65 protein-coding genes and 1 pseudogene (2 of these 66 cut by a window edge) are annotated in these 56,541 nt (G+C 45.2%); 14 read left to right on the top strand and 52 right to left on the bottom strand.

The annotated features are described in order from the left end of the window. The 9 genes from ASL11_RS25920 to ASL11_RS25885 form a co-directional block, all read right to left on the bottom strand. A protein-coding gene (locus ASL11_RS25920) for a sensor histidine kinase (RefSeq protein ID WP_056621282.1) crosses the window boundary here: on the bottom strand, positions 1-1,621 show its 5' portion. 158 nt of this gene lie to the left of the window's left edge; the window shows 1,621 of its 1,779 coding nt (coding positions 1-1,621); the start codon lies at positions 1,619-1,621; the stop codon falls past the left edge of the window. 129 nt (positions 1,622-1,750) lie between these two features. Then, complete coding sequence (locus tag ASL11_RS25915; RefSeq protein ID WP_056621281.1) at positions 1,751-2,332, bottom strand: histidine phosphatase family protein; 582 nt, start codon at positions 2,330-2,332, stop codon at positions 1,751-1,753. Between the two features lie 6 nt (positions 2,333-2,338). Continuing rightward, the gene (locus tag ASL11_RS38045) at positions 2,339-2,734 is read right to left on the bottom strand and encodes a zinc ribbon domain-containing protein (protein ID WP_082595819.1); all 396 of its coding nucleotides are present in this window, start codon (positions 2,732-2,734) and stop codon (positions 2,339-2,341) included. A gap of 169 nt (positions 2,735-2,903) precedes the next feature. After that, complete coding sequence (locus ASL11_RS25905; RefSeq protein ID WP_056621279.1) at positions 2,904-3,887, bottom strand: Gfo/Idh/MocA family protein; 984 nt, start codon at positions 3,885-3,887, stop codon at positions 2,904-2,906. Between the two features lie 38 nt (positions 3,888-3,925). Beyond that, positions 3,926-4,834 carry a Gfo/Idh/MocA family protein gene (locus ASL11_RS25900; protein ID WP_056621277.1) on the bottom strand — a complete coding sequence of 303 codons (909 nt, stop codon included), beginning with the start codon at positions 4,832-4,834 and terminating at the stop codon, positions 3,926-3,928. 220 nt (positions 4,835-5,054) lie between these two features. Continuing rightward, on the bottom strand, positions 5,055-5,837 hold the full coding sequence (locus ASL11_RS25895; RefSeq protein ID WP_056621276.1) for an alpha/beta fold hydrolase: 783 nt from the start codon (positions 5,835-5,837) through the stop codon (positions 5,055-5,057). 91 nt (positions 5,838-5,928) lie between these two features. After that, positions 5,929-6,105, bottom strand: a complete 177-nt coding sequence (locus ASL11_RS37115; protein ID WP_164483576.1) for a hypothetical protein — start codon at positions 6,103-6,105, stop codon at positions 5,929-5,931. Between the two features lie 133 nt (positions 6,106-6,238). Beyond that, positions 6,239-7,144: an S-layer homology domain-containing protein gene (locus ASL11_RS25890; RefSeq protein WP_056621274.1), complete on the bottom strand. Its 906-nt coding sequence runs from the start codon at positions 7,142-7,144 to the stop codon at positions 6,239-6,241. Positions 7,145-7,247: 103 nt separating this feature from the next. Continuing rightward, positions 7,248-8,801, bottom strand: a complete 1,554-nt coding sequence (locus ASL11_RS25885) for a tetratricopeptide repeat protein (protein ID WP_056621272.1) — start codon at positions 8,799-8,801, stop codon at positions 7,248-7,250. A 93-nt stretch (positions 8,802-8,894) separates the two neighbouring features. On the opposite strand from ASL11_RS25885, the gene ASL11_RS25880 reads away from it, so the two are divergent. Continuing rightward, a complete protein-coding gene (locus ASL11_RS25880; protein WP_235550582.1) occupies positions 8,895-9,773 on the top strand; it encodes an alpha/beta fold hydrolase in 879 nt (292 codons plus the stop codon). Positions 9,774-9,783: 10 nt separating this feature from the next. Here ASL11_RS25880 and ASL11_RS25875 read toward each other — a convergent pair whose 3' ends face one another. The 6 genes from ASL11_RS25875 to ASL11_RS25850 form a co-directional block, all read right to left on the bottom strand. Then, entirely contained in the window at positions 9,784-11,157 is a 1,374-nt protein-coding gene (locus ASL11_RS25875; protein WP_056621271.1) for a PDZ domain-containing protein, read from the bottom strand. Positions 11,158-11,187: 30 nt separating this feature from the next. Further along, positions 11,188-11,949 (bottom strand): phosphoribosylformimino-5-aminoimidazole carboxamide ribotide isomerase, encoded by a 762-nt coding sequence (gene hisA, locus ASL11_RS25870; RefSeq protein WP_056621856.1) that lies wholly within the window; start codon positions 11,947-11,949, stop codon positions 11,188-11,190. Between the two features lie 95 nt (positions 11,950-12,044). Further along, positions 12,045-12,524, bottom strand: coding sequence for a hypothetical protein (locus ASL11_RS25865; RefSeq protein WP_056621266.1), 480 nt, complete (start codon positions 12,522-12,524; stop codon positions 12,045-12,047). A gap of 15 nt (positions 12,525-12,539) precedes the next feature. Beyond that, entirely contained in the window at positions 12,540-12,848 is a 309-nt protein-coding gene (locus tag ASL11_RS25860) for a hypothetical protein (protein WP_056621264.1), read from the bottom strand. A 228-nt stretch (positions 12,849-13,076) separates the two neighbouring features. Beyond that, a complete protein-coding gene (locus tag ASL11_RS25855) occupies positions 13,077-13,268 on the bottom strand; it encodes a hypothetical protein (RefSeq protein WP_056621262.1) in 192 nt (63 codons plus the stop codon). 56 nt (positions 13,269-13,324) lie between these two features. Then, complete coding sequence (locus ASL11_RS25850) at positions 13,325-14,374, bottom strand: YheC/YheD family protein (RefSeq protein WP_056621260.1); 1,050 nt, start codon at positions 14,372-14,374, stop codon at positions 13,325-13,327. A gap of 178 nt (positions 14,375-14,552) precedes the next feature. On the opposite strand from ASL11_RS25850, the gene ASL11_RS25845 reads away from it, so the two are divergent. Both ASL11_RS25845 and ASL11_RS25840 read left to right on the top strand, forming a co-directional pair. Continuing rightward, positions 14,553-14,915, top strand: coding sequence for a hypothetical protein (locus ASL11_RS25845; protein ID WP_056621258.1), 363 nt, complete (start codon positions 14,553-14,555; stop codon positions 14,913-14,915). 39 nt (positions 14,916-14,954) lie between these two features. After that, positions 14,955-15,854, top strand: coding sequence for a YitT family protein (locus tag ASL11_RS25840; protein ID WP_056621256.1), 900 nt, complete (start codon positions 14,955-14,957; stop codon positions 15,852-15,854). Between the two features lie 454 nt (positions 15,855-16,308). On the opposite strand, the gene ASL11_RS25835 is transcribed toward ASL11_RS25840, so the two are convergent. Together ASL11_RS25835 and ASL11_RS25830 are read right to left on the bottom strand one after the other, a co-directional pair. Next, positions 16,309-17,343 (bottom strand): Gfo/Idh/MocA family protein, encoded by a 1,035-nt coding sequence (locus tag ASL11_RS25835; RefSeq protein ID WP_056621254.1) that lies wholly within the window; start codon positions 17,341-17,343, stop codon positions 16,309-16,311. Positions 17,344-17,490: 147 nt separating this feature from the next. Beyond that, positions 17,491-17,754, bottom strand: a complete 264-nt coding sequence (locus ASL11_RS25830) for an HPr family phosphocarrier protein (protein ID WP_056621252.1) — start codon at positions 17,752-17,754, stop codon at positions 17,491-17,493. Between the two features lie 328 nt (positions 17,755-18,082). Here ASL11_RS25830 and ASL11_RS25825 point away from each other — a divergent pair, with 328 nt between their 5' ends. Continuing rightward, the gene (locus tag ASL11_RS25825) at positions 18,083-18,973 is read left to right on the top strand and encodes a cation diffusion facilitator family transporter (RefSeq protein ID WP_056621250.1); all 891 of its coding nucleotides are present in this window, start codon (positions 18,083-18,085) and stop codon (positions 18,971-18,973) included. A gap of 5 nt (positions 18,974-18,978) precedes the next feature. Here the strand turns inward: ASL11_RS25825 and thrS are convergent, their stop codons facing one another. The 7 genes from thrS to ASL11_RS25790 form a co-directional block, all read right to left on the bottom strand. Further along, positions 18,979-20,892 (bottom strand): threonine--tRNA ligase, encoded by a 1,914-nt coding sequence (gene thrS, locus ASL11_RS25820; protein WP_056621249.1) that lies wholly within the window; start codon positions 20,890-20,892, stop codon positions 18,979-18,981. 384 nt (positions 20,893-21,276) lie between these two features. Further along, a complete protein-coding gene (locus tag ASL11_RS25815; RefSeq protein ID WP_056621247.1) occupies positions 21,277-22,164 on the bottom strand; it encodes a multicopper oxidase family protein in 888 nt (295 codons plus the stop codon). 81 nt (positions 22,165-22,245) lie between these two features. Beyond that, the gene (gene msrB / locus ASL11_RS25810; RefSeq protein ID WP_056621245.1) at positions 22,246-23,229 is read right to left on the bottom strand and encodes a peptide-methionine (R)-S-oxide reductase MsrB; all 984 of its coding nucleotides are present in this window, start codon (positions 23,227-23,229) and stop codon (positions 22,246-22,248) included. Between the two features lie 115 nt (positions 23,230-23,344). Then, on the bottom strand, positions 23,345-24,277 hold the full coding sequence (locus ASL11_RS25805; protein ID WP_056621243.1) for a manganese-dependent inorganic pyrophosphatase: 933 nt from the start codon (positions 24,275-24,277) through the stop codon (positions 23,345-23,347). A 165-nt stretch (positions 24,278-24,442) separates the two neighbouring features. Beyond that, entirely contained in the window at positions 24,443-25,195 is a 753-nt protein-coding gene (locus ASL11_RS25800) for a polysaccharide deacetylase family protein (protein WP_063795689.1), read from the bottom strand. Between the two features lie 108 nt (positions 25,196-25,303). Beyond that, positions 25,304-25,858, bottom strand: coding sequence for a DUF1697 domain-containing protein (locus tag ASL11_RS25795; RefSeq protein WP_056621241.1), 555 nt, complete (start codon positions 25,856-25,858; stop codon positions 25,304-25,306). A gap of 47 nt (positions 25,859-25,905) precedes the next feature. Continuing rightward, positions 25,906-26,796, bottom strand: coding sequence for an HAD family hydrolase (locus tag ASL11_RS25790; protein WP_056621237.1), 891 nt, complete (start codon positions 26,794-26,796; stop codon positions 25,906-25,908). Positions 26,797-26,964: 168 nt separating this feature from the next. Here ASL11_RS25790 and ASL11_RS25785 point away from each other — a divergent pair, with 168 nt between their 5' ends. From ASL11_RS25785 to ASL11_RS25775, 3 genes are all read left to right on the top strand, one after another. Then, positions 26,965-27,741 (top strand): threonine/serine exporter family protein, encoded by a 777-nt coding sequence (locus ASL11_RS25785; RefSeq protein WP_056621852.1) that lies wholly within the window; start codon positions 26,965-26,967, stop codon positions 27,739-27,741. A gap of 1 nt (position 27,742) precedes the next feature. After that, positions 27,743-28,174, top strand: coding sequence for a threonine/serine exporter family protein (locus ASL11_RS25780; RefSeq protein ID WP_200962483.1), 432 nt, complete (start codon positions 27,743-27,745; stop codon positions 28,172-28,174). A gap of 148 nt (positions 28,175-28,322) precedes the next feature. Next, entirely contained in the window at positions 28,323-29,018 is a 696-nt protein-coding gene (locus ASL11_RS25775) for a class I SAM-dependent methyltransferase (RefSeq protein ID WP_056621235.1), read from the top strand. A gap of 33 nt (positions 29,019-29,051) precedes the next feature. Here the strand turns inward: ASL11_RS25775 and ASL11_RS25770 are convergent, their stop codons facing one another. The 8 genes and pseudogenes from ASL11_RS25770 to ASL11_RS25735 form a co-directional block, all read right to left on the bottom strand. Next, positions 29,052-29,498, bottom strand: coding sequence for a hypothetical protein (locus tag ASL11_RS25770; protein ID WP_056621232.1), 447 nt, complete (start codon positions 29,496-29,498; stop codon positions 29,052-29,054). A gap of 56 nt (positions 29,499-29,554) precedes the next feature. Further along, a complete protein-coding gene (locus ASL11_RS25765) occupies positions 29,555-29,902 on the bottom strand; it encodes a hypothetical protein (protein WP_056621231.1) in 348 nt (115 codons plus the stop codon). 88 nt (positions 29,903-29,990) lie between these two features. Then, positions 29,991-30,164 carry a hypothetical protein gene (locus ASL11_RS36755; protein WP_157257055.1) on the bottom strand — a complete coding sequence of 58 codons (174 nt, stop codon included), beginning with the start codon at positions 30,162-30,164 and terminating at the stop codon, positions 29,991-29,993. 108 nt (positions 30,165-30,272) lie between these two features. Beyond that, positions 30,273-31,274: an aldose 1-epimerase gene (locus tag ASL11_RS25760; protein WP_056621230.1), complete on the bottom strand. Its 1,002-nt coding sequence runs from the start codon at positions 31,272-31,274 to the stop codon at positions 30,273-30,275. Between the two features lie 305 nt (positions 31,275-31,579). Then, positions 31,580-32,128 (bottom strand): annotated as a pseudogene (locus tag ASL11_RS36020) (L-arabinose isomerase family protein); the annotation flags it as partial. A gap of 39 nt (positions 32,129-32,167) precedes the next feature. Then, positions 32,168-33,847: a ribulokinase gene (locus ASL11_RS25745; protein ID WP_056621223.1), complete on the bottom strand. Its 1,680-nt coding sequence runs from the start codon at positions 33,845-33,847 to the stop codon at positions 32,168-32,170. An 89-nt stretch (positions 33,848-33,936) separates the two neighbouring features. Further along, on the bottom strand, positions 33,937-35,040 hold the full coding sequence (locus ASL11_RS25740; protein ID WP_056621219.1) for a GntR family transcriptional regulator: 1,104 nt from the start codon (positions 35,038-35,040) through the stop codon (positions 33,937-33,939). Positions 35,041-35,137: 97 nt separating this feature from the next. After that, positions 35,138-35,980: a helix-turn-helix transcriptional regulator gene (locus ASL11_RS25735; RefSeq protein ID WP_056621218.1), complete on the bottom strand. Its 843-nt coding sequence runs from the start codon at positions 35,978-35,980 to the stop codon at positions 35,138-35,140. A gap of 111 nt (positions 35,981-36,091) precedes the next feature. On the opposite strand from ASL11_RS25735, the gene fabF reads away from it, so the two are divergent. Further along, positions 36,092-37,327 (top strand): beta-ketoacyl-ACP synthase II, encoded by a 1,236-nt coding sequence (gene fabF, locus ASL11_RS25730; RefSeq protein WP_056621217.1) that lies wholly within the window; start codon positions 36,092-36,094, stop codon positions 37,325-37,327. Between the two features lie 521 nt (positions 37,328-37,848). On the opposite strand, the gene ASL11_RS25725 is transcribed toward fabF, so the two are convergent. From ASL11_RS25725 to ASL11_RS25715, 3 genes are read right to left on the bottom strand one after another with little or no spacing between them, the layout of a single operon-like run. Then, positions 37,849-38,289, bottom strand: a complete 441-nt coding sequence (locus ASL11_RS25725; protein WP_235550581.1) for a CBS domain-containing protein — start codon at positions 38,287-38,289, stop codon at positions 37,849-37,851. Between the two features lie 43 nt (positions 38,290-38,332). After that, positions 38,333-39,085, bottom strand: a complete 753-nt coding sequence (locus tag ASL11_RS25720; RefSeq protein ID WP_056621214.1) for an SDR family NAD(P)-dependent oxidoreductase — start codon at positions 39,083-39,085, stop codon at positions 38,333-38,335. Between the two features lie 46 nt (positions 39,086-39,131). Continuing rightward, complete coding sequence (locus tag ASL11_RS25715) at positions 39,132-39,881, bottom strand: SDR family NAD(P)-dependent oxidoreductase (RefSeq protein ID WP_056621212.1); 750 nt, start codon at positions 39,879-39,881, stop codon at positions 39,132-39,134. Between the two features lie 164 nt (positions 39,882-40,045). Here ASL11_RS25715 and ASL11_RS25710 point away from each other — a divergent pair, with 164 nt between their 5' ends. Beyond that, positions 40,046-40,948 (top strand): LysR family transcriptional regulator, encoded by a 903-nt coding sequence (locus ASL11_RS25710; RefSeq protein ID WP_056621211.1) that lies wholly within the window; start codon positions 40,046-40,048, stop codon positions 40,946-40,948. 73 nt (positions 40,949-41,021) lie between these two features. Here ASL11_RS25710 and ASL11_RS25705 read toward each other — a convergent pair whose 3' ends face one another. From ASL11_RS25705 to hrpB, 3 genes are read right to left on the bottom strand one after another with little or no spacing between them, the layout of a single operon-like run. Then, on the bottom strand, positions 41,022-41,285 hold the full coding sequence (locus tag ASL11_RS25705) for a hypothetical protein (protein WP_157257053.1): 264 nt from the start codon (positions 41,283-41,285) through the stop codon (positions 41,022-41,024). Next, a complete protein-coding gene (locus ASL11_RS25700; RefSeq protein ID WP_056621207.1) occupies positions 41,278-41,997 on the bottom strand; it encodes a lipase family protein in 720 nt (239 codons plus the stop codon). The genes ASL11_RS25705 and ASL11_RS25700 overlap by 8 nt, the downstream gene beginning before the upstream one ends. A 33-nt stretch (positions 41,998-42,030) precedes the next feature. After that, positions 42,031-44,517: an ATP-dependent helicase HrpB gene (gene hrpB / locus ASL11_RS25695; RefSeq protein WP_056621206.1), complete on the bottom strand. Its 2,487-nt coding sequence runs from the start codon at positions 44,515-44,517 to the stop codon at positions 42,031-42,033. A gap of 162 nt (positions 44,518-44,679) precedes the next feature. Here hrpB and ASL11_RS25690 point away from each other — a divergent pair, with 162 nt between their 5' ends. Then, a complete protein-coding gene (locus ASL11_RS25690) occupies positions 44,680-44,934 on the top strand; it encodes a YpbS family protein (protein ID WP_056621204.1) in 255 nt (84 codons plus the stop codon). A gap of 14 nt (positions 44,935-44,948) precedes the next feature. Further along, positions 44,949-45,113: a hypothetical protein gene (locus ASL11_RS36750; RefSeq protein ID WP_157257052.1), complete on the top strand. Its 165-nt coding sequence runs from the start codon at positions 44,949-44,951 to the stop codon at positions 45,111-45,113. A 101-nt stretch (positions 45,114-45,214) separates the two neighbouring features. On the opposite strand, the gene ASL11_RS25685 is transcribed toward ASL11_RS36750, so the two are convergent. The 3 genes from ASL11_RS25685 to ASL11_RS25675 are packed head-to-tail and all read right to left on the bottom strand — an operon-like array spanning position 45,215 to position 46,473. Continuing rightward, the gene (locus ASL11_RS25685; protein WP_056621848.1) at positions 45,215-45,850 is read right to left on the bottom strand and encodes an NUDIX hydrolase; all 636 of its coding nucleotides are present in this window, start codon (positions 45,848-45,850) and stop codon (positions 45,215-45,217) included. Between the two features lie 44 nt (positions 45,851-45,894). Further along, positions 45,895-46,149, bottom strand: a complete 255-nt coding sequence (locus tag ASL11_RS25680; protein WP_056621202.1) for a DUF2164 domain-containing protein — start codon at positions 46,147-46,149, stop codon at positions 45,895-45,897. Positions 46,150-46,164: 15 nt separating this feature from the next. Further along, positions 46,165-46,473 (bottom strand): Dabb family protein, encoded by a 309-nt coding sequence (locus ASL11_RS25675; RefSeq protein ID WP_056621201.1) that lies wholly within the window; start codon positions 46,471-46,473, stop codon positions 46,165-46,167. A gap of 172 nt (positions 46,474-46,645) precedes the next feature. Here ASL11_RS25675 and ASL11_RS25670 point away from each other — a divergent pair, with 172 nt between their 5' ends. The 3 genes from ASL11_RS25670 (at position 46,646) to ASL11_RS25660 (ending at position 48,411) form a co-directional block, all read left to right on the top strand. After that, entirely contained in the window at positions 46,646-46,825 is a 180-nt protein-coding gene (locus tag ASL11_RS25670) for a hypothetical protein (RefSeq protein ID WP_056621199.1), read from the top strand. A 160-nt stretch (positions 46,826-46,985) separates the two neighbouring features. Continuing rightward, a complete protein-coding gene (locus ASL11_RS25665; RefSeq protein WP_056621195.1) occupies positions 46,986-47,972 on the top strand; it encodes a YpdA family putative bacillithiol disulfide reductase in 987 nt (328 codons plus the stop codon). Between the two features lie 133 nt (positions 47,973-48,105). Next, a complete protein-coding gene (locus ASL11_RS25660; protein ID WP_235549908.1) occupies positions 48,106-48,411 on the top strand; it encodes a hypothetical protein in 306 nt (101 codons plus the stop codon). Positions 48,412-48,476: 65 nt separating this feature from the next. On the opposite strand, the gene ASL11_RS25655 is transcribed toward ASL11_RS25660, so the two are convergent. The 11 genes from ASL11_RS25655 to ASL11_RS25610 all read right to left on the bottom strand — a co-directional run. Next, complete coding sequence (locus ASL11_RS25655; RefSeq protein ID WP_056621194.1) at positions 48,477-49,037, bottom strand: DNA-3-methyladenine glycosylase I; 561 nt, start codon at positions 49,035-49,037, stop codon at positions 48,477-48,479. An 81-nt stretch (positions 49,038-49,118) separates the two neighbouring features. Continuing rightward, positions 49,119-49,922 (bottom strand): TatD family hydrolase, encoded by an 804-nt coding sequence (locus ASL11_RS25650; protein WP_056621191.1) that lies wholly within the window; start codon positions 49,920-49,922, stop codon positions 49,119-49,121. Then, entirely contained in the window at positions 49,906-50,682 is a 777-nt protein-coding gene (locus ASL11_RS25645; RefSeq protein ID WP_056621190.1) for an ABC transporter ATP-binding protein, read from the bottom strand. Before ASL11_RS25645 ends, ASL11_RS25650 begins: the two co-directional genes overlap by 17 nt. A 19-nt stretch (positions 50,683-50,701) precedes the next feature. After that, the gene (locus tag ASL11_RS25640) at positions 50,702-51,469 is read right to left on the bottom strand and encodes an ABC transporter permease (RefSeq protein ID WP_056621189.1); all 768 of its coding nucleotides are present in this window, start codon (positions 51,467-51,469) and stop codon (positions 50,702-50,704) included. Beyond that, complete coding sequence (locus ASL11_RS25635) at positions 51,469-51,759, bottom strand: thiamine-binding protein (RefSeq protein ID WP_056621187.1); 291 nt, start codon at positions 51,757-51,759, stop codon at positions 51,469-51,471. The genes ASL11_RS25640 and ASL11_RS25635 overlap by 1 nt, the downstream gene beginning before the upstream one ends. A gap of 31 nt (positions 51,760-51,790) precedes the next feature. Next, complete coding sequence (locus ASL11_RS25630; protein WP_056621185.1) at positions 51,791-52,807, bottom strand: ABC transporter substrate-binding protein; 1,017 nt, start codon at positions 52,805-52,807, stop codon at positions 51,791-51,793. A gap of 287 nt (positions 52,808-53,094) precedes the next feature. Beyond that, entirely contained in the window at positions 53,095-53,502 is a 408-nt protein-coding gene (locus tag ASL11_RS25625; RefSeq protein ID WP_082595812.1) for a VOC family protein, read from the bottom strand. A 13-nt stretch (positions 53,503-53,515) separates the two neighbouring features. Then, positions 53,516-54,367 carry a patatin-like phospholipase family protein gene (locus tag ASL11_RS25620; RefSeq protein ID WP_056621183.1) on the bottom strand — a complete coding sequence of 284 codons (852 nt, stop codon included), beginning with the start codon at positions 54,365-54,367 and terminating at the stop codon, positions 53,516-53,518. 270 nt (positions 54,368-54,637) lie between these two features. Then, entirely contained in the window at positions 54,638-54,778 is a 141-nt protein-coding gene (locus ASL11_RS37110; protein WP_164483575.1) for a hypothetical protein, read from the bottom strand. A gap of 80 nt (positions 54,779-54,858) precedes the next feature. Continuing rightward, positions 54,859-56,424 (bottom strand): DUF3369 domain-containing protein, encoded by a 1,566-nt coding sequence (locus tag ASL11_RS25615; RefSeq protein WP_056621182.1) that lies wholly within the window; start codon positions 56,422-56,424, stop codon positions 54,859-54,861. Continuing rightward, positions 56,421-56,541, bottom strand: partial view of a sensor histidine kinase gene (locus ASL11_RS25610; protein ID WP_056621180.1) — the 3' portion only. Its footprint extends 1,418 nt past the window's final position; 121 of the gene's 1,539 nt are visible here — the last part of the coding sequence; its start codon lies beyond the right edge, outside the window; the stop codon is at positions 56,421-56,423. Before ASL11_RS25610 ends, ASL11_RS25615 begins: the two co-directional genes overlap by 4 nt.

Below are 56,541 nucleotides of genomic sequence, written 5' to 3'. Positions count from 1 at the left end.
CATTCCAGATGCCCATGTGCGTGCCTGTGCCGTCTCCAAACATCTTGTCATTAAATGTTGAGAGGATCGACGGGCTAAAACCTACGCCATTATCGCGAATAAGAATTTCGATACAGTTCGGAACTTCTTGACAGGTATCGGCAGAAATCTCGATGTGAAAAGTTTTACTCCCCTCTTCCATCCCGTGAATCACTGCATTTTCCACAAATGGCTGAATCATCAGTGGAAGTATCGATGTGCGAGTGAGAGGCTCTGATAGCTCAATCTGGTATGTAATTTTATCTGGAAAACGAAGCATTTGAATTTCCAAATAGTTGCGTATGTGCCGCACTTCTTCGTCCAACGTAATCGTATCCCTGTGCGATCTCGTAATAAATCGGAAATAATCGGCAAGATGCTCCGTCATCTTCTTAATCAGATCATTTTCCCCAAGCGTAGAAAGACTATTAATAATATTCAGGGAGTTTAGATAAAAGTGAGGGTTAATCTGTGCTTGTAAATGCTTAAATTCCGATTGCTGTGCTTTCAACATCTCTTCGTAAACGTTAATTTTCAAGTGGCTAATCTGAGAAATCATATGATTAAAGGTTGTAATCAGGAAATTCAGTTCTTCTGTCTCTGCTTCCTTTACACCGATTTCTAGATCCCCCTTCACAACACGCCGCATCCCCATAATCAATGAATTCATGGGACCGAACAGCATTTTACGCAAATAATGGGAGTAAAAGAAAAAGATAATGATGACACCAAGCGGAATGAGATAGATGACTCGTTGAAAGAAAGGCAGCCGCTGCAGCAGCGATTTTTCAGGGATCATAGCCGCCAGGCTAAGAGGCGCCTGTTGAAAAGCCGTACTGACAAGCAGGTAATCCTTCTGGTCAACTGGATTTTCAAAAACTTGAAAGGCTTGCGGATTAGCTACTAACTTACGGTTAACCGCTGTCATCGTTTCTTGCGACATCACCGATTTAGTTAACGTTTGCCCCGCCGTATCCAGCAGTATCGCCTCCCAGCGTTCGCCATAGTCTAATCCGCGAAGAGGTCTAATCAAATCCTCTAATAAGATAACAGCGCCTATATAGACACCGCTATTTGCTTGCGCCAAACGGACCAGATAGTTTCTTCCCCCTTGCTCAAGTACCATCCAGTTTCCGAATGTTTGTCCATCCTCCTGCTTTCGCAAGTACGCGCCCAACATCTCTCTTAGATTGTTCGTATCCGTGTAGGAGGAACGAGAGAATATAAAATCTTCTTTGTCGACGGAATAAGCGAAGAAGGAATAGAAATTTTCGAAAGCGCTGCTGCCGGCCGTTATTTCGTTATGAATTTTGATCTTGGCCAACGTATATTTCCCGTTCGTTTCTGGATATGAGGCCATATCGAGATAGGCAGATTGGAATTCAGGTGAAACAATCTGGCGCAATAAGTAGTGCGTGATTTCCTCTAGCGTGCGATCAATTTGTGTAATATGTATCGCGAGTACATTGCTGGTAGATTGCGACACTTCCTCTCGAACAATTCGGATGGCATAGTAGTTTTCATAATACAGAAACAGAATCAAAGGTGTAATAATCATTAAGAAGCTGCGGATTAAACCGATACGAAGAGTTGGTTTTTTCATTTCATTTCCACCCGCCCTGAACATCAGGATATAAAAATAAGGCACCCCGTCATGAGTACCCTACTTTCTTCGATATGATCATAACACGCACTTTGGGTTCATCGTCAAGTACTAATCCGCTAATAAAACTTATGTGAGCCCATCTAAATGCGCAATACAATTGTATTGTATGTATTCCCAACGGTTCTCGTTGTGGCGGATAGTCGTTACAGAAGTGTTGTGGATATGTTCCGCGATGTCTTCATGTGGAATCAAATCCATAAGAGTCAGACTAAGTAGAGCTCCATGACTGACGATTAACACCTTCTGATTCGGATGTCTCTCGATCACGTCTTGGATGAAACTCACACCGCGTGCAGCGATTTGTTGGTGTGTTTCAACCCCTAAATCCAACTGGTCCCAATCTTCCCCCCATTTGGCCACTCGCTCTTCAACGGTTGTTCCTTCGATCTGACCGCAAAACATTTCTCGCAATCGCTGATCAGTTTTCACTTCCATTTGCTTCACATTCCCAATGAAAGTTGCTGTTTCAAGAGCACGCCCCAAATCGCTAGCATAGATGAAATCCCAATCTTCATCCTTCATTCGCTGGGATAATAATTCTGCTTGCTTTCTCCCAAATTCATTGAGTGGTACATCTGTTTGACCTTGTATACGCCGTTCCGTATTCCAATCCGTTAATCCGTGTCGGATGAGTCCAATCACCGTCATTCACTTTCAACCTCCAAATATTATATCTAGTATTGTACCTAATGAGCCCGCTTTCTTATTTTGTAACACATTCGGATCATACATTTCTACGTATCCACAATGTAAACATGAGACAGCTAAGAAATGATGATGCTGAATATCGAACATTTTACTTAAGCCTGTCCCTGTCATCGCTATTTCTTTAATATGACACTCCTTATGTTGACATTTGCAGCACTTGTATTGGTTAGAGATTCGCTCCTCCAGACTCAGCTCGTCGATCTCTTCATATTCGGTTAGCTCTTTCACATCACTTTCTTCGCCATCTGGATTCAAATGGTACGTGAGCACCTCTTGCTTGCATGCAGGACAAACATCCTCAACCAACTGTACTTGTTCATGACACCAAGGACATTCTATCATGGAAATTCTCCTTTCTGGAACATCTTCTACTATTCCATGCACAGCAGCAAATCCCTGCCTATTTTCCCTCGTGTTCCAGCAACTACATTCCCGTTTCCCAGTTGTTTCCCATTCTATGCCGAAACGACAAAAAATAGCTGGTAGTTTCCCAGCTATTTCTCAATTCACCCTATAGAAATTGTTCCACACCTGTCTCGGCAGATCTGTATACAGCTTCAAGCGCGGCTATGACACCTCGCGCATATTCGGGTGGACAACTCGTTTCACTTTTCTCCTCAATCGCGCTCAATAGATCCTTATACTGCAGCTCGAATGGCGTATCCATCGATGGCACATCGACCTGTTCATAAGCGCCGCCACGACTGATCCATAAACTTACGCCTGTAACCAGCTTCAGCATCCCTAATGTACCAATGATCTCTGTTTCGTTCCGGGTAGCCCCTGGATAACCGGACTGTGCAATTGACGCAGGCAGACCTGAAGCTAGCTCCATATAGATGATGCCGCTTCCCTCTACATTTCCTCGTTTGCCATGATGACTCACTGCAGCGCTCACTTTACGGACAGAACTGTCCATCAACCATTGAATCTTATCGATAGAGTGCGTACCTAGATTGGCAAGTATTCCGCCACCTGATTTATCTTTTTCTAGAAACCACTGCGGCCTTGTGTCTTGGAAGTAATTCAAATGCCTGACATCGTTGATCATGACAATCTCACCTATTTCGCCACTTTCAATGATCCGCTTTGCATGAATATTCTCTGCCATATAATGCTGGGTATGCCCAATTAAGATACGAATATCCGCTTTGCTCGCTGCTTCCATAATGTCATCACATTCAGCAACGTTCAAGGCCATTGGCTTCTCCAGCATCAAATGACACCCATGCTCAGCAGCGAAAATAGCTGTTTCTCTATGTAGAAAATGTGGTAATGCAATGACCACAACATCCGGTCGTTCTTGCCGAATCAGCTCTTGATAATCACTATAGGCCGTAATCCCATAGGTTTCAGCAATAGCTTGGGCTCTCTCCAGTTGAATATCTGCAACAGCACAAGCTACAAACCCATCCGTACGACGAATCGCATCAAAATGTTGACCAGCAATAGCCCCCGCTCCCAGAACAGCTACCTTTAATTCTGCTTTTTCCATCGTTGTAATCCTCTCCTTGGGCTCCTACGCATTCACACCTATAAGTTCACTGTAAGTCCTGTTTCTCGACTCTCATTAGCTGCTTCCATAAAACGAATGATTTGTAATGTCTCTTCCCCATCGATATCCGGAGTTGCACTCACAAACATCGTCATAATTTTCTCCAAGAGACTCGCATAATAAGGCTTCGGATGTTTGTTTACATCGACAAATTGCGTATGTGATTCTCGATGTAGAAGAGCACCAAATTGCCCGTTGCCTTTTCGATTGCCGCGAATGGTACCAATAACGCCATTGTCCCATACGCCAGTTATCAGATCATGATCTTCAGTTGTAGCGGCAGTCACGTGGAGACAGCCCTTGCCAAGTACTCTAAAAAGCATTTCAACCGTATGTACACCGTACCAAAACAGCCCAGGCTGTGTTGGTTGTAACGCCATAGGGCCGTAGCAGTCCATCCCGATAACGTTACCACTAGTATCTGATGCTTCTAGTGCTATCGTCAATTCCTCTGCGTATCTTAACGAGGAGCAACTCATAATAGGAATGTTATTCTCTTGCGCGATCGTGAAAATTTCACTAGCTTCGACAGACGAAACGGTCATTGGTTTATCAATAAAAATAGGCCGACGATAGGACGCTACACGGCGGAACTGTTCCAAATGAATACGACCATCCACCGATGTGATTAGAATGCCATCGCAATTCGCTGCTACTTCTTCAGCTGAGTCAACGATTTCCACTCCTCGTTCGCGAAGTTGAGCAGTAAACCCTTCAATCCGGGAATAACTCATCTCAAAATCCGGAGAACCACCAGGATAAGCAATGGTGACCTTACCGCCAGCAACATGAAAAGGATGATCCTTATCGTTTAACAATTGTGTAAATGTAGGTGCATGCGAGGAATCAATGCCAATGATACCAATTCGAAATGTAGACTGATTCATAAATGGAACAACCTCCAAGACAGTTTAAATGAATTTGTACTTTAATTTGTGATCCGCTTTACCCAAGATCCCTTCACTCTCATCATAATGAACTTCCACATAAGAGACAAGTCTTTTAATAGTCTATAAAGGTGTCTCACGTAAAGCTTTAGCATGAAATAAAATAAGCCTCCCATTAGGGAAGCTATACCTCATATTCCATTGAAGATCACTCACAGCATTAACCAATAAACTGTGTAAGTACATAATTAAAGCGATCTCTTTCCTCCCAGAATCCGCCATGCCCGCTGTAATGAAACGGGATAAGCTGCGAATTTGGAATTCGTTTATTCATCTCGACCGCTTGTTGGTAGGGAATCACTTTGTCATGTATACCGTGAACAATTAAGGTAGGCGCTTCAATTCGACTTAGATCAGATGCCACGTTCTCATCTCTCAGCAATCGAATGACTGCCGCTGTGGACCAGCTGGCTGCTTGTAGGCCCATTTGAAAAAACCAATCCGAGAATCGCTCCGTAATATACTGAAAAAAGAACGAATCCGTTACATTTTGCAGCATTTTGGGACGATCGTTGGCATTCTCATGCAAAAACTTTGCTGCGGTTTCGTTCGTAAAACCCGTTGGTGCCGCCGCATCAATCAGAACAAGCTTCGCAACACCATGGCCGTGATATCTGGCCATATATCGGATCGCGATCGCGCCGCCTGTTGAATGTCCTGCAAGTGTAATACCTTCCAGCTTTAACGACTGAATCACAGCATGCAAGTCATCTGCAAGGCGATCGTACGTATAGCCATCCATCGGTTTATCCGATTGTCCGAATCCACGCCAATCCATACCAATACAGCGATACCCCAATCCTGGGAGTACATTAAACTGATATTCAAATTGTGTATGTGACAAAGGCCACCCATGAATAAACAGGATGGTCTTCGTCCCTTTTGGATTCACATCTTCGATAAATAATTTCACACCATTTTCTACTTGAACATAGTATCCCACGTTTGACGCCTCCGTTATGGAAATCACTTCTGTCCAATACGATATTCAACTAGGCAAATATCGGTGTCAATGGGTTTAGACGTGCATGGCATTATTCCACTTTTTGATGATTCGTATAGACACCAATGACAGACAACAAAGCAGCAACACCATTGGCAATGGCATTTGCTGTCTCATCTGTAATGATATTCATACCAAATGCATCCAAAATCAATTTGGCCGCACCTAATAAACCTAATGCTAACGTGTAATAGTTGATTGTTTTCATATCTCTCACCACCCGTCTATTAGAGGATGCTATATCCTATGTGAGAGAGTACGAGCTTGCACAGTTCGAATACAGGGGGTTAAAAGTACAAAAAAATGCCACCACCCATATCGGGTAGCAGCATTTCAAACTATTATTTCAGTCCGCTAGCTTCGGCTTTCACGGTATACTTCGAAGATACATAAGTCTCTGCCTTTGCTTCCGTCATAACTTGTGCATACATCATGTCAGGTTGTGGCTCTATCAATGAATACTTCACGATCGCTTGGCCACCCGACTCAAACTGGATGCTATCGATGCTAATGCCATAGCCAGGATTCGGCTTGATACCTCTGGAAAGTGTCACTTTGTTCACATCATCGTTCACTTTTTCAACCGATACTGTGACTTCTTCTACTTGTGGTGGTTTTTGCACATGCGCCTCTAGCACACGAATGGCATTGTACAGCCATGTCGCGGCTTCTCCTCTGGTCAGCTCACTTTTGGGATTGAATTTGCCATTCCCATCCAGAGCCGTAATTTTGTAAAGCAATAATCTTTGAATGGTGCCTTGATAATCCACGTTAAGCTGATCTTCATCTTTGATTGGGATATACATTTTCACCAGTGGAAATTGACCCTTGGTTTCAAGTGCTTTAACCAATAGATTCCCGAATTGTTCGCGTGTGATCGTGGCATTCGGATTCACATCCTTTGGTATGTCCAGGTTGTGGTAATGCGCAATAATGAACGCATCCGCATACCAAGCATCATTCGGGATATTCGAATAACTATCAGATGCTAAGGGTTGCTTAATGAATCGCAAATGGTCCAAGTTAAGGTCCAGACCTTTGACGATCATTTGGACGCTTTGTGCATAGCTGATTTTACCCCTCGGCACAAAATGCTCGTTATCAAAACCACTCACAATACCTCGATCTTTCAGCGCTAGAACTGCAGTTGCTTGTCCCTCTTCTAAGTCTGAGAACGCGTATGCGGAACCAAATGTCAAACTACTGCCCAACAGAAGGGTTAAACTTAATGCTGCTATTTTTTTCATGCTAGTGCTCCTCTCATTTTCGGTTGGTATTTAGCACCTTATAGGTTATGGATACTTTCCTAACGTCAGGAGCACATAGATTGTTGCAGCTTATGTCATTTTGTTAACGCAATGAAATTAATAACTCCTGTAAGGCAATTGCTTCTTCATGCTCTGGGGATTGCGAAAGCGTACGATCTACATACCGCTTAGCCGCATCATCTTGTCCCAACTCGTAGTAACACACCGCCATCTCATAGAGGACAGTCGCATCATTCGCAAGCTTTGGCTGTGTACGTTCGAAGTATGGAATTGCGTCCTGATACATGTCCATTTGATACAAGAGAATCCCACAAGCGAGGGCAACATCCGTGTTACCATCCATTGGATAATAATGTGCCCACATGTGGCCAATTCCTTGCTGAAGCGAGATCCATTCATGGTCTTTACCATCTGGAATCAGGTCAATCAGACGCTTCGTAGAGGGCAGTAGAAACTGAGTATCGTAGCCGCTCAAGCGCCACAAGGCCAAGAGCTGAGGCATCGTCTTCTGCTCCAATTGAGAGTCGAAGGCTTCCTTTAGATTGAAAAAATCATCAGGACCAAATCGCTCCACAAACCTATCATACGCTAATCTTGTTAGACCATACTCGTTAGGTTCAGAAAGATTGAGCATACAACCGATGTTTAAGTAGGTATAGGGATGCTTCGTGAATAGTGCTTGGGCTCCCTGCGCTTCGCACACATAGCTAATCGCATGATAATTAGCCGTTAATGAGATACTTCCATGATGTATGAGTTTCGGAGGTTCGTTAAATTCCCAGCTTTCTAAGCGATGATCTCCTTTATCAGCAGTGAGCAGTAGGAAACCTTCCTGAGATAAGTCTTTCAATCGATGTAAACATGCCAAGCTTACTTCAGGCAAAAGAATGTGTGAATCAGAAATATGCTGACGATACACATCTAATAGCTCACGATAAGGGTAGGACTTGTCATCATACATGTGTTCCCGTTGATAATGATAGCTCCCTACGACCTCTTTCAACTGCTGGGAAATGCTCAGCTCATCTGCACCTTCTGGAAATTGCAATGAAATCCGGCAATCATACACCTGTTTGTCTTCGACATAAATTAATTCCTGTGGCAAGCTGTCAAAAAAGTAATTCGCCAAAATGACTAATGGCTGCGCCAGATCACCCGATCTAATGTGTTCACCGGCATGCTGTAAATAAATTTCTTTATCCTGTACCGCGTCGAATTTCGCAAAGTCCAACACGCCTTGCTCCACAAATGGTGTTAAGCAAGTATGCTGCCGCCAGAACGCTATATTTTTCTCAGCCAAATCGCTCATCACATATTGAAACGGGGGCAGTGGTATTCTAGCCATTTGCGTAAGCTTCGTTAACTCTTGCAGCACATAGAAAGCAAATTGTCCTGAACCCGCTCCAAGTTCGAGGATCGTTACATTCGCTGTCAGCTGTCCCATTCTAGCTCGATCCTGCAAGAAACCAAATAACATTTCCGCATAAGAAATGGCCATTACCCGATTGCTGGTTATGTATTGCGGCACATCTCCGCTCTGCCAAGCCGTAATCCCCTGTTCCTCATAATAGGCCCGTTGCAGCTCCCAAATAGGTGCTTCACTGAATCGGTACATTTTATGCTCCATTTGCTTCATTCTGAGATCCAATTCCCTTCTACTTCAATTTCCAATCGCACAAATGTCATCTGGGCATATAGTAATATATCACTACGCGAGAGGAAGACCACAATGACTTATTTGAACGAGAATTATCAGAATCCTGGCCCCTCATGGCCATTCCCTTATCCAACCAATCCCATGCCTACGAACTGGCCTTATATGCCAACCCCTTGGAGCCAAGAGGAAGATTCCTCTTATCGTGCCAAAGAGCAGCCACTTACGTTCGTCCTTGTCCATGGTTCATGGGCAGATGCCAGTTTCTGGGCAGGCGTTGCTGCTGAGCTAAGCAAAAAAGGCCATACCGTTTTCGTTCCTGAATTTCCAGGACACGGTGCTGACCCCAATAAAAATGTGACCCATGGGATGATAAGCAAATCTGTTGCGGATTTCATCATTTCGCATAAGCTGCATAACGTCGTCCTTGTTGGCCATAGTTTTGGAGGATCAGTGATCCAAAAAGTAGCTGAGCTAGTACCCGATCGCTTGAAGCGACTCGTTTTTCTCAACGCTTTTGTCCTCAAAGATGGCGAAATGCTTGCTGATGAGTTGCCACCTCAAGTCGTTGAACAATTTAAGCAGCTAGCCGCAAGCTCCAAAAACAATACGATTACACTGCCTTTTGATTTTTTTAGAGAAGCCTTCACCAATCTGGCCAGTCTTAGCCAAGCGCAACAGATCTACAAAAAAGCTTTCCCCGAACCGGTAGGTCCGTTATTTGAGAAATTAGACCTGAAGAAATTTTATAGCCTTCCAATTCCAAAAAGCTACGTACACCTCATGGAAGATAATGTGATCCCATTTGGCGACCCCAACTATGGATGGCATCCTCACATGTCAAGCAGGCTCGGCCTTTTCCGATTCATACAACTCCATGGTGATCACATGACGACTGCGCATTATGAACCCAAGCTAGTAGCTAGCAAGCTATATGAAGCGGCTCGAGACTAACTCGAACGTATTAGGATGAACAAGCAGGTGCGCCAGCTTTGGGATTAGCTTTTAACCAATTCAATATATCGTCTAGCGTTCGCACGGGTACGATACGAAGATCTCCAGCACCTTTTCTCGCATCTGCTTCATTAGATACAGGAACGAAAAACACATCCGCATTCGTACGGCTCACGGTATAGGCTTTCTGAATAAGCCCGCCAACAGGCCCAACGGAGCCATCCGGTTCAATCGTCCCAGTCCCTGCGACATGATGACCATATGTCACACCGCAAGGTGTTAGCTGATCAATTAACGTTAAAGCCAGCATCGCCCCATGGGAGGGTCCACCTTCGTGCAACAAATAGCTATGATAAGTCACAAGATCAGGGATATCATAGCGGAGTTCATTTGCAATCATAATTCCGATGGATGCACGAGCGGGATCATCTGTACTTGCACGCGTAGCTACCGTCAACTCGACTTTCGCTTTATTCCGTAACACAGTCAATCGAATCGATTCGCCTGGTTTAATCAGCTTCATTCGCTCACTAAGCTCCTGAGTCATGGTAATTGGCTGACCATTCAGTGCTATTATGACATCGCTTGGCTGCAGCACCTCAGATGCTTTCGTATTTTGCAAAACGGCCGTAATCCGAACGCCTTCAGATAGAATGCCTTTGCCAATCCCCACTTTCTGGAAAGCAATTGCACTCCCCGCGGCATTCGCATCTTCCTTCATCGTACGAACTTCCTGATTATATTCGCCGAGCGACATTCCTAACGTTTCAATCTTTTCAAAGGTGTAATCTTTAAAAAGCTTCGCATACAACCAGTCCATTGGAAATGCTGGACGTTCGAAAATAAGAACACCCGAAATATCGCCATGCTTGGAGCCGCCTTCGGCTTGCGCATATCGGTTCATATTGAGTGTAATACCTGGATATGTCACCAAATATTGAGTTGGCCATAGCATTACAAGCAAGAGGCCAAGTGTCACACCAAAAACGATTATACTCTGGTGTGGCACCTTGCGTTTCTTCCTTTCGTGCAGGACGATATCCGTTGCGATAAGTAACAAACTAAGAATCATTGCGGAAGCAGAGAACTCCAGCTTTTTGGGTATGGAAACCACAATAACCACACTTAGTAAACATACGAAGGCAATTAAGCCACGAAATACTTTCATCCTCCGTGTTTGCGACTGTGAAAGATGCAAGAGTGCAGCACCCATCCAGATCAAAGGTACAATGGCAATCGCATAAATCAGACCATCAATAAGATCTATCCAATAAAAGCGAGTTCCCCATCTTAATGGATCTGGCAGCCAGACCAGCTCTCCAATCATAATTAACAGGAGGATCATACCAATTCCCCATACATATAGCTTGTGCCAAAGTGCCATCGCACACATCCTTTTTGCGAAAAACTAACGCTACAACGGGTTACTTAACTGCTCCACAACTTCATCATACGAGAGTTTTCCACCGAAAATATCAAGGGCACTGCCTACCGTAATATCCAATTTCCCTTGGGAAAGCTGTCTAAATAACGCCAAATCCTCAAATGATCTAGCACCGCCTGCATACGTAGTTGGAATTGTAACCCACGCCGCCAAAGAACTTACCAAACTTTGTTGGATACCACTCTGCTTCCCTTCCACATCAACCGCATGAATTAGAAATTCATCGCAATATTGCTCAAAGAACCGTATCGTCTCTTGATTCAATTCCACATCACTTAACTGTTTCCATTGATTGGTTGCCACATACCATTTGCCATCTTTTTCTTTACAGCTAAGATCAAAAACTAATTTCTCTTTACCAATCGCTTCAACAATTCGCGTAAGATTATCCTTATTCAGCTGACCATCGCGGAAAATATATGACGTTACAATGACATGTGATGCCCCTTGCTCTAGGTAAAAGCTAGCATTCTCCGCATGTATGCCGCCGCCGATTTGCAGACCCCCAGGATACGCACCAAGCGCTTTTATCGCCTCTTCCTTGTTCCCTTCGCCAAGCATAATGACATGCCCGCCGGTTAAACGATCTCTTTTGAACATATTCGCATAATAGGTGGAGTCATACGAAGACACGAAATTCTCAACAACAGCTTGCCCTTCGCTACCCAAGGTTTCACCGACAATTTGTTTCACTTTTCCGTTATGTAGATCGATACATGGTCTAAATTTCATGACGTTATGTTTCCCCTTTGACATTCGTAGTACTTGAACGATTTCCCAACAGTATACCACAAAAAAAGCCCTCCAAGGAGGGCTCTCATGTACTGTTACTTCTTATCAAAGCCTTCTTCTTCCAAATACTCTTGTACTTCTTCATACGTTTCAAAGGCACAATCGAGGTTTTCTCCTGCGTAGATATACCATAAATCTTCCACAAAAGTTACACTCAGCGTGTTGCCATCTTCATCCACCCAAATCTCTTCTTGAGGGGCTTGGACTTCTTCGACCTTCGAATTCTTAGGACTACCGCCGCGAGTTAAAGACTGAATCGACTTCGCAATGATCTCACGAAGCTCGTCTTCACTATAGTCCCGAATGTTAATTAAACCTTTGGCATCCACCGTACAACCTGGGATGTATTCGGCATACACGAATCCATTTCCATTCGGGTGAAGATGATAAAGAACTGTCGTCTTCTCATAGTCACTTTCAAGATAATGAAAATTAATTCGTCCCAGTGAAACATCCTTACGCGCAAGTTCCGGGAAGGATGTTGCTATTGCTAACTTTTCGTCTAAACTAAGCATACAAGCCCCCGTAACTTAATCAATCACTTGAATTTTAAACACGTTCTCAAGCTTACCGTCCGCTCTCTTCTTCAGAGGCACTTTAATATCTCTCCCGAGCTCTTTGAAAAATGTCTCAACATCACATTGTACATTCGAAAGAACAACTTTAAATGAACCATCTTGGACGATATTCTGATTTGCTTCAGCAGGCACCGTAATATCAACTGCGTACTTCTTCGTTAACGTGTTAATATAACGACTAAAAATTTCAATGAGCTCCTCATTATTGAAATTTTCGATTACCACTTTGCCCTTGTTTGTAAAATTTAAATGAACGTTCACCTTTAAATGTCCCCTTTTCCTGTACACCCTGTATTTGCTTGTGGGTAAAAGCCTACATCGAACAAATAATGCTTCACTTCTATTTTACTTGTTTATAGGGGTATGAAGCAACACATAAGCCAAATTCATTTTCTGTACACAAAAAGAAGCAGGTATTTCCCTGCCTCTACGGGTATTGCTTCTATACTAATTATGCCACATTTACCTAATTTCTACGCATAAATGGCACTAAGCTTTTTCTGGAATTCGCCTTATTCGAGTCTGAAGGCGATTAATCGAGATGATTCGAAATTCACCAAACGTTTGGATCCGTTCACGAACAGCTTCGGGAAAGGTTGGATGATTCACTTCCAAACGATCGTCAAGCTCGTTATACCATGGTAATAAATTCATTTTAATGACGAGAACACGCTCACTCACATCCTCACTCCACCTTTTCCACGCAGGTTTACTCTATGATTTGCGTCTAATTGAACTCATTTGCTCAATAAATATTTGGCATAAAGCATCGGTGTTTCATAAGTACGATAAAAAGTCTTGTTTAAATTCAAATGTTTATATTGATATCGCTGATCTCGGCCATTCACTTCGATTAACCATATCGCACCTTGATGATCAATCCCCATATCCATTCCCACATCCGAGATCGATGGAATTTGCAAACTCAAGCTTTCTGCGATTTGAAGCGCTACTTCTTCTACCTGTTTTCTTTTTACCACAGGGTCAAAGCCATTGTTTAGGAACAACTTTTCACAACGAACAGCCTCTCCGCCCTTTGCCAAATTCGTGACATGGCGGCCATCAGCAGCAACCTTTCCGGCAATCCCCGTAACTCCCCATTGTCCTTTATCACCACGTTGTACCGATACCCTTAAGTCATAAGGGCGTCCTTCATACATCGAAAGTGGAATCGTTTCTTGAATCAAATAGCGTTGGTCATTGACTTTCCTATCTATAAAATCAATCGTTTGCTGTTCGACAAGCTGCCTCGGTAATTGATTACTCCACCAGACTTGCCATACCCCATCTGACATCGCATTAACCTTAATTATCCCTTTCCCCACTGAACTATTGGTAGGCTTTACAAAAAAAGAGTCCTCTCGTTTCATCGCCTTTATCAGATTTTCACGTGAATACTTCATGGCATGAGGAAGAAATGCAGAGCTATTCGCACTCGCACGCAACAATCGATGAATATGAAGCTTATCATGTCTATTTTGACCATTAAAAACTTGGCTTATCTTGGCTATCGCTTGTAATTTCTTTTGCGACATTGGAGAAAGCGTCATCGCTCGATTGTGAATCACCTTAGGGATCGGCAAACGTTTTAATGTATAATTCTTATTCTCAAAACTCAAGCCTAGCGCTGACTTTGTATTTACATGCTTTAAGCACATGTAGAAAGGCGTCATTCCAAGTTCAACTGCCGCTTGATTATAGTAGTCGATATGCTCATATCCAGTTTGATTCCGAAGGATGCCGAGATAGGTTTTACGATCTAGGAGTATGCCGATCACATTACTCACAATTACACCTCTCCTGCTTGGGTTCATCCTACTATAGTATGCACAATTGGCATAAATGGTCCAAATTCAACGAAGGAAATCGAGACACCGGGTTTATAACGCTCGGAGTTTGACTCATTGGAAATGAAGTGCTACAATTCAAGCAAATTTGGATTCATATTGTCTGGAGGGGATGTATGTGAACCCTTTAACACGCAGATGCTGTTGGACAATCATGGTCTGGCTGATTCTTGGACTTTTCGTCTTCCCATTAACACCCCCAATATCCAATCATGCTGCAGCCGATACCGATGTTCTCATTTCAGCCAATACCACTCAGGTCTTGACTAGTCAACAGCAACCGCCTTCTAAGGAATTCATTCATGTCTACGAAAATAAAATTCACTTGCATGACCAGTTTCACAAGCACTATGAAATGACCGTTTTTGTTGTATTCATCGTTTTTTTGACAAATTTAATTTGGAAAAAACTGAAAGTTATCCTACTTGCTTTCCTTAAATTCACCTCACGTTATGCGGGCCTCATTCCTTCTTACTCATAAGAAACGAAATTGAATGATTGAGGAAAAGGGGAAACTTTCATGGCTAATTCACAAGCTCAAGCTCAAGCACATGCACATGCACAACATCAAAAATTGACACGATTGAAATTTGCACGCAGAATCTTTTTTATGATCATTGGTGCCGCGCTCGTATCCATTGGATTAGAAATTTTCTTAGTTCCAAATCATATTATTGATGGTGGTATCGTAGGGATTTCCATCATTGCATCACATTTATCTGGCTTCCCACTCGGTATATTTCTAGTTCTGCTCAACCTACCTTTCGTCTTACTCGGATATAAGCAAATTGGCAAAACCTTTGCTATATCAACAACCTTCTCGGTTATTGTCATGTCGATTGGCACATCTTTACTTCACCCTGTTAAAGCCATCACCATGGATCCTTTGCTAGCTGCTGTATTCGGCGGGATTATCCTTGGGATTGGCGTCGGGCTCGTTATTCGATCAGGAGGATCGCTAGACGGTACGGAAATTGTAGCTATTTTATTTAGCAAAAAGAGTGCCTTCTCGGTAGGCGAAATTGTCATGTTCTTCAATTTGTTCATTCTTGCCAGCGCAGGCTTTGTCTTCGGTTGGGATCGTGCGATGTATTCTCTGATTGCCTATTTTATTGCTTATAAAATGATTGATATCACGATTGAAGGTCTTGATCAATCCAAATCGGTTTGGATTATCAGCGATGAATATGTGAAAATTGGTGATTCAATTACAAATCGACTAGGTCGGGGAGTCACGTACCTCAAAGGCGAAGGCGCTTTTACCGGTGATGATAAAAAGGTCATCTTCAGCGTCATTACTCGACTCGAAGAAGCGAAGCTCAAATCCATTGTCGACGACTTGGATCCCAAAGCCTTCTTGGCCATCGGGAATATCCATGATGTTAAGGGTGGACGCTTTAAGAAGAAAGATATTCATTAAACGGAGATTCTCTGCTAGTCGTGCCTAGCGTTGGCGAAAACATCTAATCAGAGCGTAAACCTTTGAGCGCCACCTCTAGATGCCAGTCATTGTGAATAACTGGATTTCATACAGCTAATTTCACGCATATCTTGCGAAAACAACAATTAACTGGATTTCATGTAGCAAATTAACCTCGATTTCTTCAAAAACGTCGGAATTGGCATAATTAGCTGTAGGAAATCCATCTAACGTGTTTTTTCGGCTGGATGGAGTGAAATTAGCTGTATTTTTTCCATATAATTTGGTCGGCGGCACTTGAAATAGCTACTGACCGGGCGGCAGCATCTGAATTGTTATCTACTTTGACTGACCTGCTATTCCTTCTACTTTAACTAACCTGCTTCACACAGAAAAGCCAACAATCCCACACCGAGTGTGAATTGTTGGCTTTTTATTATGCTTCGCAGTTACGTTAGCTCCAATACGAGCGCAGATCGACCTTCTGGCCCAGCTTCGCGCTGTCCAGCGCGCCCAATACCATCGCCATGCTCTTGATATTGTCGCGGCAGTCGGTCTCCGCGCGGCGGCCTTCGGCCAGCGCCGCGAACATCTCGTCCAAGCAGCCGGCATGGCCGCTGCGGCCAGACCAGTTCACGTGCGCGTCCACGCGCGTGAACTCGCGAAGGAACTTGCCGTCCTGATTGCCGGCAGCGACAATCTCCGCGTACGGCGCACCCGCTCCGTCCCACAGAGCAGTGCCCTGCTCGCCCGTTACGCGCCAAGCCGCCTCCCAGGAGGTCGGCGCACCTTCCGCGCACCAGGAGCCGCGGTAGCAGAACACAGAGCCGTCTGACATCTCGTAGATGCAGATCGCGGAGGCATTCCCGGCATACCAGGAGCCGGGTGGGTTAAATTCTTGGCAGTACACCGAAACGGGGTCTGCCCCTATAATAAAACGAGCTTGATCGAACGTATGGATCGCCATATCTAGAATGAGCGGACTTTCCATTGCATCGCGAAAGCCTCCAAAATGCGGCCCCAGAAAGAAGTCCGCACCGACATAACCTACACGTCCAATCGTACCGGTTTGGATTAACTGACGAAAGGCGCGAATATTCGCGTCATACCGACGATTTTGCATGACAGCTAGTGATTTCCCTGCTTCATCTGCCCTCTGAATAAGCTCCCTAGCCTCGTCCATCGTAGCAGCCATCGGCTTCTCACCGAACACATCGCAGCCATGACGAAGCGCAGTCGTTCCGACTTGGAAGTGACTCGCCGGTATGGTAATATCCAGCACTAGATTAGCCGCATTGTCACGAATGGCTGCTTCAACATCCGTATACACACCACAAGTTAGCCCATGACGCTCCGCCATCGCTAGCGCGAACTCCGTTTTAATATCAACAAGCGCCACAATTTCGCATTCATGTCTTTGTTTCATATTTTCAACCCATACATTGGCCATACCGCCACACCCAACAACAACCACGCGATAACTACTCATCGATAAATGACCTCCAACAGCCTTTACTAGCGTGTCTCCACACCGTTTATATCTGCTATTCTACCTCTTATATCGTGTCAGCGCTCTATCCAATCTTGTCACAAAACAATACAATTCTGCACTCTGTAAGCGCATACGAACAAGCAGTTAACAAAAGATCCGAAATAAATCAAAAATAAAATGCATAGCCTCTTCCTCATCTTTTCCTCTCGTGAGCAAACGCAGTGTCGTGCCTGCCTTGATGGGGACTAGCAGCATACCTAATACACTTTTCACATCAACTTTATGGTGCTTATCATCAAACTGAAAGTCGAGCGTGACATCTGAAATAAAATGAGATGATTTCACAGAAATACCAGATAAATCGCTTCGCTCTAAATCCTTTGTAATCTTAAATTCATGTACGCGCATGCCGCTCGACTTCCTTCCCAGGACATTTGGAGGTTTGTGATTTCTCATTATGTGTGGTATTATACAAAGATATTTGTGAAAAGTGAAGTGTTGAATATGACTAATTTTGATAGTTTACTAGATTCTCATGATAAAAACTCCTATCGAAGTCCTTCGAGGATGATCGACCGCGTTTTAAATGTAGTTTTTATCGCCAATAAGAATTTGTTTTTTCATGTATTAGAAACTTATAAATTCTTATGTGGAAAAAATAACAGCCCAATCCCCCGACCTTAGGTCGAGGGATTTTTTTTCCTTCGGGAAACACTTCTGCAGGAGGTCATCATTCATGCACGTCAACAACAAGTCATCGGTTTGGGCCATTTGGCTCTCCCTCATCAGTAACATTTTATTAACGATTATCAAAATTATTATCGGTCTCATATTTAACAGTGAAGTCCTCATGGCAGACGGCGTTCATAACGCAGGGGACATTATTGCAACCATTGCCGCACTAAGTGCCATGCGGATTTCCAAGCTCCCTGCAGATGAAGATCACCCATATGGCCACGGTAAAGCCGAAGTACTGGGATCAGGCTTTGTTGCTTTCATCCTTGTAACAGCTGCACTTTATATCGGATACCACGCAGTTGCGGCTTTATTCCATGAACCAAGCGCACCAAGTCTAATCGCCTTAATCGCTTCAGCAGTTTCCGTGGTATGGAAATATCTTCTTTATGTATACACCATGCGAATCGGACGTAGTACGAACAGCAAAGGCTTAATTGCGACAGCTCATGATCATATAGCCGATGTGTATGCCTCACTTGCAGCTGTTGTAGGTATTGGCTTAGCTTTCATTGGTAAAGCTTATGACATTTACTGGTTAGCCTATGGCGATGCAGCGGCCGGAGTTATTGTATCTCTCCTAGTTTTGAAACTAGGCATCGAAATGGCCAAAGAATCCTTTGATATTCTCATGGAAAAAACCGTCGATCAACACATGCTTTCGCAATATACTGCGTTGATCGAAGCGGTTCCTGGCGTGAAACGTATTGATCGTGTACGTGCGAGAGAGCACGGACATTATATTCTGGTAGATGCTCGAATATCAGTACATGGTGAACTGACCATCCAACAAGGGCATGACATTTCACGTGCCATCAAGAAATCCATTATGGATCAGCATAGTGACGTAGATGAAGTTCTGATCCATTTGAATCCTTGGTACGAAAACTAATCTCGTTACTGCTTCGCCGCAATTTCTGACTTGATTTGCTCCATAATCTCCGGCAGTGATCTTATTCCAAGATCACCCTCTCCTCTTTTTCGGATGGAGACACCGCCGGAGATTTGTTCTTTTTCACCAAGGATGAGCATGTACATGACTTTGTCAAGCTGGGCTTCGCGAATTTTATAGCCTAATTTCTCCGCCCGCGCATCCAATTCCACACGTATTCCTGCCTCTTCAAGCGATTTCTTCACTTGGAAAGCATAATCCACATAGTGATCAGAAACTGGCAGTAGTTTCACTTGAACAGGTGCCAGCCACAACGGGAACGCTCCCGCATAATGCTCAGTTAAAATTCCGATAAAGCGATCAATCGAACCATACACTGCCCGATGAATCACAACTGGCCGATGCTTGAGACTATCATCTCCAATATAAGATAAGTCGAATTTTTCAGGCATTTGGAAATCCAATTGGATCGTTCCACACTGCCAACTCCGCTTTAAGGCATCGAGGATGTGAAAATCAATTTTTGGCCCATAGAAAGCGCCATCCCCCTCATTAATACGGTACGCGATCCCTCTTTTATCCAGGACATTCTGTAACGATCGCTCCGCTTGATCCCAGAGCTCACTTGAACCCATATAATCATCTGGTCTTGTCGAAAGCTCAATCCGATATTCAAAACCAAATACGTGATAGACATGCGAGATCAGCTCAATAACGCGCCCGATTTCATCCTCAATTTGTTCTGGCAGAACGAAGAGATGGGCATCATCCTGACAAAAAGTCCGCACACGCATCATCCCATTCAACGCTCCCGAAAACTCATGACGATGCACCTGACCAAATTCTGCAAGGCGAATCGGTAATTCCCTGTAGGAGTGTAAACTATTTTTATAAATCAACATGTGACCTGGGCAATTCATCGGTTTAAGGGCAAACTTTGTTTCGTCTACATGCGTAAAGTACATATTGTCTTTATAATGATCCCAATGCCCCGATTCTTCCCAAATGCGATTATTCATCATCAGAGGTGTACGCACTTCATCATATTCTCTAACGCGCTGCAGCTCGCGAGCGAAATTCTCAAGTTCATTCCGCAAGATCATCCCCTTCGGCAAATAAAAAGGCATGCCCGGCGCTTCTTCCGAAAACATAAAAAGTTCAAGCTCTTTCCCAAGCTTACGATGGTCACGTTTCTTCGCTTCTTCGAGCCTATGCAGATGGTCATCTAACTGCGCTTTCTTCAGAAAGGCAGTGCCATAGATCCGCTGCAGCATGGGATTCTTCGCGTCTCCTCGCCAATACGCCCCTGCGACATGGAGCAGTTTAAAAGCTTTAATTCTTCCAGTTGAAGGGAGATGCGGTCCTCGACAAAGATCGAAGAATTCCCCTTGCTCATAGATCGAAATCAACACGTCTGCTGGCAGATCTCGGATAAGTTCAAGCTTATAAGATTCATCCAACTTCGCAAAAATGTCCAAGGCTTCCTCTCGGCTGACGACTCGTCGAACAATCGGAATGTTCTCTTGAATGATTAGACTCATTACGTCTTCTATTGCTCTTAGATCTTCAGTTGATAATGGTTTCTCAATCTCGATATCATAATAAAAACCATCTTCAATGACAGGTCCAATACCAAGTTTAATGTCCTGTGCCCCATAGATCCGTTTAAGCGCTTGAGCTAATATATGCGCTGTGCTATGACGATAAACCTCTAACCCCTGTTCACTCTCCAAAGTGACGATTTCGATGTGGCCATCCGCTTCAATTTGTTGCTGTAAATCGACCAATTGGCCGTTCATTTTGCCCGCGATCGCTTGCTTCCTCAGCCCCACACTAATCGATTCCGCAACTTGTTCAATCGTCGTGCCTTGTACGTACCTCCTACTTGTTCCATCTGGCAAAATTACGTCAATATCCATGCCTTCCTACCTCCTTTTCCTTGTTTTTGTGAACGCAAAAAAACGCATCTCTCCCAGAAAGGGACGAGTGCGTTCAGCTCGTGGTTCCACCCTAATTCGACTCCCATGACGGAAGTCCTTATTAGTATCCGTTATCGGGGATAAGGCGGTGTCACTTACTACTCTGCGTTACTTCGCAGTGGGTTCAGCGTCACAGCTACAAAGGGGTAATTTTCAACCGGCAACAGGAGAAGATTTCAGCTAGTACTTCTCTCTCTGGGCAGTTCGTGATGAAAATCATGTCTTTGATCATAACTTCATATGTGATTATGGAACTCATATTACCTACTGAAGCAGGTCACGTCAAGGGGCATCCGAGGATAAAATAACTATAGCCATTCTTTCCTACACATACTGAACGACGGTGAACATGCCACCCGTTGGCTTCGTCATGTTATTCGATGTATGATGCGGCATATGACAATGAAGCGGCCAAACGCCGGGATTATGCGCTGAAAATTCAATATCCGTGGTGACTCCGCTAGGCACAAGTATCGTGTTGCGCAGTTCTCTATTGAAATGAGGTATCGTGTTCCCATCTGCTGCTGTCACCCAGAACTGATGTCCATGCAAATGGATCGGATGCGCATTCATCCCGATATTCCCAAAGCGAATGCGCACTTCCTCCCCATAACGGACAGGTAACGGCGTTGTATGTGGAAAGCAGCGACCATTCATCGTAAAAAAGTTAAAGCCATCCGACATGGTATCCAGCTCAAATCGTCCTGACTTCACTACACCTTTTTCCATGCCTTTTAGGTGAAACTCTTGCAGCATAATGAAATAATCGCGCTGAGCACTGTATTCATAGGGATCCTCAATAATAAAACCTCCACCTAAGCCCATTAACTCTTGAAATGCAGCGTCTACATGGGTGTGATACATATGTGTACCTGGTGGATTTACAATTTGAAAATGATAGTCAAAAAACTGTCCTTGTTCGATATAAGGCGAAGGTTCAACGGCTGGCACGCCGTCCATGCGATTCGGTACATCCAGCCCATGCCAGTGCACACTTGTGGCATCCGGCAGCCGATTGTGTACGCGAATAGTCACCCAATCGCCGGGAAACACGCGTATCGTCGGCCCTGGGATACTTCCGTTGTATCCCCACCCATTGAAGAACACACCTGGTAGAATTTCTTGCTCAACAGGCTCAGCGATCAGCTCAAAAAACTTCACACCTTGCAAATTAACAAAGCTTAGATCTCGCAAATTTGGTGATATGACCATGGTAGCTCCCTCCCGTTTCAACGCTCCATAGTTAAATGTATGCGGGAACGGGAGAGACTTACCTGTCTTACCTGTAACACCTTACTTCTGGTCGAAGAATCGAAGATAAGCGCCGTAGCCTTCCTTCTCCATGTCAGCCAGTGGAATGAATCGCAATGAAGCTGAATTGATGCAGTAACGAAGACCATTTGGACCTGGACCATCATTAAACACATGACCCAAATGCGAATCCGCCTCCGTACTCCGAACCTCTGTCCGTACCATGAAATGACTTGTATCTGTTACTTCTTTCACATGTCCTTCGAATAATGGCTTGGTGAAGCTCGGCCAGCCGCAGCCTGAATCGAATTTATCATAAGAAGTGAATAAGGGCTCTCCTGACACGATGTCCACGTAGAGACCTATCTCTTTGTGATCATGGAACTCATTCTGGAAGGGACGCTCTGTGGCATTATTTTGCGTAACCTCGTATTGGAGAGGTGTGAGTGCTTTCTTGCGCTCTTCTTTATCCTTCGATGTGTTCCAAAATTGTGAGATATACGCATCGCGCCCTGAACCTTTACGGTAGGCTTTGTAGTGAGTCGGGTTTTTGTGATGATAATCTTGATGATACTCTTCACCTGGATAAAATGCTTCTGCATCAATTCGCTCGATTTCCGTCACAATTGGACGATCGAATCGACCGCTGTCTTGCAGCGCTTGTTTGGACGCCTGAGCTTTGGCGAACTGTTCATCGCTATGGGCAAAAATCGCCGTACGATAAGAAGATCCCCGATCATGGAATTGCCCGCCAGCATCGGTTGGATCAATTTGACGCCAGTATGTCTCAAGTAATTTGTCGTACGGATACAATTCTGGGTCAAATGTAATTTGCACAGCTTCTGCATGCCCCGTCGTTTCGGAACACACCTCTTTGTATGTCGGATTGGTCGTGTGCCCACCTATATAACCGGAAACAACAGAAATAATGCCCGGTAGTGACTCGAAAGGCGTCACCATACACCAGAAACAACCTCCTGCAAATGTCGCTTTATCTGAATGAACTTCTTGGATAGAATCTGTCATGTTATCGCCACCTCTTTCTCAAAGTATCCTCTTATCATACCAAAAGTTAACGGGATAACCAAAAACACCGCTCATTAGTATGAACGGTGCTCGTAATTGCGCTAATGTAGGTACCCTACAGGTTATTGAAAATGTCTGTAAGAACAGGTACGATTTGTGATTTACGGGAAACAACGCCTTTAAGAACGGCTTTGTTATCAACAAGCGATACGTTGTAAGCTTTCTCAACTGCGTCTGCTTTACGTCCAAGAGCAAGACCTACGGAGTCATTGTTCAAAATGTCCGTTACAACGAACAAGAACAAGTCTAGGTTTTTCTCAGCGATAATCGCTCCAAGCGCCGTTTCGATTTCAGCTTGTTGGGAAAGGACATCGTTCACATCAACCGCATTCACTTGTGCGATTTCTGCTTTGTAGCTGCCTAATTGGAATTCTTTGGCATCCAAAGAAATCAACTGTGCAACCGTTTTGTCGCTAAGATCCGCGCCTGCTTTCAGCATGTTCAGACCATATACTTCAGCGTCTACACCAGCGATTGCAGCTAGTTCACGCGCAGCAGCAACGTCTTGCTCCGTGCAAGTTGGGGATTTGAATAGCAAAGAATCAGAAATAATAGCAGAAAGCATCAAACCAGCGATATCCGCATCGATGGAAACACCGTTTTCTTTGTACAATTTATTTAAAATCGTTGCAGTGCAACCAACCGGCTCTGCGCGGTAGTAAAGCGGGTGGCTTGTCTCGAAATTAGCAATACGGTGGTGGTCAATTACTTCCACTACACGTACTTGATCGATGTCGCTGGCGCTTTGTTGGCGCTCAACGTGGTCAACCAAGATGACATTTGCTGCTTCGTTAGCAACAGTTTGAACTTCACGTGGAGCTGCTACCTTAAAAGTGTCAAGCGCAAATTGCGTTTCGCCATTGATGGAACCTAGACGAACTGCTTCTACTTCTTGACCTAATTTTGTTTTCAGTGCTGCATAAGCAATTGCGGATGTGATTGAATCAGTGTCCGGATTTTTATGTCCGAAAATAAGTGTTTTTGACATTGTACGACTCCTTAAACGACACATTTTAGTGAGAGTGCTTATCATCTCTATATACGATTATACTCAAAAATTTAGGTAAATCCACTATTAAACGAGGAGTGTTCATAAATCCACTAGAAATGCTTGGTAAAATCGATACAAAAGCAAGGAATAAACAAATCTAGCTTACTTGGACGTATCCTCGGTTAATTGCTGTACCCATTCTTCGAATGGTTTTTGGCTGTCTACGACAATGCGATGCAGCTCCAGAGGGGGTTGATCTGACGAAGCCCAGCCTGAGTGTGTGGTGAAGGCATAGCTGAAATGAGCTTTCTTTAATATTCTGAGCGTCTTGCGGTTGTAATCACCGTACGGATAAGCGAACGTATTCGCTGGTTTCCCCAGCTCTTGCTCGATCTTGGCGCGCGCAGCGAGTATCTCTTCGCGCTGCGCTTTTTTGCTGAGCTTGGGCAGATGCGGATGCGTCACGGTATGTGACGCAATATCCCAGCCCGCTGCGCTCAGCTCATGAATTTGTGGCCAGGTGAGGTAACCTGGCGTGTTGACAAGGCCCGTCGACAAATACAGCGTCGCCGGGAATTTATGCTTCTGGAGGATGGGCAACGCCACCTCCACGTTATTGGCATAGCCGTCATCGAACGTGAGCAGCACGGGGTGAGCCGGCGACGGCATCTTGTGTGAGAGGACGCTGGCGAATTCGTCCAGCGTCAGGGGGGTGTAGTGATGCGCGGCCAAATAGTCCATTTGGCGCGTGAACGTATCGGGGTGGAGCACGTACGTGTTCCCCGGGGTCACCCCGATACTGTGGTAGTTCAGCACGGGGATGGCGACCCCGTGCTTAGCCTTCACTGGCGTGGCGAAGCACGCCAGGAGGACGCCCGCGAGCAGCAACGCTTTCTTATTCTTCCAAAGGTTCATCTTAGGTCGCCTACCTTAACTGAACACGTATGTTCACTGATTGTTCTCCTAAGCCTCCCCCATCAACTCGTCGAATATGCAAAAAATCCCAAGTATACTAGCTACTTATCAACACTTGATAGACTCCCCCGCCAATTGAATTAACTTATTCACTGTCTCCCAATTACGAGTCGTCGCAGCCACACCTAGCTTCTTCTCGATAAAGTTGTTGCTAAATTTGGAGTCGCCATAGTTTTTGCGAATGAGCAGATATACGGTCAATCCCTTGACGTGATACTCGTCAACTTCACTCTGCGCAGCATCTAGCTTAGCAAGCCCCGCATCCGTCGGAACTTGCGATAAGAAGGTAACGTATCTTTGCTCATTCGCATCCACATTCACACTCGGATATGGTGTGTCTTGTACCACCTCTTGCAGCTCCGCAGGGGTGCGAATGATGACCGGAATATCAAACGTCAGCTGTTCCTTCAACTCATGTACGATCCGATCTCGAAGGGTCGCAGCATCTACTTCTTCAGCATCAAAAATCACGTTCCCACTCTGAATATAGGTACTCACATTCGTAAATGCCATAGATTCGAAGAGCTGCCTAAGCCTGTCCATTTTAATAATTTTCTGACCACTTACATTAATTCCACGCAGCATAGCGACGTATCGCGCCATAGAATCCCCTCCCAAATCACTCATTCTACTCACCATTTCCTTACAACTTATCCTACCTCATTCACATGCATTCGATCGATGCAGGCTGCAATATAAACAGCTACGCCATCCTCATCATTACTCACAACTATCTCATCCGCTAATAGCAAAATCTCAGGATGCGCATTCGCGACTGCAACTTTACGACCTGCTTCAAGAAACATGCCTGTATCGTTCAAATTATCACCGAATACCGTCACATCCTCGGACGTGCATCCAACGAGCTCAGCCCATAACCGCAAGCCCATCTGCTTATTCGCTTCGGGATGACTGAATTCAAGGAAATAATGCCCAGCAATATAATTATCCTTCATCAAATGAATATGAACTTCTGCCCCCATCACTTCCTGTACCGCAGTTTTCAAAGGCAGAAGCTCCTCCAACAGGCCGATATACGTCAGGATTAACGTTCGCAATGTTTCCGTACTTCGGAGCTCATCCACCTCTCGAAATCTCGGATCATTCGGCCGACTTGCCAGGAATTGAAGATCCCCCGTACGTTCCAATCTCTCGTGATGTACCCGCTCGTTATCCTGCTCATCGAGTGCAAACAGCAGTGGTGTGATTCCAAAACTTTTGCCCATTTGAATAATCGCATTACTCCGCTCACAATCCAGCCAACGCCCGCCAATGACCCGCTTCTGTACAGGATCAAACAACATCGCCCCATTATACAAAACGAGTGGATACCGCCACGGAATTTCCGAAACGACTGCCTGCGAGCTCTGATAACTACGTGCAGTTGCGTAACTAATGACAACCCCCTGCTCAAGCGCTGAAGTAATGACGCTTCTTGTATAGTCCGATGGCTTCGCATTGGCGTTCAACAAAGTTCCGTCCAGATCGGTTAAGAAATAGTTAGGATCCTTATGTTGAACAAATTTGATATCCAGGCTCATGATCTATCCTCCAAGTCCCTTGTTCTTAACTGTCTTCTTTTTATCCAAGCATTATATCATAAACACATGGAGAATTTGCCTATGTCTCAACCTTCTCTCATTTTCAATCGCAATCAATTTGATTTATACTTAGGTCAATTATTCCAAAAACAGAAAGGTACGGATCACATGGCGCAGCAGCCTGCAGCGACGAATTATGAAATCGCACAAGTGTGTTTACTCGCGGGTAAAATCATGCTAGAAAACGGCGGCGAAACCTATCGGGTTGAAGATACGATGACCCACGTGGCCGAAGCCTTTGGTATTCCGAATTCTCACAGCTTTGTCACGCCTACTGGCATCATTTTCTCGATAGATGGGCCTGAACAGACGACCCGACTCATTCGTATTTCTTCGCGATCAACGGATTTACGGAAAGTAACTGTCGTGAATGCCATTTCTCGCAGAATCAGTCAAGGTGAGCTTTCACCAACAGCAGCGTATCTGGAGCTTGAAGCTCTTTGTGCCGATACACGTAGATATCCCGCGTGGTTACAGGCTTTGGCCGCTGCGATCGCGAGCGGTTGTTTTCTCATCATGTTCCAAGGTACGTGGTCCGATTTCTTCCCGGCCTTCCTTGCTGGTGGTGCGGGTACCATCGCGCTCACTTTTTTCCATCGTTTAGTTCCGATCAAATTTTTCGCTGAATTTCTCGCATCCTTAATCATTGGACTTCTAGCCTATTTAACGGTCAAAATAGGGCTCGGTCATAATCTAGATAAGATTATCATTGGCTCCGTCATGCCGCTCGTTCCTGGGCTGCTGATCACGAATGCTGTGCGCGATTTAATGGCAGGACATTTCGTATCTGGCGTCTCCAAAGGCGCGGAAGCATTTTTGACCGCATTCGCGATCGGTGCAGGGATAGCCTTTGTTTTGACATTTTATCCAGGGAAGGGGTTCTAGTATGGACATGTTAGAGCAGCTCGTAACAAGCTTCATTTCGACTTCCGCTTTCGGCATCATTTTCAATGTACCACGTAGAACGCTTGTCCAATGCGGTTTTGTTGGGATGATTGGTTGGATGCTCTATTTTTCTTTTCAAAAGGTGTATCTAGATCCCATCTTGGCCACCCTTATTGCTTCCTTTGTAGTCACGATTATTTCTCAGTTTTTCGCGAAAATATATAAAACACCCGTCATCGTATTCAGTGTTTCCGGGATCATCCCTCTAGTCCCTGGTGGACTAGCTTATGACGCCATGCGTAATGTCGTACAAAATCATTACGATGTCGCTGTGCAGCTCGCTGCGAAAGCTTTTTTGCTCTCAGGAGCAATCGCCATCGGACTGGTGTTCTCCGAAGTCATTAACGTGTTGTTAAGACGAACAAAAGCTTAAACCAACCCTATAAACGAATAAACGTTTAATCATTAATAGTTTTTACCTATAACTCCATCCCTTTTACATCTTGGATTTTTTCATAACTGCCCTTTACACTAGGGGTATAGAACAATACACCAAGGTTTGGAAATGGAGCTGAAGACGCATGACCAACAACGCTAACCATCAGATTTTAACGAAATTCGATGAAATTGCCCAAAAGTATGACAGCCAACGCAGAAAGTTGATTCCTTGCTTCGATGATTTTTATAATACGGCCGCTTCTTTGGTCCAATTAGACCAGCAAGCACCACGTATTCTTGATTTAGGCGCAGGGACAGGACTTTTCTCATCCTATATCTTGCGTTCGTACCCAGAGGCGCGTTTAACCTTAATTGACCTGTCGACGGGGATGCTGGATATAGCCAAAGAAAGATTTGCTGAAACAGGGGCTTCGGAAGTAACCTACCATCTCGGAGATTATTCGACCTTTGAGGATGGAGAGCCTTATGATGCTATCATCTCCTCCCTCTCCATTCATCATTTGGAGGATGAGGCTAAGCAAGCACTGTATGCACACATTTTCCACTTATTAAAACCTGGCGGCGTCTTCGTTAATGCCGATCAAGTCTTAGGCAAGACTCCCTTCCTTGATGGCTTATACCGATCGGATTGGGTCGCCAAGATTGAAGCCACGGATCTATCTCCAGAAGCGCTGCAAGCCGCCTATGAGCGTACGAAGCTGGACAAAATGGCACCGTTGGATACGCAGCTTGGCTGGCTTCGCGACTCCGGCTTTTCAGATGTGGACTGCGTCTATAAGTCCTATAATTTTGTCGTGATGTTGGCTAGAAAAATTTAATGGGATTGAGATGACTACTTCTACACGGAAGCTTTACCAGATCGTCGGCTTGGACACCATGAACCACATCATCGCAAGCGTAATGATCACATACAAGATCAAAGCCTTACGTAGCTTGTTTACGAGGAAATTACGATCTTCATGCGGAGCTTTGAGCTGGCGCAACAGTGGTGAGAATGCACGTGCAATGAAGTAAAGCGAAGCAACCATAATTAGGACCGTCGCGACAATCCAAGAAGTTTTCCAACTCCAGGCCGTAATCCATGTTAATAAAATACCAGTAGCGACCAACACATGTCCTGCATGCTTCGTCAGTCGAACCGTAATCCGAAACGGCTCTAAGTAATCAGGCAGCTGCTCGAATGGTGCTCTACGGATAAGTGCTAATAAGGGAAACAAGACAAAATAAGGGCCGATGCTTAACACAACGCTGAAAATATGAATATAGAGCATGATAATATACCAAGACAAGTTGACCATCCTATCTGTAATGTGAATAAACCGTGTGAATCCAAGGATCCACACGGTTCTTTGTGTTATTCGGCTTTTGTAAATTCGTGTACCCATACTTTCATCTGTGGCAGCCAAGGCATACCTGGATGCATTGCAAGAATACTGTCGCGATACTCATCAACGGTTTCGTGACCTTCTTGTTTCGCATGTTCAGGTGTTAGTTCACCCAAAGCTTGCTGATAAACGTTGGTTACTGTAAAGGATGTGCCTTGCAGATCCATGGTTTCACCAATATCCGCATAACGTCCATTACGACGACAAGCCGTTTTTTGGCCAGCAAGCACTTTGCTTACTTCTGCTTCTTTCGTAACTAGTCGATCAATGGAACACGTTTTTGGTGGTAAAGTCTCATTTACGTTCGTTTCACTCATGTTGTTCCCTCCTTTTGCCAGTTTTCATTATAGCGAATCCGCTTCGCTTTGTCGAACTGACACAATTCTTAAGTTCCAATAGCCGCAATTACTCCCTCAAAGCTTCCTTCAGCTTCGTAGACATGCTCTCCATGGACCCCGACACAGGGGGTTTAACACCGCGCAGACGCGCAATTTCCGCCTTTAATCTCTCATTCTCAGATAACAACGCCTCAAGTTTGACGATCATCTGATCTCGATCTAAGTGATCCCACTTCCCCATCCTTATCCCTCCTATGCTCAAAAATACCCCCTCCTCGCAAATCGATCATCCCATCGGATTCTCTCCATGCTTCAAAGGGGGTGCTTCCTATTGCTAATCATGTAGCAATTATTTCGTGATTTTGATTGTATATAATCGTGCAGTTTCTTCCCAAACTTCACCTGGCTCCAAGGAAACAAGTCCGATTTGATCAGCAGGCAGATCCACATTCGGCGCATTAACCAAATTCATTTGTGGCTCAGGGCAGAAGAAACCTTCTGTTTTGCCATTGTTCCAGATCATCCATTGCTTATAGGATGTCCCTACATCATAAACGAGTTTGATGCCTTCACGTGCATCTGTCAATGCCATGAAGTTGCGGCTATTTTGCGGAACACTCGTATAGTGATTATCCATTCCTTCGAAAAATGGCGACAAACCGCCTACTTTCATCTTCTCTTCATCTGCGGATAGCGCTTGATACTCGCCCGTTGGCAGCATTCGCTCGTTCAACGCCCAACGCTCACCGATTGTCATTTGGAACGTATAATCCGAAGGCTGGCTGTTCACGGCAAATGGCGCGTTAATCGTTGTATGGAACGCTAACAAGCATGGCATCGCTACATTGCCCTCATTATGTACGGAAATCTGTTGGTGCAAACCTTGCTCATTCAAGGTATAGATCAAGCGGATTGTAAAGTCAAAAGGTAGGAATTCATGAACGGAATGTCCCTCACGTACTCGCAAAGCTAATGCGACGCGGCTTTCATTGCCATCACTGCTGAAATTCTCAACTGCCCATGGAATATTGTGTACAAATCCATGCAAATGATTACCTGTCTTAGGTTCATTGACTGGGAATTGGAATACGTTCCCTTTCCAAGGGAATTTGCCATCCTCATAACGGTTCGGCGGGAATAACACAGGAATTCCATGAACGATTGGGCGCTCTTTAAACGCTTCCATCTCTTCCAGCGCAGGCTCGCGCAAGAAACGGTATTCCTTCTCTATATCACGGAAAGCAATCAGATTTGCACCAACATCTGGCAAAACTACCGCTTCATAACGCCCAGCTTGCAGCCAAATCGCTTGTTCACCGTTGTACGTTCCTTCATATGCTTTGGTAGACATCTCTTCATTCTCCTCCTAGTTAACTGCTTATCCTTGTCCAATATTTGGACGGACACAATGATTTCACTTTAGCCCATATGTGCAAAAAAAGTCAATGGACGTAAATTTCTTTTATATCGACAAATGTGACTTTCCATTTACATGAGAAGAAAAACCTGAGGCTATGGGCCTCAGGTCCATTACATACATGGATAACTTAGCGTTTCCAGACTGCATCATTCCAACGAAGCTCATTGCGGAACTGCAAGGTTGATGTATTTTTATTAATAATGACGACTTCAATCCCTGCTAGCTCAGCCCAATCCACGAGTTGCCGAGATCGTTGGACAAATTTCAAGCATATGCGAGCCAAGTACGAGCTCATTGCCTGATTCCATATGATACGTATAGTCCTCCATGAAGGAAGTCCCTTTGTTGTTCGCCATGATTTTCATCACACGCAACAATGCAGATGTTTTCCAATCCCCTTCGCCACCGAACCCGTATCCTTGCTCCATCAAACGTTGAACCGCAAGACCTGGCATTTGCTTAAGACCATGCAAGTCCTCAAATGTTGTTGTGAATGCGCCGAAACCGCCCTCTTGGAGGAATGACTACTTCATCCCAAGCTCGATGCGAGCTTGCTCACGAATCGCTTCACGAATCGGACCTGCTGTACGTCCTTCAGGCATAATATCATACACTTCGTCACCGTGAGCAGCTTGGTTTATGTTCATGAAATCCATATCGATCGTATCCCAAGGAATATCCCGATTGAATTGTGTATGCAAGTGAAGCAACGGCTTACGGTACTCCGAAAGTCCTGCAATCCACATTTTGGCCGGAGAGAACATATGCATCCAAGTAATAATTCCCTCTCAGGAATCATCCGCAGTTCGTTGATTAACGGATCATTATTGACGAGCTTCCTCGCGAATCGAGCGAAGTCGTTTCATAACATCATTGTCACCACGACCAAAATAGTCATGCAGCTTGCTGTACTCTTGGTATAGCTTCTCGTATACAGCCACATTCTCTGCAATCGGCTTGAACGTTTCTTTACGAACACGTGCCATTTGCTTCGCGGCATCTACAATGCTGTCATAACCGCCTTTGTCCGCACCTGCAGCAACTGCACCGAACATCGCTGCGCCAAGCGCTGGCGTTTGTTTCGAATCCGCGATTTTGATTTCACGATTCGTTACATCTGCGTAAATTTGCATCAAAAGATGATTCTTTTGCGGCAATCCGCCACATGCGTACAATTCTTCAACCGCAACCCCATTGCTATGGAAAGCATCAACAATTTTACGTGTGCCGAAAGCGGTTGCTTCCAGCAAAGTGCGATAGATTTCTTCTGGTTTCGTAAGTAATGAATAACCTAGGATAAATCCATTTAACTCTGTATCTACAAGCACTGAGCGGTTGCCGTTCCACCAATCCAAGGCAAGCAAGCCTGTTTCACCTGGTTTGTAAGCGGATGCACGACGCTCCAGCCATTCATGCACGTTGATGCCTTCCTCAGCGGCAGCCTTTACTACATACGCAGGAACTCCTTGCTCCACATACCATGCGAAAATATCACCAACTGCCGATTGTCCTGCTTCGTAGCCTAAGTAGCCAGGAATGATGCCGTCTTCAACTACGCCGCACATGCCTTCTACTTCTTTCTCTTCAGTGCCAAGCAGCATATGACAAACTGAAGTCCCCATTGCCATAACTAGCTTGCCTGGCGTAACTACGCCAACACCTGGTACAGCCGCATGCGCATCAACGTTTCCAACCGCGATCGCAGTTCCAGCAACAAGACCCATGCGCTCAGCCATAGCAGCTGTCAATTCCCCGGCTTTCGTACCTAGGGCAACAACATCTCCGCGAAGCTTCGTTTCTGTAACATCTACAAGTCTAGGGTCCAATGCTCCAAAGAAATCTTGGCTTGGGTACCCGTCTTGCTTGTGCCAAATGGATTTATAGCCTGCTGTACAACTGTTACGCACGATCTCGGTTTGCCCTGTCATTTGAGACACAACCCAATCCGTCGCTTCTAAGAAACGATCCGTTTGCTCATAAATCTCAGGTGCTTCATTCAAAATCTGCCCAACCTTCGCAATCATCCATTCGGAAGAAATTTTACCGCCATAACGTGGTAAGAAAACTTCCCCTCTGCTCGCTGCAATCTCATTAATAAGTGTTGCTTCATCTTGTGCTGCATGATGCTTCCACAGTTTCACCCAGCTGTGTGGATTAGTCGCAAGTGCTGGTTCGAGACACAGCGGTAGACCCGCTTTATTGATTGGCAGCATTGTACACGCCGTGAAATCAATACCCAATCCGATAATATCTGCTGGATCTACGCCAGATGCACGTACAACTGCTGGAACAGATCGTGTGAGTACATCGATATAATCCTGAGGATGTTGTAAAGCCCAATCGTATTCTAACTTCACACCGGATACCGGCAGTTTCTCATCAATAACATTGTGAGGATATGGTGTAACGTGATCTGCCACCTCTGTGCCATCACTCAAATCAACCAGAACCGCACGTCCTGATTCCGTGCCATAGTCAACACCAATCGCATATTTCTTCGACATGGGGAGCCTCCTTCATTCAAAATTATACCTGTTTCTTGCTCTTCGTATAGAATTTGTACGTACAAGTTGACTACACCCATTATCAAAAATTACGGAATGCGAATGGTTGACTCTCGGATGACCAGTTCAGGCTTGTACACTTTCCCCGTTTCGCTGCCGATTACTCGCTTATTCTCAATCATATCAATTAAAATGCCCGCTGCGTCACTGCCAAGTTCCGTTTTGGGATGCGAAAGTGACGTCAATTTCACCTCGGTTGCCGTTGCTAGATTCGAGTCATCGAAACCGATTAAAGAGATGTCTTGTGGTACCTGCATACCAATTGTGCGTACAGCTTCAAGCAGATGAATCGCTAGCTCGTCATTGTAGCATACGAAAGCCGTTGGCCGTTCCTCTGCTGCACTATGTTCTAGCATAGCGAGCGCGCTTCTGTAAGGTTTGGTCCGCTTTTCTTCCGTCGTATAATGAATAACGAATTCAGGCAGCAGCGGAATCTGGTAATGATGATGCGCACGTATAAAGCCTTTTAACCGATTTACACCTTGCAAATCATCCGTTTTAAAAAAGCCCGCTAACCGTCTATGTCCCAGCTGAATCAAATGCGCTGCTGCCTTAAATCCACCATCTTCATCATCGACGATCAAGGAAGGACAATTCATCTCAGGGTATCGCTCATTTATCATGAGATAAGGAATATGCTGGTAGTCCAATGACAAATAATAGCTAAGATTCGGGTTGCCCTCCGCGCTTTTCGTCGGCTCAATAATAAGACCGCTTAGAGGCTGTCTCATCATCATATCCAAGCTTTCCCGTTCTTTCGCTTTGTCGTTATCCGTGGAGGAGAGCAGCAGTCTATAACCTCTCGCCCGTAATGTGGCCTCTGCTCCTCTAACAATATGCGGAAAAATATAGTCAGAAATATAACTCGTCAGGATGCCTATCGTTTGTACATCGCGTGATTTTTGCGTTTGTGGTGTAGAGACGAAGGTTCCTTTACCTTGCATCCGATACAACCAGCCTTCTTTCTCCAGTTCACCAAACGTCTGCCTTACCGTCTGACGACTCATTAGGAACTGTTCAGCAATTTCATTTTCAGATGGCATTTGATCATTTGGTTTAAGCCTTCCAGTATGTAACCAGGATAAAATTTCCTGTTTTAATTGTTGATATTTCGGTAATTGCTTTTCTTTCATGCTTCACCTCAGTGCTTTGATTGTGAACGTATTATATCATCCGCTCAACTTGTATGTACATGTTTCTATGAAACGACGTTGCTATGTCAAATAGGTGCTATTCCACTAATTTGCTCATCAGCAGTTTGATCTTGGTATCCGTATCAGATCCGATGGATGGCGTATATACACTGCATCTCAGATCCGTTCTCCCTTGCACCTGCAAGGTCGTTAGATCGAACAACATTTTCCCGACCTTGGCATGTCGAAATTCAATGAAAACTTCTGGTGCAGTGCTAACATCACTCTCATTCCAAAAGGCACGAAAATCTTTGCTCCGCTCACTCAGTTCTTCAATAAACTCGCTATACCAGTTATCTCCCACATATTGACCATAATAGGAACGAAACATCGACAAGAAACCTTTGGCGAAGTCGCTCCAATTCACTGCCAATGATTTCAATTCTTTCCGGGTAAAAAGCAGCCATATCATATTGCGCTCCAACTCTGGGAGTTTAGCAAAATCAAGAAAGACTGCCGCAGCCGCTTGATTCCAACCAACAATGTGACATCGGCGATCCGAAACAATCGTGGGGCAATCATGCAGCTCAGTCAAAATCCGATTCAAAGCCGGACTTATGGTCGGTATTTGATCAACAAAAGTCGCTGGCGCTGGTTGTTCCAACGCTAAACTGAACAAGTACTGCCGCTCATCCTCATTTAGTTGTAAGGCCATCGCAATGCGATCAAGTACCTGAACGGACATTTTGATGTCTCGCCCTTGTTCCAGCCAGGTATACCACGTCGTACTCACACCAGCAATCGTTGCGACTTCCTCTCGGCGCAACCCCGGCGTCCGCCGTCTACTACCGCCTAATAATCCAACTTCATGCGGTTGGATACGTGACCGATGTGCCATGAGAAAGTTAGATAATTCTTGAAGCCTCTCCTTCGTGTTCATGCCAGGTATCCTCCTTAGCCTAGTATCATAGAAGCCATTATACCAGTATAAACGCTAACTTGTAATAGGATACACAGTGTGACATTCTAATTAAAAAAGGAGGACGATGCGATGAAACGTGTGGTTATAACAGGAATGGGCGTCATTACGCCAATAGGAAATCAAGTGGATACATTCTGGGGGAATTTGACGGCAGGTCAATCAGGCATTTCTAAAATAGAGCAATTCGACACATCGGATTACAAAACGAACTTTGCTGGCGTTGTCCGGGATTTTGATGCCGAAGCCGCTGTTGGACGTCGCGAGGTGCGACGTATGGATCGCTACTGCCAGTTCGCCGTTGCGGCAGCTAAACAAGCCCTCGATGATGCTGCTCTCGTGATTGATGCCTCCAACGAAGAACATGTTGGTGTCTATATCGGCTCTGGCATTGGCGGCATCCAAACCATCTTGGACAACTATCGAACGCTGCTGGCCAGAGGACCTAGCCGAGTCAGTCCGACCGTTGTTCCGATGATGATCGCCAACATGGCGGCTGCACAGGTTAGCATCTTGTACGGCGTTAAAGGGCCAACCTTGGCTCCCGTTACCGCCTGCGCAACGGGCAATAACGCCATTGGCGAAGCCTTTAAGCTCATCCAACGCGGAGGCGCAGATGCCGTCATTGCCGGTGGCGCCGAAGCGACGGTCACCGACCTCGCGCTCGCGGGCTTCGGCAATGCAACCGCGTTGTCGACGCGCTGCGACGCGCCGGAGCAGGCAAGCCGCCCGTTTGACGCGCAGCGCGACGGATTCGTTGCCGCCGAAGGCGCCGGCGTCTTGATCTTGGAGTCGCTCGAACATGCGGAGCGACGCGGGGCTCGGATCCATGCCGAAATCGTCGGCTATGGATCCACCTCGGACGCCTACCACATCGTGGCGACCGATCCCGAGGGCTCGGGTGCCTACCGAGCCATGCGCGACGCGCTAGTCGATGCGGGGATTGACGCGTCGGAGATCAGCACCATCAACGCTCACGCGACGAGCACCGTCGCGGGTGATCTCTCCGAGACGCTGGCAATCAAGCGTCTACTTGGCCGCGGCGCTTACGACGTGCCGATCAGCGCCAACAAATCCATGATCGGCCACATGCTTGGCGCCGCCGGCGGTGTCGAGGCCGTCGCCCTGATCAAAACCTTACAGGACGGCCTCATCCCCCCAACCATCAACTTGGACAATCCAGATCCTCAGTGTGATTTGGATTACGTGCCCCATGTGGCGCGGCGTGCGGAGCTTCAGTACGGGCTGTCGAGCTCATTTGGTTTTGGCGGGCATAATGCGGTGTTAATATTGAAGAAGTTTGGGTGAGCGGGGGGAACGGCACATCACTTCGATGTTCCGCGAATTGTGGAATGACATTTTTCAAATAATGTCAGTTGTAAGTTGTCAGTTCGCTGTGTGGAGAATCACAATACACTTTCTTGAGGTCCATCACATCACATCACATCACTATTCTACAAAGTGGGAAATGACATTTTTCAAATAATGTCAGTTGTACACTGTCAGTTGGCTGTGTGGGGAATCACAATACACTTACCAGAGATCACTCACCTCACTAATCTCTAGAGTAAGAAATGACATTTTTCAAATCAGTCGGCTGTGTTGAGACACACAATACACTTTCCTGAGGTCCATCACATCACTATTCTGCAAAGTAGGAAATGACATTTTTCAAATAATGTCATTGTAATTTATTTTTGGTCATTGTATCCATCATTAATCGTTTCAGCGACGTGGAGATTTGGTTGTTCATCAGCATCATAACACAACAAAAAACCGTGCGATGCACGGTTTTTTGGCTATTCTATGGTCGATAATTGGATAATTGCTTAAGCTAGTTTCTCTGCATAGATATGACGAATGATATCTCCACGACTAATGATGCCAGCGAGAACACCGTTGCGTTCAACAGGCACTTTTTTTATCTGCTTATGAGCTAGGATCGCTGAGACTTCTTCGATGTCGGTATCCGACTGCACCTTGACCACTTTACGTTTGGCAATTTTCATTATGTTCATATGTCGTATGAGATCACATCGAAATTCAAAGGGTTCGCTATTTTCATAAAAATGAGTCATATAGAAACCAGTATCAATTACTTTAAGTTTATGTTTGCCAATCCTTCTAAGAATATCCCCATCACTTATAAATCCAATGATTTCATTGTAGTCGTTCACGATTGGCAAACCACTAAGCCGGTATGTGATTAATTTATCAATAGCAGCTCCAACGGTATCGCATTCTTTTAACTTATGAACGGGGTGAGTCATGATCTCTAAAGCTACTGATTGGATATCCTCACAGTTTACAAGCTTATTTGAATGAAGCATATCCGTCATCTACTTTGATCGTACTGCCGTTGATGCCGCTTGCTGCATCAGATGCAAGGAATAGCACCGTATCTGCGATTTGCTCTGAATTCAAAAATTCGCCATGCATATGTTTTTGTGCAATCGGATCTTCCATACCTCGATCTTTTAAACCTTTAACAATATTCGTGTGGACAAATCCAGGAGCAACGCCAACAACTCGAATATGGTATGGAGCTAGCTCGAGCGCTGCAACCTGGGACATCATAACAACAGCAGCCTTTGCAACGTTATATCCGAATATATTCGACGAAGCAAGAAACCCCATAACTGAAGCTGTGTTGATAATGGTACCGCCGTGCCCAAGTTCTTGCATTTTCCGACCCGCTGCCAAAATACCATAATAAACACCGTCTTGATTGATTCGAGTTACTTTATGATACATCTCTGGTGAGTGCTGTAATAACGGCGCGGTCGCTCCAATACCTGCATTGTTGAACATTACATCAAGACGTCCGTATGTCGCTGAAGCAAAATTGACTAGCGATTCAACTTGTTCAAAATCACCAACATCCGCTCTTTTAAAAGATGCTTCTCCACCGAATGCCTTGATCATGTCAACTGTTTCTTGGCCAGTAGCTTCGTTGTAGTCTGCAACCACAACTTTGGCTCCTTCTTGAGCGAATTTCAGACACGTTTCTCTACCTATCCCGCTGCCACCACCCGTAATAATGGCTACTTTATTATCGAATCTCATTGTTGTTACCTCCATGCAATTTATGATCTTAATGGATTACAGCTAATTAAGCAGTCATACCGCCGTCGATGACCATCTCTGTACCTGTAATAAAGCTAGATTCGTCAGAAGCAAGAAACACAACCAAATCAGCGACTTCTTCTGGTGTTCCAACTCTATTAAGTGGAATGCCTGCTGCCAATTGCGTTGTTGTTACTTGTTTCCCGGAAGCGACCGCATCCCCCATTTGTGTTTGAATCACACCAGGATGAATGGAGTTGACGCGTACTTGGTGCGCTGCAACTTCTTTTGCCAAGTCTTTGGACATGGTACGAACTGCGCCTTTACTTGCACCGTATAGCGTAGTATCCGCGGCTCCTTTAATGCCTGCAACAGAGGAAGTATTGATAATCGAGCCACTCTTTTGCGCAATCATCGTTGTCACTGCGTGTTTCATGCCTAGAAATACCCCCATTACGTTAATTCCTAATAAAGTTTGCCATTCTTCTACCGCGTAGTCCGTCACCGGCTTCGTACTATAAATACCAGCATTATTGAACAAAATATCAATAGTTCCGAATTTGTCAATCGTTGTGTTAACGACCAAACCCCAATCCGCTTCTTTTTGAACATCGTGCTTTATGAAAACAACTTCATTCGAAATTGATTTGAATTCATCTAACGTCTGATTGCCGAGTTGTTCGTTAATATCCGTAAAGACGACCTTAGCGCCTTGTTCTAAAAACTTTTTGACGGTTGCCTTGCCTATTCCGTTTGCTCCACCTGTCACGATCGCTGTTTTCCCTAGTAGTCTCATGATTCAGATCTCCTTTTTGTAATCATGTTGTAAGCCTCCATATACGACCGGAAGAGTCATACATGCTTCGCAGAACCTAGTATAACTCACGCATAAAAATAAATAAAATTAATGTTATTTACTTTATGATTAGTTATACTAATGTAATAAAGGAGCTAAATTTTATGAAACTAGAACAGATGCACTACATTATTGAAGTCGCAAAAACGAAATCACTTACGATGGCGGCTAACAATCTGAACGTGACACAATCTGCAGTAAGTCAATCAATTGCTAGTTTGGAATCGGAGTTTGGACTTCCTATTTTCATCCGTTCGCGAACAGGTGTTGTGCCTACGAAAGAGGGTTTGAGCATCATTCAAACAGCGTTGGAAGTCGTAACTAAACTGCAGGATATGAAGGAAAGAGTGTTACGATTATCACAAACGATGCAAGCAGAATTGCAAGTAGCCTCCATTCCTGGCGTAATGAGTTCTCTCGTTAAAACAGTATCCAGCTTTAAAAATGATTACCCGGACGTTTCTTTCCGCATTATCGAAGCTAATTCTGATCTTATCATGCAAGAAATAAGACAAAACAAAGTAGATTTAGGTTTAGTGGGAATGAGAGGCAGTACGACAAATGAGGCTGGGATTACGTTTGAACCAATTTGGGAAGGAAAAATAGTTGTTGGGGTTTGGCAGAACTCCCCGCTCGCCGCCAAAAAGAAAATTACGCCTGCTGAGATGCGGAAGTTATCTTTTGCCTTGTACGATGAAACTTATATTCATGATTTTTTGCATGATTTTTCTGAAGACCATGGTAAGTTATCCATTTTATTTAGGAGTAACAATCCCAATGCGATAGCTACGGCTTTGAAGGAAAACCTCGCAGCAACATTTGGCTATGATTTTTCTTTTTTTGATAGCCCATATGCCTTAAATGGAAGTCTTGTTATGCTCGAAATCGATGAAGTGGAGCAAATTCCGATACAGTTAGGCTGGGTACGTTCAGATACAGATAAAAATGTTCAAATATCCAACCTATTCATTCAACGCTTTCTACAGCATTTTCAAAATAAACCTTAACGACAAAATGCCGCGCTGATCAGCGCGGCATTGTTTTAGGGTAACTTTTCTCACTGATGAGGTTCGTTTGAATCTACTTCCCCACAGCTTCTCGGGCTGCATTCACAAGTAAATCAAACCACTCGTCTTCCTCTAATAATTCCTCGACAGCCTCGATATCCTCTTCTTTACCGGATTCGCGTAAGAAATGAAGGGCGTAGCTCCAGTCGTTTTTGCCTTTGGTGCTTTGAAGCGTGATTTCGTAAGGATGCTCGTGGCCTTCGACTTTGAATTCTACATGCCCTAGGTAGCCATCTTCTTTGCTGTGTTCCATACTTGCTTTCAAAATTTCAATCATGTTCAACATCCTTTTCTATTGTTTGTAACCATGTCCAAATTGCGTTCATGGTGGTTTGTAAGTTTGATGCCTGTTCCCATATGTAGGGATTGTGATCTCTAAAGTAATCAGCATGACTCCCGATAATCGGGAGCATGAACTGGTGAATCGGTGCATGTTTCGCACGGTTCCAACCGTAAATGCCTAATCGCGTGCGGCTCCACCCACCCCATGTTCCCAGTCGAGGAATAGGATCACGGGATTGATTCTGCGGATTTATAGCATGTACGTACAACACTTTATGTTTGAAGGATGCCGGAATTGCACATCTCGGTGAGCCAATTTGGATGACTCCAAGGATGTCATACCCGTGATGTTCTAGTTCTTTTGCTGCCAAGATTGAGGCTATGGCACCAGCGCTATGCCCAATGAAGAGCAGTTTTTTCCCCATCCCCCTTGTAGAAACGATGAATTCGAGCAAGCTTTTACCACCATGAACCGATTTCTTGCGGTGGGCATTATGCCACATATCACGTACAATTTCCTGCAACTGACCTCGTTTTGATCGATCCCAATCGCCATATGGAAAGTGAATATGAACTCGCACTCGTCTGCCTGCTTGCTCATATCGCGAAGCGAGTTTTGCCGCAAAGTCATCCAAGAAGTTAGACGCGGTTGCAAATCCAGCTGAAACATAGATAACGATGTCCGCGGTATCAGCGTGATTTGTCATGACTTGCTCCGTTCCTTTCTAAGAGAAATGGGTTCAGGTTCTAGGCTTTGCACGGTTCGTCGGAATCGCCGCCATAGGGTCATCTGGCCAGTAGTGCTTGGGGTAGCGGCCTTTGAGATCTTTCTTCACTTCAAAATAGGCTTCCCGCCAAAAGCTGGCCAAATCCTTCGTCACCTGCATCGGCCTTTGTGCTGGAGATAACAAGTGCAATGTGACAGGCACCCTCCCTTTCGCAATGCGAGGCGTATCTGCTAATCCAAACATCTCTTGCAAACGTACAGAGAGTGTCGGTGATTCCATATTGCTATAGTCAACGGGGATACGCGACCCACTTGGCACTTGAATGTGCGTAGGCGCCCATTCGTCTAAAGAACGTCGTTGCTCCCATGTTAGCATTTCTTCTAATACGCTTGTCAAGTTAAGACGGCTCAATGCGCCTTTACTTTTTAGTCCATACAGATGTGGACCTGCCCATTCCTCCAGGGTTGCCAACAAGGTTTCATCTCGAAGATCTGGCCAATTTTCCGTAAAACGATGTAAAAAGATGCTGCGTTCCTGAAGTTGCCGAGCCGATCGTGTCCATGGCAGGACCTCTAAGGATTCCGAACGAATCCCTGCAAGTAATGCTTGTAGGACGAGATCCGGATTGGGTTCTTGAAGTGGTTTATCTTTGAGTGTAAGCGCACCAAGCTGCCAAAGTTCTCTCGCTCGCACGGAACCCACTGCACCGTCCCATTCCACAACTTGTTCCTTACGAATGCGGTTTTCAAAAGCAGTGAACAGCTCCTCCTCTTGCAGAGGAGCTGCGAGGTAGATCCGGCTCTCCGTTCCGCTATCGTCCAGCTCCGCTGCGACGATATACCGCTCGTTCGAGAGCGACTGCAGCTCCGGCAGCACGGCCCCGCGGCCGTTCGCGAGCGTAAACCGCCCCGCCGACCGTCGCTGCGCGACCCGGCCGGGGAAGGCGAAGGCGAGCAGCAGTCCGCTCGCCGCTGCAGGACTCACGCTCGGTCGGATGCCGAGCGACTGCATCAAGACCTTGGCCTCCGCCGCGATGCGGCGGCAAAGGCCAAGGTCCACACCCTCGCGCGCGTCGCCTCGCAGCGCGCGCCAGAGCTCTTCGATGCGGCTGCGCACATCCGCATCCCTCTCGGCGGCGCGCATGAAATCGCGCTCGCTGAGCATGACCGCGAGCTCGCACGCCAGCGTGCCGAGCTCAAGCGGGATGGCTTGCAGCACCATGTGCGCAAGCCGCGGGTGCAGGCCTAACGCTGCGACACGCTTGCCGTGCGGCGTTAGGCCCCCGTTCTCGTGCAGCGCGCCTAGCTGCACGAGTAGTTCTCGCGCCTGCTGATACGCAGCAGCAGGCGGAGGGTCTAGCCAGACCAGCGCAGCGGGGTCTGGCGCGCCCCAGGCGGCAAGCTCCAGGGCCAGCGGGGCGAGATCAGCTTCGCGGATCTCGGGCGTAGAGCTCGGCGGGAGCTGCCGATGCTCGGTCTCGGTCCACAGGCGGTAACACACGCCTGGACCGAGACGCCCTGCTCGGCCTCTGCGTTGATCGGCAGAGGCAACGGATACCGGCACCGTCGTCAGACGAGTCATACCGGTGCGGGGCGAGAAACGCGGCACACGCATGAGGCCGCTGTCAATCACAACCGTGATCCCCTCGACCGTCAAGCTGGTCTCGGCGATCGAGGTTGCGAGCACGATTTTGCGATGTCCAGGCGTGCGGACAGCCGTCAGCGCTTGATCTTGATCCTCCAACGAGAGATTCGCGTATAAAGGTGCAACATGCACAGCCTCTCCTAATCGCAAAGCCGCAAGTCCATTTGCTACACGATGGATTTCCGCTGCACCTGGCAGGAATACGAGTATACTTCCAGCGTGCGCTTGCAACGCTTGCCCAATACTTGCGACTACTACAGGTTCTATTTTCCCTACTACTTTCTGTTGCAGATAGTGAGTATCAACGGGGAAAGTTCGGCCTTCACTCTCAATAATCGGCGCATCATCTAACAGTGTAGAAATCGCATTGGCTTCCAAAGTTGCGGACATCAGCAAAATTCTCAAGTCATCCCGAAGCAGGGTTTGGGATTGACGACACAAAGCAAGCCCAATATCTGCATGCAGGCTGCGCTCATGAAACTCATCAAATATAACGATGCCAACCCCATCTAAGGCAGGGTCCTGCTGCAACATACGAGTTAGAATACCTTCTGTGATCACTTCAATGCGCGTTTTCGGACCAACGCGTGTATCATTTTTCACCCGATAACCAATCGTCTGACCGACTTCCTCGTCTAGCAATTTGGCCATGTAACGCGCTGCTGCGCGGGCTGCCAGTCTTCTTGGCTCGAGCATAAGAATCTTTTGGCCTTGCAGCCACACTGCCTCCAATAATGCCAATGGAACCTGAGTTGTTTTGCCTGCACCAGGCTGCGCGACTACGATAGCACACGTTCGTTCTTGTAAGGTATGTACGAGTTGTGGAAGTATTGCATTTATGGGTAACACGTTCATGGGGTTCACTCCGAGCTCTCTATCTTATTAATGCCATTAAATGTTAGTGCACTGAATGAAATATCACGATTTGTTCATCTGTTTTCTGTTTGGAAACCTGTTCCTTCGCTTTTCAATCGTGTATACTAGAAGACAATCTAGTCACTAAAGGAGAACTTTAACATGAATGTACATGAAGCGATTTCCAAACATTCGAATGCACAGCATTTGCATCTCGTTCGATTTGCTGAGCTTGATGCGCAGCGAGAGCACGCCATTGACGCGGCTGTCGATCTGTGCAAACGCGGGCTGCCATTTAACGTTGATGCCATCAACGCGGTTACGGCCCAAATTATCGCCCATGCCCAAAAAGGTATTTCTCCACTCCGTTCCCTTGTTACTGAGGATATGGTTCGTGATTACGTAAACAAAGGGTAAGGAGATACATTTCCATGGGTGTACTAACGTTTATTTCAATGCTTGTCATGGGATCCGCCTTCAGCGCTGGATTCTTGCTCTTGTTTAAGCAAAAAATTGCATGGGGAATCACCTGCATTGGCCTCTCCATCGTGTGTTACATCGCGTATGTCTACATTGCGAATGCCTATTTCGTCTAAAAGATGCTACGCACTATGAGAACCGATCAGATCGACTGATCGGTTCTCTTTCATTCATGCCTTCATCTCTTCGCCTCTTCATATCTTCAGCCTTAACATCCTCACGCCCAACCAAGCTTCCCCATCTTCTGAAAAAGAAGCTCAAAATACGCCTTAGGATGAGGAACAATTTCCTTCAATGAAATCGACCATGCGACATCTGTGTACTCACCGTTACTTCCCATTTTGAAACCATTCGCCGTAATTTCCACCCGTTCACCACTAACAAGTTGTTTAAAGTCCGAGACGCACACAGCGAATAGTCCCGTCACCTCATCCGGCTGGAGCTCATAGCTTCGCAACGCTTGATCGCAGCGATAGAGGAATACATGACAGAATTCACGATCTATCAGCGTGTCCGAAATCAGATCCTCCTCCGCAAATACACCACAGGAGATTAAGTCCTCGAAGACTACAGAGAGTCCTAATTCTTCCTCTAACTCTCGTGTCCCCTCTTCGACAGTTTCACCAGCAGCTAAATGCCCTGCACAAGAGATATCCAGTAAATCCGGGAAGAGATCTTTGTCAGGATGCCTTAGCTGAAGCAGAAGCTTCGGTACGTTCTCATCTAAGCTGACAATCCAGCATTGGAAGGTCTGATGCCATAGCCCCTTGGCATGAACCTCGGAGCGAGGCGCCACGCCGAGCCAATTCCTTTTTGCATCAAACACATCAAACTGCTCTTCCGACTTCTTCATTACGTTCCCCACTCCAATCAAGCTCTTACACGAGTCAATGAACATTATCTCCTAGTAAGCTTGGTAACTTTCAACGCGTAGAGATCGTCCTCCAGCACGGTCATTCGGTCTCTGACACCTTTAATTGCATCCTCAATCGCAAGGTTATAAATAGGAGCTGTTAGCTGCTGAAGCATGTAGTCGATCAATTGCTCTGCTGCAATTTGACCTACCGTTACCCCAAGCTCTACATCTAAATGTTCCTGTAAATCACTAATTAGGGCATCTTTCTCATCCTTGGGTAATTTCAAAACTTTCATCTAAACGTCCTCCTATTACTCGAAAATTTGAAAATCGATTTCCTGGAAGGAGCTAACTTCTTTCATCCAGCGCTCAGCCACATACTGGGTATGTACGGGGTGATTATTATAAGCCTCATAAGCGGCTTGATTTGCAAAAACCATAGAGAATCCGTAGTCATAATCCGCTTTTGCACTCACTTGGCGCAGTACTTCAAATTGCTCAACACCAGGAATTGTTGTTAACTCTTCCGCACTGATCTTTAGGAATCGCTCGGCATTTGCGTTATTTGCACCTGCGTGCAGCTTGAAAACAACCATATGTTTAATGTTTGACGTATTCATCCGTATTTCTCTCCTTTTCCATACCATCTTCGCTTATTATAGCGGATTTTGCTGAAAGGAACTATATGGACTCTCACTACCCTCTCACGATACCTAAAAAAAGGGAATATAATCCTCCTCTTTTGAACACATTAACCGAGTACTGTAAATCAGAAGAAAAGGAAGTGCTCCTATGGTCGAAAATAAGAAACATGAAGGCAACTATACAGGTACTACGAATACGAATGCGGAAAATCAAGATATGGCTTTCGTAAATGATACGTTGGAAAACGCGCCAAGCACATCTTCCATCAATCTTGCCAAAGACGATATTAGTGAAGAAAATGAAGAAAATCAGCTAAACCAGAAATAGTCGGCTTCATTCTTTTAGAGCAGTCATACCGTTCCTTCCTGGAGCCGGTGGCTGCTCTATTTTGGTTAATTCGACTTATTTTCAAGGGTATTCGAACTTGGCATCTCTTACCTCCTGCGCTACTATAGACTAAGAAGTATGTATTGGAGGAGGTTGCTACATGGAACAAGTCATTGTTATTGGTGCCGGTCCTTGCGGATTATCGGCAGCTGTTGCCTTAGGGCGCGCTGGTCTGTCGCCATTACTCATAGAGAAAAGCTGTATTGTGAATGCCATTTATTTATACCCTACGTATTTGCAGTTTTTCAGTACACCGGAATTGTTAGAAATCGGCGGCTACTCCTTTACGACCCCACATGACAAACCTTATCGCCAAGAGGCGCTGGTTTACTATCGTGAAGTCGCTCGCCGTGAGCAACTGCGCATTCGATCTTATGAAGAAGCTGTTCGGATTGAGCAAGTAGAAACTGGCTTCAAGGTCCACACGTCCGATCAATTTGGCAATAAAGCGACTTATGATACGCTTAAAGTCGTTGTCGCTACCGGTTATTTCGATCATCCGAACATGCTGGGTATTCCTGGCGAAGAGCTTCCCAAAACAACGCATTACTACAAAGAAGCACATCCTTATGCCGGAGCGAAGGTTGCGATCATCGGCGGTAACAATTCAGCCGTGGATGCTGCCATGGATTTGCTCCGCGTTGGTGCTGATGTGACTGTCGTCTATCGAGGGAAAGATTTCTCCGCCAATATCAAACCATGGGTCCGTCCCTTATTTGAAAGCATGGTGAATAAAGGGCGTATCCAAATGTGGTTTGACGCTCAGGTAGAACGAATAGACGAACAAGCTGTTCTCGTACGAAAAGGGAGCGAACACGTCACTTTGGATAATGACTTTGTACTTGCCTTAACTGGCTTTCGGCCGGATCGATTCCTGCTTACGGATATTGGGGTTCAGTTTCATGAAGAAACGAATGCACCGTTGGTCAACCCAGAGACGATGGAAACGAACATTCCCGGCTTATATGTTGCAGGTGTGGTCGCTTCTTCCAAATATGATGCGAACGAGATCTTCATCGAAACAGGCCGTTTACACGGACTTTCCATTACCAAACATATTGTTAACGGTCAGAGCCATCAATCTTAGAGATTGGTGGCTTTTTTCGTATTATTCTATGAAAATATTTCCTTTTTTTCAGAGATTCCTCTTCCATTACGAACACTTGTTTGTTATAATGAAAACAAGAACAAATGTTCTAATAGATGAGGAGGTTGTTAACATGATGAACCCCAGTCACAATTTCCGTTTTATCGAAAGAGATTATTGGTATCAGAAGGCATTGTGTGACACTGACCATCTTTTGCCTGCACAGATCGATGACATGCTTGACGAAGCACACACCTACTATGCCGATTACACGTTCAAGTTTTATGACGACGGGTCGGTGACAATCATAGATAACGACACGAACAACCGTATTAAACCTAAGGAACTTACAGGCGCTGTTTATGATTTCTACATTCGCAAACGGATTTATATGATCAAAGCCAATTTAATAGAGAAACAACTCCAACATGCCAATTGAAGCACAATAAGGCCATCTGATTCGGACACTTCGTCCTTCAGATGGCCTTATGTTATTACTTCAAGTTATGCGTTGTGATAACGGAAGCAAGCTTGGCTATGATCATTTACCATGCCAACAGCTTGCATGTAGGCATAACAAATCGTTGAACCTACGAATTTGAACCCGCGCTTCTTTAAGTCTTTACTCATACGATCTGAGATGTCCGTTTTGGCAGGCAACTGACGGCTATCTTCCCAGTTATTCTTGATGGTTTCGCCACCTACGAAGCTCCAAATATACGAATCAAACGTACCAAACTCTTCTTGCACCTTCAGAAAGGCTTTTGCGTTTCCAACAACAGAAGCTATTTTCAGACGATTGCGCACGATGCCGGGATTTTGGAGTAAATCCTGCAGCTTCGCCTCATCATAATTCACGATCACGTGCGGATCAAAGCCATCGAATGCTTCCCGGTAGGCATCTCGCTTCTTCAAAATCGTATACCAACTTAAACCAGCTTGAGCACCTTCCAAATTCAGCATCTCAAACAAGACGCGATCATCATGCACGGGAACTCCCCACTCATGGTCATGGTAATCTTGATATAAAGGGTCTTCGTTAACCCAACCGCATCGGTTTGTCATCTTATTCTTTCACCTCATCCAAATATCGAACATGTGTTCTATTTCATTATAGATCCAATACGAACACTTGTCCAGTTGGATTTAGTCCAGGTCGCAAGACAAGCTATAGAAGCGATTGGTGTTTTGGAGTAGAATAGCTGCCGTCTCTTGCACGGATTTCCCCTTCAGCTCAGCGATTTGTTCAATAACTGCGTGAATCATACGCGGATGTGTCTCTTCACCTGCGAACCGTCCTTCAAATGGCCAAGGTCCATCTGTCTCCACCATCAGGAGTTCCAATGGATAATCACGAACAAGAGTTCGAATTTCTTCCTCATAGAGAACATCTGGCGTTATAGATATATAATAACCAGCGCCAATCATACGCTCCACGGTTTCGACAGAACCTTTAAACCAATGGAAATGCGCCCTCTTGAGCCCGTACTTCGCTAGTAGATCACATACAATCTCTGCATCCTCATACACTGCATGAAGTACAACAGGCTTGTCCCACTGGGCAGCATGCCATAAGAAGCGCTCAAGTAGCTGAATATAAGGTGCTACGTCAAACGGCTTGCCAGCCTCTTCAACTTCGTGTCGTGTATAATAAGGAAGTCCAATTTCACCCACTGCGATCATGTCACTTACGTGCTCACTCATCCAACCGAATATTGCCTCCAACTGCGCTTCCGTGGGCAGTTCCTGCTCTGGATGAAACCCGTAAGCCGCGAAGACGCGATCTGGAGCAAATGACTTCAATTGCTTCGTTGCTTTGCAGGAATCCAGATGTCTGGATACCGCGATCAAAGCCTGCACCTGTGAATCTTCCAGCTCTGCAATAATTGCCTTCGCCGACTCTTCGTCGTACATATCGAGATGAATATGCGCATCAATGGCTGATATCATTTGTTTTCTCCTGTCGCAACAGTCCTTGAATACGCTGTCTTAGTACTATAAACGCCGCTTCCTGCATGATAGCTTCCTGACGTGGTCTTGCAAATGGCACCTTTAACTCTTCCAAGATACTTGCAGGCTTATTGGAAAGCACATAGATACGATCAGACAGAAAGAGTGCTTCCTCGATACTATGTGTGACGAACAAAATAGATCGTTTATTTTGCTCCCAAATGTTAAGGAGCCATGCCTGCATATCCAGCCGTGTTAACGCATCCAAGGAGCCGAAAGGCTCATCTAAGCACATAAGCTCTTGGGAGCTTAACAAGGCTCGTAGAAAAGATACTCGCTGCTGCATCCCGCCTGACAGGACATGAGGGAGTTCCCGTTCATAGCCGCCTAATCCAACTTTGGGCAACCATTCCCTAGCTTTGGCGATTGCTGAAGTTCGCGACTCCCCTGCCACTTCCTGCCCTAGTGCTACATTTTCCTCAATGGAGCGCCATGGAAACAACGCCGGTTGCTGTGGCATGTAAGAAATGAGTCCTTTTTTACCCGTCACCTTCTCGCCATCTAGCCAAACTTCGCCAGACGTCGGCTTCACGAGCCCACCAATGATATGGAACAAGGTACTCTTACCGCTGCCAGAGGGTCCAATGATGGAAACGAATTCACCTTGCTCAACATGAAGATGAATATCGGCGAGCACGGAAACAAGCCCCTTTTTATTTGGGAACACATGGTGAATCCCAGTAAGTTTTAATTTGCTCATAGTCACTGCTCCTCCTCTCTTACGAAGAACGTTTGACGTTCCAACGAATGATGAGCTTCTCAAGCCCTGCTATTAGCCAGAAAAAGAGCAAACTCAGAATCACGATGATCCCGATCGCCACAAATTCCCGATCCGCACGGAAGGCTGATTTTTGTAAGATCATATAATAGCCAAGCCCCACATTTCCGCCTAACCATTCGGCAATAACAGCTCCCATCACACTATAAGTAGCTGATATTTTGAGTCCTGTGAACAGAAATGGTAGTGCATGAGGCAGCTCTAATTTATAGAAAATTTGGCGTTTCGATGCACCAATCATTTGCATGTAGTTGTACATGCTGCGATCCGTCTGCATAAAGCCATCTAGCGTTGACATCGTCACAGGGAAGAAACAAACAAGTGAAATCAATATAAGTTTAGGTAAAAGACCAAAACCAAATAAAATAATTAACAGCGGACCCAGAGCGATGACAGGGATATTTTGAGATAAAATGAGCAGCGGATAGAAACCTGCTTTAACGAAAGGAAGCCTATGTAACACGCTGGCAACTAGAACACCACCGATGGCTCCCACACTAAAACCAATGCACATCAAACGAACGGTAGCCCACATATGCATCCACACGCGCGGCATATCTGTCGTACCGTCTCGCCATATTTTAAGCGGACTCGGAAGCAGCCAATCTGCGGTTCCTCCCCACGTGACAGCAAGCTGCCAAATAAACAACAGAAGGATGACTACCACAAGTGGCGGCCATCCTGCTTTGATCCAGCGATGGATGTTCATTATCTGTACTTCTCCGTTAACTTGTCCATCGAGGCTCCCGAAGGATTGAAGTAAATTTTCACCTGAGAAATGACGTTCGGGCTACCCATGTCAATCATCGCGGTATTCATATCTTGAATAATGAGAAGGAGTTGATCCAACTCGCCCTCCATCGTCGTTTCAAGCGGTGATACGAAATATTTAACACCTGACTTTGCAATCACTTCGATTGCACGATCTACGTAAGGAATGACGTCTTCACCATTCACCGTTTTCGGGATAATTTGAATACTAACAAGTGCATTAGCCATAATTGGAATTCTCCTCTTTTCGGATTAGGAATTATTTCGTGCTTCCTGGTAAAAATGTATTCGTGAAGGCAGCATCCACATCCAGTTTTTTCTCTAAGAGCTTGTGATCCAACATCCACGTGGCATAGTTCTCCCACACGGATTTCTTTTGCTCACCCCAACGAGCAGCATCGTCCTGATAGCGTGGGCTTAACCATTTTTGACTAGCAACGACTAGCTTAGGATCCAGATCTGGGACTGCTTTAATCAAAATATTCGCCGCATCTTCCGGTTTCGAAATAGCGAATTGATACCCTTTGGAAGCTGCAGCAACGAACGCCTTAACGATTTCCGGCTTCGACGAGATCATCTTCTCATTTGTCGCCAATACCGGTGTATAATAATCCAGTTTATCCGAATATTTGTTCAAATAAATCATGTTTAGCGGCTCACCACGCAATTCCGCATCTACGCCCGTCCAAGCATAGTAAATCCATGCAAAATCAATATCTCGTTTGACCGCTGTGAAATAATCCGCATCGCCGATATTGACCATTTTCACTTTCGTCGCATCAGCCTTCTCCGATTGCATCAATGATTCAATCATGGCACTTTCCGAAGGAGCACCCCAACCGCCATACGATTTGTTCTCGAAATCCTTCGGCGTTTTGATATTTTTCGCGACAGGTGAAGCAAAACCAGATGTATTATGTTGAATAACTGCAGCAATCGAGACTAACGGCACTCCTTGAATACGGCCTTGCGTAATGCTTTCTTGATAGCTCACACCAAACTCGGCAGCGCCAGAAGCGATCATTGTATCCGCTCCACCTTCGCCAGGGGCAATGATTTGCACATTTAAACCCTCTTGCTCAAAAAAACCTTGATCCTTCGCGACATACAGCCCCGTGTGGTTCGTATTCGGCGTCCAGTCTAGGACAACCTTTACGTCAGTTAGCTTTTTCGCTCCTTCTGTCGGTTGAACTGACTTCGCTGAATCATTACCGCAGCCTGCCATTAAGACGGTAAAGCTGACTAGCACAAGTGGTGCAATTTTGTTCCATTTCATACTTGGTTTCCCTCTCCTCTTATCTCTTTATAACCATAAGAAAAAGCCCCCGTTATCCGGGAGCGCCATGTGTAGAAAATGATATGTCCAAACGAAAAAATCGTTGGATGTGCATTTATATGAGATCTCTACGCTGGCATTACCCAGATCAGATAAACGGTTAGTGACAATGACGGTCACAATCTCAGCCTGACTTCTCAAGCTCCCGTGGGTTCTTATTTGGTTAGTCTCTACCATACCGCATGTTTCGACAAAATGCAAACAAATGCTATGCAAGTAAAGATATACTATTTCTCAAGACTCAACTGCCAAGTTACGCCGAAACGATCCCCTACCCAACCGAATCTTTCACTAAAAGGGTAAGTAGCTAAGCCCATATAGACTTTGCCGTCTTGCGACAGCGTTTCAAATACACGATTAATCTCCTCGACCGTATCGCACGTCACAAACAAGGATATCGAAGGTGTAAAGGTAAAGGCGTGCTTAACCGGACTGTCACTACACATAATTTGTTGCCCGTGAATAGAGAAGGTCGCTTTCACAACACTTCCTTCAGGCCCAGGCCCTGCTGGACCATAGCGCTCAATACTGACGATCTCAGATTGATCGAATAACGAGGTATAGAAGTTCATAGCTTCCTCAGCACGACCCTCAAACATCAAAAATGGCTTAACTTTCTGTTTTCCAGCGTTCACTACTTACAACCCCCTAGTGTAGTAACCAATCTTTCAATTGCGCTCCAAGCCTCTTCGCATCTTCATAGCCAAGCTCATGCAATTTCTCGAGCTTCCGCGGATCCTTCTCCATTCGTCCAACTTCAACTTTGGTTGAAGGTCGAATAATGATCGCACTTCCATCCGCTTCCATTCGTTCAATTGTTTCTAAGGTGTTATTATAAATTTCGCTGCGATTCACAAGCACATTTACCAGTCCATTATATTTCGGATAAAAACTTTTCGCTAACCAACGTTGCTTGAACGGTCGTTTGCGGTAACCAAGCTCCTTCGTTAATACAATAATATGCTTTTTATTACCGTCAGCAACTGATTTCTGAACGGGAATCGGATCGACCAAGCCGCCATCAAATAAGGTTCTACCTTCAAAAAGGATCGGCGTAGCTACAAATGGCAACGAGCTCGAAGCTTGTACGATGGGCATCGTTTGCAGTTGAAGCTGATGTTTCGTGAAATAAATCGGCTCCCCTGTATGTGCATCTGTTGTACCTATTGCAAATTGCTGTGAAGAGGCATAAAACGTGTCATAGTCAAATGGCACAAGCCTGTTCGGCAGCTCATTAAAAATAAAATCCATGCCAAATATGCTTTTACTGCGCAATAAATTTCGATAGCTTAAATAACGATGATCCGCAACATAGTCAATCGTCACTTTCTTATTCCGCCCAGGTTGTTTAGAAATATAAGAAACGGCATTGCACGCTCCTGCTGAAACACCCACCACATAGGGGAAATATAAATCTTGCTCCATAAAGTATTCCAAGACTCCCGCGGTGTATACCCCTCGCATACCTCCGCCTTCCAGTACGAGTCCAATTCCTTCCATGGTGACACCTTCTTTCTGTCTGTCTCAAGCCCCTTTCTAGCATACAGGAATTGTAAATTAAAAGAAACGGGCTTCTTTCTTCGAAAATGAGACAATGACGAAGATTTCAACCTACTTTCTAAGACAAATTAGGGGAAATCACAGTTCAACCGTATTTTTGCCGAAATTTAACGTGTACGTCAACTTTTCGAACCATAGTTAACGGGACATGTTCATTAAATTACCAAAAACCCCTGCTCCGAAGAACAAGGGTTGACAACCTTTCAACATTTAAGATTTGTTTTTACTTATGTTATTAAGGCTTGGCGGGAAATCATCCGCTTTCTGTTTCTTTAGGGTTTGCGCTTCTTCCGTGAAGTGCGCAGCATTTTGTTGGTTATTTTTTTTATCTGGTCGATTAACTTTAGGCATTCCTTTCACCTCCATCATCTCAACGTAGTATGAGAAGGTGATCCTGATCTTATGCCAGTTGGCAGAAATCCTTAAGGTAATTAACGATTTTCTTTATACAATTCTTTGATGACTAAAAACTCGTCGAGGTTGCTTAGAAACAAATCAACAATGACAGGATCAAAATGCTTACCACTTTCAGATTTCAATAAATCCAGAACGCGATCTAATTCCCATGCTTTCTTATATACCCGATCACTGCACAGTGCATCAAATACGTCTGCTAAGGCTGTTATTCGGCCATATAAGTGAATGTTTTCCCCACTTAGCCCTTGTGGATAACCTGTACCGTCGAATCGTTCATGATGCTGATGAGCAATAATCGCCGCGGCGTGCAGTACCTTTTTATTCGAATGCTTGAGCATTTCAAAGCCTAAATTAGAATGAGTTTTCATGATTTCGAATTCTTCCGTAGTTAAGGAGCCCGGTTTATTAAGTATGGCATCTGGAATCCCAACTTTGCCTACATCATGCATCGGTGTTGCTAATCGAATCGTTTCAGCTTCCTGCTCTGATAAGCCATACTTCAGAGCTAACAGTCGTGAATACTCAGCCACTCGCTTTACGTGATGACCGGTTTCCTGCGAACGCGTTTCCGTGATCTCGCCCATCGTATAAATGATTTCCTGTTGCGTACTCTCAAGCTCATTGTTCAAATAAATATTCTCAAAAGCAACCGAAACGTTCGCGCAATAAATATCCACGAGGTAATGCTCCCATTCGCTCAGCGCATTAAAACCGTTCATATAAATCACGTTCTCCATCCCCATCTTACTTTGGAAATAAATGATGAAACGATCCGCACCAAAGCTGCTTTTGCGAGTATGGAAAGCCAATTCAATTTCCTCAAGAACATCAGTGGGAACCACATCCCGTGCTCTTGCATCTTGATTCGCCGCATAATCACCGCTAGCTGCAAGAATGTAGATGTCCTCGATCCCTTTCGTCACCGCAAAACTACAATGTATCGCATTCTTATGTAAATTAACGATGGAGGTCATTTGGGTCAGTACGCCTGACGCAAATTTCTTCATGGACTGTAATTCAAACAAAGTCGCTGATGACTTAATAATTTCTTCCAGGCCAATTCTACTTTTCTCAATTGTTTTGATATCACGAAAGGAGCGCAGTGCTGTAACAACCGTAGTAAACAATTTCTGCGAGGTTAACTCCGTCTTTTCTTTATAATCATTAATGTCATAATCCATGATAACTGTTCGCTCAGGCGCCTGTCCTGGCTGTCCAGTTCGCAAAATAATACGTACAGCTTGATTATTCAGTTCTTCACGAATGTATTTAACAATTTGCAAACCAGCGTCTTCGTATTCCATAACAACATCTAATAAAACAAGAGCCGTTTGCGGTTGTTCTTTCAAAAGTTGTTTCGCTTCCAAAGCAGAATAGGCACTATGAAACGCCAGTTTTCTGCCAGCAAATTCGAGATCCTGTAACACCATTTTCGTTACTTGGTGTATTTGTTTCTCATCATCGACAATAAGTACGATCCACGGGTCTTGTTCCACAGTCCTTAGATTTGCTGCAACGCTGTCTTCCTCAGCAGCAAAAAGAAGCTCATCCTGATCGACAGACTCCACTTCATTAGTCATATCTCAGCTTCCTCCTCTTTGGGGATTGTAATTGCAAATAAACTGCCCTGTCCTCGTACGCTTGAACATTGAATCGTACCATTTAACGATTCTTTCACAAGGTTATACACGATATTC

Origin of the sequence: Paenibacillus sp. Soil750 (assembly GCF_001428045.1) — a bacterium.
Taxonomy (GTDB): Bacteria; Bacillota; Bacilli; order Paenibacillales; family NBRC-103111; genus Paenibacillus_E; species Paenibacillus_E allorhizoplanae.
The sequence above is the reverse complement of the archived record's forward strand: the minus strand, read 5'-3'. Positions and strand labels throughout refer to the sequence as shown.

Bases quoted from the DNA above. Each gene is read 5' to 3' on its own strand.
- hisA (WP_056621856.1), bottom strand. From the start codon at position 11,949: ATGAAATTTAGACCATGTATCGATCTACATAACGGAAAAGTGAAACAA.
- ASL11_RS25775 (WP_056621235.1), top strand. From the start codon at position 28,323: ATGACCAACAACGCTAACCATCAGATTTTAACGAAATTCGATGAAATT.
- ASL11_RS25740 (WP_056621219.1), bottom strand. From the start codon at position 35,040: ATGAAAGAAAAGCAATTACCGAAATATCAACAATTAAAACAGGAAATT.
- ASL11_RS25780 (WP_200962483.1), top strand. From the start codon at position 27,743: ATGGACATGTTAGAGCAGCTCGTAACAAGCTTCATTTCGACTTCCGCT.
- ASL11_RS25760 (WP_056621230.1), bottom strand. From the start codon at position 31,274: ATGTCTACCAAAGCATATGAAGGAACGTACAACGGTGAACAAGCGATT.
- ASL11_RS25700 (WP_056621207.1), bottom strand. From the start codon at position 41,997: ATGACAAATCACGCTGATACCGCGGACATCGTTATCTATGTTTCAGCT.
- ASL11_RS25815 (WP_056621247.1), bottom strand. From the start codon at position 22,164: ATGGTCATATCACCAAATTTGCGAGATCTAAGCTTTGTTAATTTGCAA.
- ASL11_RS25865 (WP_056621266.1), bottom strand. From the start codon at position 12,524: ATGCTTAGTTTAGACGAAAAGTTAGCAATAGCAACATCCTTCCCGGAA.
- ASL11_RS25705 (WP_157257053.1), bottom strand. From the start codon at position 41,285: ATGATTGAAATTTTGAAAGCAAGTATGGAACACAGCAAAGAAGATGGC.
- ASL11_RS36750 (WP_157257052.1), top strand. From the start codon at position 44,949: ATGGGTGTACTAACGTTTATTTCAATGCTTGTCATGGGATCCGCCTTC.
- ASL11_RS25830 (WP_056621252.1), bottom strand. From the start codon at position 17,754: ATGCGCGTACATGAATTTAAGATTACAAAGGATTTAGAGCGAAGCGAT.
- ASL11_RS25905 (WP_056621279.1), bottom strand. From the start codon at position 3,887: ATGGAAAAAGCAGAATTAAAGGTAGCTGTTCTGGGAGCGGGGGCTATT.
- ASL11_RS25645 (WP_056621190.1), bottom strand. From the start codon at position 50,682: ATGAGCAAATTAAAACTTACTGGGATTCACCATGTGTTCCCAAATAAA.
- hrpB (WP_056621206.1), bottom strand. From the start codon at position 44,517: ATGAACGTGTTACCCATAAATGCAATACTTCCACAACTCGTACATACC.
- ASL11_RS25875 (WP_056621271.1), bottom strand. From the start codon at position 11,157: ATGGCACTTTGGCACAAGCTATATGTATGGGGAATTGGTATGATCCTC.
- ASL11_RS25675 (WP_056621201.1), bottom strand. From the start codon at position 46,473: ATGAATACGTCAAACATTAAACATATGGTTGTTTTCAAGCTGCACGCA.
- ASL11_RS25890 (WP_056621274.1), bottom strand. From the start codon at position 7,144: ATGAAAAAAATAGCAGCATTAAGTTTAACCCTTCTGTTGGGCAGTAGT.
- ASL11_RS25900 (WP_056621277.1), bottom strand. From the start codon at position 4,834: ATGAATCAGTCTACATTTCGAATTGGTATCATTGGCATTGATTCCTCG.
- ASL11_RS25725 (WP_235550581.1), bottom strand. From the start codon at position 38,289: ATGACTCACCCCGTTCATAAGTTAAAAGAATGCGATACCGTTGGAGCT.
- ASL11_RS38045 (WP_082595819.1), bottom strand. From the start codon at position 2,734: ATGATAGAATGTCCTTGGTGTCATGAACAAGTACAGTTGGTTGAGGAT.
- ASL11_RS25785 (WP_056621852.1), top strand. From the start codon at position 26,965: ATGGCGCAGCAGCCTGCAGCGACGAATTATGAAATCGCACAAGTGTGT.
- ASL11_RS25720 (WP_056621214.1), bottom strand. From the start codon at position 39,085: ATGAGATTCGATAATAAAGTAGCCATTATTACGGGTGGTGGCAGCGGG.
- ASL11_RS25660 (WP_235549908.1), top strand. From the start codon at position 48,106: ATGATGAACCCCAGTCACAATTTCCGTTTTATCGAAAGAGATTATTGG.
- ASL11_RS25800 (WP_063795689.1), bottom strand. From the start codon at position 25,195: ATGAACCTTTGGAAGAATAAGAAAGCGTTGCTGCTCGCGGGCGTCCTC.
- ASL11_RS25795 (WP_056621241.1), bottom strand. From the start codon at position 25,858: ATGGCGCGATACGTCGCTATGCTGCGTGGAATTAATGTAAGTGGTCAG.
- ASL11_RS25685 (WP_056621848.1), bottom strand. From the start codon at position 45,850: ATGAAGAAGTCGGAAGAGCAGTTTGATGTGTTTGATGCAAAAAGGAAT.
- ASL11_RS36755 (WP_157257055.1), bottom strand. From the start codon at position 30,164: ATGGGGAAGTGGGATCACTTAGATCGAGATCAGATGATCGTCAAACTT.
- ASL11_RS25745 (WP_056621223.1), bottom strand. From the start codon at position 33,847: ATGTCGAAGAAATATGCGATTGGTGTTGACTATGGCACGGAATCAGGA.
- thrS (WP_056621249.1), bottom strand. From the start codon at position 20,892: ATGGATATTGACGTAATTTTGCCAGATGGAACAAGTAGGAGGTACGTA.
- ASL11_RS25680 (WP_056621202.1), bottom strand. From the start codon at position 46,149: ATGAAAGTTTTGAAATTACCCAAGGATGAGAAAGATGCCCTAATTAGT.
- ASL11_RS25615 (WP_056621182.1), bottom strand. From the start codon at position 56,424: ATGACTAATGAAGTGGAGTCTGTCGATCAGGATGAGCTTCTTTTTGCT.
- ASL11_RS25670 (WP_056621199.1), top strand. From the start codon at position 46,646: ATGGTCGAAAATAAGAAACATGAAGGCAACTATACAGGTACTACGAAT.
- ASL11_RS25630 (WP_056621185.1), bottom strand. From the start codon at position 52,807: ATGAAATGGAACAAAATTGCACCACTTGTGCTAGTCAGCTTTACCGTC.
- fabF (WP_056621217.1), top strand. From the start codon at position 36,092: ATGAAACGTGTGGTTATAACAGGAATGGGCGTCATTACGCCAATAGGA.
- ASL11_RS25840 (WP_056621256.1), top strand. From the start codon at position 14,955: ATGGCTAATTCACAAGCTCAAGCTCAAGCACATGCACATGCACAACAT.
- ASL11_RS25835 (WP_056621254.1), bottom strand. From the start codon at position 17,343: ATGAGTAGTTATCGCGTGGTTGTTGTTGGGTGTGGCGGTATGGCCAAT.
- ASL11_RS37115 (WP_164483576.1), bottom strand. From the start codon at position 6,105: ATGAAAACAATCAACTATTACACGTTAGCATTAGGTTTATTAGGTGCG.
- msrB (WP_056621245.1), bottom strand. From the start codon at position 23,229: ATGACAGATTCTATCCAAGAAGTTCATTCAGATAAAGCGACATTTGCA.
- ASL11_RS25620 (WP_056621183.1), bottom strand. From the start codon at position 54,367: ATGGAAGGAATTGGACTCGTACTGGAAGGCGGAGGTATGCGAGGGGTA.
- ASL11_RS25710 (WP_056621211.1), top strand. From the start codon at position 40,046: ATGAAACTAGAACAGATGCACTACATTATTGAAGTCGCAAAAACGAAA.
- ASL11_RS25715 (WP_056621212.1), bottom strand. From the start codon at position 39,881: ATGAGACTACTAGGGAAAACAGCGATCGTGACAGGTGGAGCAAACGGA.
- ASL11_RS25915 (WP_056621281.1), bottom strand. From the start codon at position 2,332: ATGACGGTGATTGGACTCATCCGACACGGATTAACGGATTGGAATACG.
- ASL11_RS25770 (WP_056621232.1), bottom strand. From the start codon at position 29,498: ATGGTCAACTTGTCTTGGTATATTATCATGCTCTATATTCATATTTTC.
- ASL11_RS25650 (WP_056621191.1), bottom strand. From the start codon at position 49,922: ATGATATCAGCCATTGATGCGCATATTCATCTCGATATGTACGACGAA.
- ASL11_RS25655 (WP_056621194.1), bottom strand. From the start codon at position 49,037: ATGACAAACCGATGCGGTTGGGTTAACGAAGACCCTTTATATCAAGAT.
- ASL11_RS25640 (WP_056621189.1), bottom strand. From the start codon at position 51,469: ATGAACATCCATCGCTGGATCAAAGCAGGATGGCCGCCACTTGTGGTA.
- ASL11_RS25635 (WP_056621187.1), bottom strand. From the start codon at position 51,759: ATGGCTAATGCACTTGTTAGTATTCAAATTATCCCGAAAACGGTGAAT.
- ASL11_RS25765 (WP_056621231.1), bottom strand. From the start codon at position 29,902: ATGAGTGAAACGAACGTAAATGAGACTTTACCACCAAAAACGTGTTCC.
- ASL11_RS25880 (WP_235550582.1), top strand. From the start codon at position 8,895: ATGACTTATTTGAACGAGAATTATCAGAATCCTGGCCCCTCATGGCCA.
- ASL11_RS25805 (WP_056621243.1), bottom strand. From the start codon at position 24,277: ATGTCAAAAACACTTATTTTCGGACATAAAAATCCGGACACTGATTCA.
- ASL11_RS25665 (WP_056621195.1), top strand. From the start codon at position 46,986: ATGGAACAAGTCATTGTTATTGGTGCCGGTCCTTGCGGATTATCGGCA.
- ASL11_RS25735 (WP_056621218.1), bottom strand. From the start codon at position 35,980: ATGAACACGAAGGAGAGGCTTCAAGAATTATCTAACTTTCTCATGGCA.
- ASL11_RS25825 (WP_056621250.1), top strand. From the start codon at position 18,083: ATGCACGTCAACAACAAGTCATCGGTTTGGGCCATTTGGCTCTCCCTC.
- ASL11_RS25885 (WP_056621272.1), bottom strand. From the start codon at position 8,801: ATGAAGCAAATGGAGCATAAAATGTACCGATTCAGTGAAGCACCTATT.
- ASL11_RS37110 (WP_164483575.1), bottom strand. From the start codon at position 54,778: ATGCCTAAAGTTAATCGACCAGATAAAAAAAATAACCAACAAAATGCT.
- ASL11_RS25690 (WP_056621204.1), top strand. From the start codon at position 44,680: ATGAATGTACATGAAGCGATTTCCAAACATTCGAATGCACAGCATTTG.
- ASL11_RS25790 (WP_056621237.1), bottom strand. From the start codon at position 26,796: ATGAGCCTGGATATCAAATTTGTTCAACATAAGGATCCTAACTATTTC.